Source organism: Telluria sp. Soil_C_11 (assembly GCF_057657395.1).
Map to the genome: position 1 here is coordinate 1 of NZ_JBDGIN010000021.1, position 55,675 is coordinate 55,675.

The following is a 55,675-nucleotide window of genomic DNA, read 5'->3' on the forward strand; positions in this document are numbered from 1 at the left end:
GCTTGGCTTCCGTCCATGTATTGCCTCCGATGGTCTAAAGCTGTCAAATTTCCATCGGCTAAGGTAACCAAGCGCTTTCAGGCGGCCTTGATAATAAGCAAGAGACGGGCTCTGCTGGTGCCTTGATGGGGGCAAGAAGCGGGCTAGATTGCTTCAACGCATTGAGTCGCTATGCAACGGCGTCCGGGTTGGCCCGGATGACCTGTCTCCGGAAAGCGCTGCCCATGAGGGCGGCAGTACTGTGGCACCGCATTGGCGCCGGGGCATTTCCGGATGCAGACTTGTGGAATTGGCAAACGAGAGCGCAAGCCTAGATTCGTGGCGCCCATGCTGATCCATGCGTCACAGTTGCAGGGCGAGATTCCGGCGCCGAAGCCGTATCGTGCCGGCAGTAAACAACATCCCTCGCGCTTGCTTCGTAGGCGAATTGGGCTACCGCCGGACTGCCGGTGCCTGTGCGGCGCGATCCCGTTGTCCTGTCGGGCCCTTCGCTGCCTTCGGCCGAAGGACGGATCGTATATCAGGCCGGCTTGCCTTGCCCGCACTGACGGTCAGGAAGGAGTTCAAACCGAGGCGTTTTCGATCAGACCCTTTGGTCGCCAGGGTCAAGGGCTTGAGACACGGCTTGGCCAGCAAGAGCCTGATCTCGTACTGCACGGAAGGCACCGCGAACAGGCTGACCATCTCCTTCAACGCGGCGTGAGACCGGCCGTTCGGCAAAAACGATTTCGCTGCTTCTTCGTCCAGCGGACCGATATGCAGGCGGACCCGCAAATCATTGCGCCACGCGCGCGCCCCCAGGGCGGCACCGAAGCCGAGGGTAGGATTGGTGACGCCTAGCGTGCTGCGGATCTTCTCCGGTATCGCATCCCAGGCGCCGACGAATTCCTCGACACGGACAGGCACGCCGAAATACTCGCCCAGCACGCGCTCCACGCTCGAGGCGGCGATTGGACGTGTCCTGAGCAGCCCCGCATAGTAGCCGGCGACCTCTGCCGGGATCGATGCATAGGATCTGGCCGCCCCGAAGCTGGCCAGCCGCAGACCACCCAGTGCGCTCAGCAGCGGAAGCAGGTCATCCTGGCCTCGCGTGTCCAAACTGTGTTCGACGCGGTACTTTCCCCAAGCCTCGTAGAACAGGCCGATAACCCGATTGGAAAACAGGTCGACGAATGGCTTCCAGCTTTCGTCCGCGCCCAGGTTCGCCTTGGCGGCCGCGCGCTCGGTGTCGTGCAGGGGCAAGGTGCCGCTTGCGCCGAGCAGGCCAATGAAGCTTGGTGTGATGTGGATGCGCGGCGTGCCGGCACCATCGGTGGCGTCGACCTGCATGCCTTCGATCTCGCTGGCCGGAAAAGCCAGCGACAGGCTGTTACGAAAGCGCAGTACCTGGCTGAAGGCGCGGGCGTACGGGATGCCCTGTTGGCGCAGCATCCGCACGAGGATGTTCAGCAGTTGTGCAAACTGATACCGATATGGCGCTGCCAGCAGGGGCTCGATCATGACAGCGACATGCTGCCGCTTCTCGGTTTGCATCGGAACAGCTCCTCTCCGGATTGGTGTGACAGGACCACCAGTTCAATGAAACTGTTCATTTGGACGTAGAGCGCAAAGAACTGGTCGATGACCTGTACGAACAGGTGCAAGCCAGCGCCGACGAAAGCCTCTTCATCGATCGTCAGGCGCACTTCGGTCCCGTGCGCCAGCGACGAGCCGCGCTTGTGCCGCAACCACGCGGTGGTCTCCGAATGCTCCAGCCCGACGATGCCGGCGATCTGGCGCCGCGATACCGCCGAGCCGGTGAAGTCGTACAGGGCCAGCATTTCGCGCAAGCCTTCCGCGCCTTCCATGGCGAGCGAGTGATGATTGAGGGTCAGGTGAGAGATCAAGCGCCAGTGGGCGCCCCCGCCGTTTGCCAGGCGATGGGGGCGCGTGGGCCGGCGCAGCAAGCGGATTGCAGCGCCTTCGGTAGCCCCTGGCATGGACAGGTCGCCGCCGGCCGAGCCGGTTTTCAACAGGCAGGGCAGGTCCCGGTTGGTGCAGGTGAGGTCGATCGAGAGCGTTGCTCGCTCGACGGTGAGCGGCCCGCCGTCGGCATCGACGAGCGAGATGACTTTTTCGTGCCCGGGACTGGTGGCGGCCAGCGTGTCGTCATGGCGCAGAATCCAGTAGCGCCCCTTGCGCGCATCGCTTTCGCCGTGCCGGAGCGCATAGAAGGGACGGAATTCGACCGGCACGATGTCCTTTCCCTGCTGCCGTACCATGTGGACCCGGTCGATCGAATAGACTTCGTACGCCGACGCATGGGCGGGATGCGCCAGCACCGAATACTCGGCCGTCTGCTGGCTGTAGTCGATCGGCACGCCCGGCTGCCTGAACAGGTTGACGACCGGCGTGCATCCAGCGAGCAGGCTTCGTGCCGACAGGCCCGCGAGCATCCTTGCCTGGCTTGACCCTGGCGCTACGCCTGCCAGCCCAAGGTGCAGCGTGAAGCGGGTGCAATCCGCAGGTAGGCGTGCGTCGAGTGCGTCCAGGTCGATATCGACGAAGTTGAACTTCTCCGGGAAGGCAAAGTATTCTGCAAGGATCCGGTAGGCGCGGTGCGAGCGGGCGTCGAAGGGGATCAGGGCGTCGTCCTCGGCAAAACCGGCCGCGGCGACCGGTATCGCGGCGAGCGGCAGCCATGCGCCATCCTCGCCGGGCTGGACGTATGCCGCAGCCGTGCGCATGAACAGCGCATCGCGCAGCGCCGCGCTGAACGAAGCATCGCCGTCGAGATAGAGCCTGAACGGGGCCGACGGCATCAGTGGGGCGGTGGATTCGAACTCGATGCCGATCGACCCCGTCACGCCCGGCGCCAGCCGGGTCGAAGACGGCGCGCGGATGACTTCATCGAAGCGGACGGAGGTAATAGTGACCGGGGACGGCCTGACATCGTATGCGGTCTGGAACTTGCAGTTCACGCCGCGCACTGGCGCCGACTCCAGCAAGGTTCCGCGCGGGACGGTTCCGGTGCTGCCGCCGGCACCTCGAGCGGCCGGAAGAAAGCGCACGATCGCGCAAGAGGGAAACGGCCGAAGATAGTGCGGAAACAGGAGATTGAGCAGCGCCTCCGTGAATTGCGGATAGGAGTCGTCCAGCCGCTTCGACACCCGGGCGCACAGCAGGGCGACGGACTGGATCAGGCGTTCGACATGCGGATCGTCGCATGCGTCACCGCCGATCTGCAGCTTGGCTGCGACCTTCGGATAGCGCTCGGCATACTCGCGGCAAAGCTGCCGCATGGTGACGAGCTCGCGTTCGTACTGCGCAAACAGTTCGTCCATGGTGCTTGTGCCTCGATTGTGCCTAATTAGCGCTGCGGACGCTCTGGACCGAATAGCGCTGCAGCGACGGCTGGAACACGGCGTTGAACTGCATCGGTTCAGCCACCGGCGCGTTTTTCAGTTGGGCGGTGATCACGAAGTCGACCCTGTTGATCGCCCCTTTCCTGGGCTGCAGCGTCGCCGTCACCCTGTGCAGCCGCGGTTCGTGCCGCTCGATCGCCAGCCGGACCGCGGTGCAGATGCGCTTCTGGTCCGTGTCGCTCGTCATGCACATGCCGGCAAAATCGATCAGGCCGTAGTTCACCACGGACCCGCCTACCTCGGGGTAATCGGCCAGCACATGCGGGAGCAGGGCGGAGCGTGTGTTGAGGAGTGCTTCCAGGTCGCGGGTGATGCTGTCCCGCCATTCATCGGCCTTCTTGGACGGTGCGCGGAATCCACCCTGTGGCGCATCGTCATCGGCATCCAAACGGTCGAACAAGCCTGGCACGAAACTTTGCATGCTGTTTCCTCTCAGCCGTCCTGAAGCGGAAGAAGCGCCATTATTCCCTTCTGACCAGAAATAAAGTTGCGAGCTATCAACAAATTTATTTTGAAGAGCAAGCAGTAAGCTTGATGCGCCAGATCAACAATTGTTGTGCAATGCCAGCCATGCTTTTCGGAATCTGAACAATGCGGCTATGGATCGAGGAGAAAGCGATGAGCATGGGAGCCAAAATTCTGTGGTCCGAAGGGCTGACGCTGGGACCCCAGCATTTCCAACGCCAGGACCTGTACCACGAGATGCGACTGCACAGGATGGTGTCAGCCCTCACCCCCAATTTCTGGGGTGTCCGCCTTCTGCAGTGGAACATGGAAGGACTCGGCCATAACATGCTCGAAGCGCAAGCGATGTCGCTGATCTTCCAGGATGGCGAGGTCTACGATGCCCCGGCAACGGACCTGTTGCCGCTCCCGGTCAACCTGGCCCAGCTGCCGCAGGAAATGAACACCTTCACCATCTACGCAGCCCTTGCGACCATCCGGCCGCATGGCGCCAATGCGGAGGAGGGCGGCCGCTATGCGTTGGCGGAGGCGGAAACGTCTGACCTGTTCAGCGACGCGGTGCCGATCGACGTGCCGTTCCTGAAGAAGCGGCTCCGCCTGATTGCCCACGTCGAGCCGCGCGATGGCCATGTCGGCTTTCCCGTGCTGCGCCTCCATCGCGACCCGCGCGGTGGCTTCGAGGCGGATCCGGCTTTCGTACCGCCGTGCGTGGCGATCAGCGCTGCCCGGCCGCTCCAGCGCTTGCTCGATGGCTTGATGAGCACGCTATTGGCCAAGATCGTGTCACTGCGCAACTCGCACCGTAAGACGAACGCCGCCACCTTCGAGGTGCATGCGGGTGATATCACGTCCTGGTGGATGCTCAACATCATCAGTACGGCGAACGCATCCCTACAACATTGCGCGCGCTCCCGGGTACAGCATCCCGAGGACCTGTACGAGATGCTGCTTGCCCTCGCTGGCGGGCTGATGACGTTCTCGGACAGGTACACGACATCGGACTTGCCCGCCTATGAGCATACCGATCCCGGCGTCACGTTTGCGCAGCTCGACGCCGTGATCCGCGACCTGGTCGATACCGTCATCTCGGCCAAGTACTTCACCATTGAGCTCATCGCCGAGGACAATCGCCGCACCCATTACCGGGGTACGCTCGATGCGTCGAAACTGACCCAGGAAACGCAGCTCTGCCTTGCCGTGAGCGCGGACATGCCGGCGCTCGAGCTGGTGGCGGCGGTGCCGGTCCGGTTCAAGATCGGCTCGCCCGACGACATCGAACGCATCGTGGTATCGGCGCTTCCCGGCATCACGCTGACGCACATGCCGCAGGTGCCGACGGCGGTGCCGGTTCGTCCGGATACCTATTACTTCCTGCTGTCGACCAGGAATGGGCTCTACGAGAATGCGCTGAAGGCGCAGGCGATCGCGATTTATGCGCCGGATGGGATGCGGGAACTGAAGATGGAGCTGATCGCGTTTACGCAGTGAAACCAGAACTGAACGAACTGCTGGCGGCCAAGGGGGCAGTTTTTAGCCCGCATCGCCCTCCTGCGCCGCCAGCGGCCGCTTCACCAGCACCTCCGTCAGCATCTCGAACAGCGTCCGCGCCGCCGGCGCCATGCTGTGCCCCCGCTTGCAGATCAGCCCGAGCGTCCGCTTGATCTCCGGATTCACCAGCGGCACCCCGACGATGCCGTCCTGCTTCCCCGGCAGCACGGACAGGCCGGGCACCGCGGCCACGCCCATCCCCGCATCGACCAGGGCCAGCACGCCCGACACGTGATTGACTTCGCAGGAGATGACCGGATGCTTTTCGATCCCGGCCAGTGCGGCATCCAGGACGCTGCGGTTGCCGCTCGACTTGGCGACCGAGATGTAGCGTTCGTCCACCGTCTCCTTCCAGCTCAGTGATGAGCGCGTCGCCAGCGGATGGTCGCGCCGCATCGCCAGCACGTAGCTCTCCACGTAGATCGGCTCGAACACGATCTCCGGATTTTCGGCGCCGGTGAAGTTGATCCCGAAGTCCGCCTCGCCGGCCAGCACCAGGTTCAGCACGTCCTGCGCGCTCTCGTCGTGCACGCGCACGCGGATGCGCGGGAAGCGCGCGCTGAAACGCGTCAGCACGCCGGGCAGGAAATACCAGACCGCGGACGGCACGCAGGCCAAGGTGACCGTGCCGGTGCGGTGGGCCGCGAGGTCGGCCACGCCCAGCACCGCGTCTTCCAGGCTGTCGAGCGCGGTGCGGACGTTCACCAGGAAAGTCTGGCCCACATTCGTCAGCTGCACGCGGCGGGTGGTGCGCTCGAACAGCTTGACGCCCAGGGCTTCCTCGAGCTTTTCGATCCTCCGGCTGAGGGCCGACTGCGACAGGAAGAGATCGGTGGCGGCCTGGCGGAAACTGCCGCGTTCGGCAACCGCGACAAATGCCTGGAGGTCATGAATATCGTAATTGATGCGCATGACGCAATAATAAGCGGGAAAATTGCAATTCTCAAATTATACAGATTGCAGGATGATTGGCGCACTCACCCATCAGCCTCGCCAAGAAGGCACTTTTATAACATGGAGACAATGTGCGCCATTCCTGCGTCCTGATGGCCCTGCTCGTGTCGAGCGGCGCTTCCTTTGCCCAGAGCGGCATCGACTTGTACGGCATCGCCGACCTCGGCCTGCGCGTCACCAGCGGCCTGAACGGCAGCAACGCGCCGGCGCTGCCGGGCCGCACGACCGCCGTCGCCAGCGGCGTCGATAACACCAGCCGCTGGGGCGTCAAGGGGCAGGAAACGCTGGGCGGCGGCTGGAAGGCGCTGTTCCGGCTCGAAGGCGGCATCAACGCCGATACCGGCGCCTCGGCCAAGAGCGACCGCCTGTTCGACCGCCAGGCCTGGGCCGGCCTCGATTCTCCGTACGGCACCCTGGCGCTGGGACGCCAGGCCAATCTCCTTTCCGATGCTCTCGTCGCGGTCGATCCGATCGGCAAGCGCTTCGCCGCCTTCAACCCGAACATCAACGTGGCGGGCCTGAGCAACACCGCCTTCGGTACCCATGCCTTCGGGCGCCAGTACGGCCCGAGCGGCTACGCCGACAATTTCTACCGCCTCGACAACACCGTCAAGTACACCGCCGGCGTCGGCCCCTGGCAGGCGCGCGCCGCGTATTCCTTCGGCGAAGTGCCGGGCGACGCCGCGGCATCGTCGAGCCATGGCGTCGCGCTGGCCTACCAGCGCCCGGATTGGGTCGTCTCCGGCGCGACCATGCAGTTCCGCAGCCGCGAGGGCCTGCCGCTCGACGCCTGGACGATCGGCGCGGCGGTGCGCTTCGATGCCTGGCAGTTCAAGGCCAACGTCGCCCGCAACGACGCCGCCACGGGGCCGGACCGGACGGTGCGCCAGCGCGTGCGCTCCGCCGGCGTGAGCCGCCAACTGGCGCAGGACCTGCTGCTCACCAGCGCCTGGTACAGCGTCCGGCGCGAGGCCACGGACTTCCGCGACGACGGCTTCGACCGCGCCTTCCTGTTCCTCGAAAGGACGCTGGCGCCGCGGACCACCGCCTACGTCGAAGCCGACTACACCACCTGGCGCGGCGACGCCGCGAAGCTGACGGCATCGCGCCCCAACGACCCGCATGGCACCGGCCTGACGCTCGGGCTCATGCAGAAGTTCTGACGACAACAAGGAGACCTTATGCGACCCACTTCCTTCAAACATGGCGCCATGGCGGCGCTTGCGGCATGCGCGCTGGCTGCCGGCGCCCCGGCCCGGGCCACCGACGTCCACGTCGTCAGCTCGGGCGGCTTCGCCCAGGCCTACAAGGACCTGTCCGGCCCGTACGAGCGCGCCAGCGGCGACCGCCTGGTGTCCGAATGGGGCCCGTCGATGGGGGCGACGAAGAACGCGATCCCGGCGCGGCTGGCGCGCGGCGAGCCGATCGACGTCGTGATCATGGTCGGCGACGCGCTCGACAAGCTGATGGCCGAGGGGCGCCTCGAGCCGGGCAGCAAGGTCGTCCTCGCCAACTCGCCGATCGCCTGTGCGGTCCGGCACGGCTCCGCGAAGCCGGACATCCACACCGTCGACGGCCTGCGCGCCGCCTTCCTGGGTGCGGAACGGGTGGCTTATTCCGACAGCGCGAGCGGCGAATACATCAAGCGCCAGCTGCTGGACAGGCTCGGCATCCGCCAGCAGATGGAGGGCAGGGCGGCGCAGATTCCCGCGACCCCGGTAGGCGAGATCATCGCCCACGGCGAAGCCGATTTCGGCTGCCAGCAGCGCAGCGAACTGAAACCGGTGCAGGGCATCGACATCGTCGGCCTGCTGCCGCAGGAAGTGCAGTTGAAGACCGAGTTTTCCGGTGCCGTGGTGCGCGGCGCCAGGCATCCGGAGGCTGCGCGCGCGCTGCTGCGCTTCCTCGCCGCACCGGCCAACGCCGGCGCCATCGAAGCGACCGGGCTGGAGCCGGCCGTGGCCAACCGCTGAACCCCATTCCCCGAGAGCCCATCATGTCCATCCAATCCACCGTCAAGGCGAACCACGCCGCGTCCGCCGCCGCCACCGCCGCCAGCGCCAGCGCGCCGGCGCGCGCCCAGTCGAAGCTCGGCACCGTCATCCGGGTCACGAGCGGGAACTTCATCGAAATGTATGATTTCTTCCTGTTCGGCTTCTACGCCCAGCAGATCGCCAGGGCCTTCTTTCCGGCGACGAGCGAGTACGCCGCGCTGATGATGACCTTCGCCACCTTCGGCGCCGGCTTCCTCATGCGTCCGCTGGGCGCCATCCTCCTGGGCAGCTACATCGACCGCATCGGCCGCCGCAAGGGCCTGGTGCTGACGCTCGGGATCATGGTCTCGGGGACGGCGCTGATCGCCTTCGTCCCGGGCTATGCCACCATCGGCCTGCTGGCGCCGGTGCTGGTGCTGGTCGGCCGCCTGCTGCAGGGCTTTTCCGCCGGCGTGGAACTGGGCGGCGTCTCGGTCTACCTGTCCGAGATGGCGACCCCCGGCAACAAGGGCTTCTATGTCAGCTGGCAGTCGGCCAGCCAGCAGGTGGCCGTGATTTTTTCCGCCGCGCTGGGCTATGGCCTGAACCATGCGATGCCGAAGGACGTCATCGCGGACTGGGGCTGGCGCATTCCGTTCTTCATCGGCTGTTCGATCATCCCCGTGGTCTTCTACATCCGCCGCTCGCTGCAGGAGACCCAGGCCTACCTGGCGCAGAAATCGCATCCGACCTTCCGCCAGGTGATGCGCACCATGACCTCGAACTGGCCGCTGGTCACGGTCGGCGCCATGCTGGTGGTGATGACGACGGTCGCGTTCTACCTGATCACGGTGTACACGCCCACCTTCGGCAAGAGCGTGCTCAAGCTGAGTACCGAGGAAAGCCTGCTGGTGACCCTGTGCGTCGGCGTGTCGAACTTCATCTGGCTGCCCGCGATGGGCGCGCTGTCGGACCGCATCGGACGCTGGCCGGTGATGGCGGCGTGCTCGGCGCTGGCGGCGCTGACCGCCTACCCGGCGCTGTCGTGGCTGATCGCGCACCCGAGCTTCGGCAACATGGTGCTGATCGAACTGTGGCTGTCCTTCCTGTACGGCAGCTACAACGGCGCGTGCATCGTCGCGCTCACCGAGATCATCCCGGTCCAGGTGCGCACCACCGGCTTCTCGCTGGCCTACAGCCTGGCGACCGCGCTGTTCGGCGGCATGACGCCGCTGCTGTCCACCTGGCTGATCGAAAGCACCGGCGACAAGGCCGCCCCCGGCTACTGGATGGCGGCGGCCGGCGCGATCAGCCTGGTCGCGACCTTCCTCGTGTACCGCGGCATCGTCAGGGAACGGCGGCCGGCGTGAGCCCCCGCCCGAGCGGCGCCAGGCTGCGCAGGCGCAGCGTGATCACCAGCGCGGTGGCGAGCAGGCCGCCGAGCAGGGTGACCACGCCGGCCCAGCCGCCATGTTCCCACAGGATGCCGCACAGCCAGCCCACCACGCTCGAGCCGAGGTAGTAGAAGAACAGGTAGAGGGCGGACGCGAGCGCCTGCTGGCTGCGGGCGCGCCGGCCCACCCAGCTGCTGGCGATCGAGTGCGAGGCGAAAAAGCCGAAGGTATAGATGGCCAGGCCGGCGACGATCAGGACCAGGTTGTGCGCCAGCGTCAGCAGCAGGCCTGCGAACATGGTCGCCATCACGGTCCACAGCACGTGGCGCCGGCCCAGGCGGTCGGCGCGGCGGCCGGCCCACACCGAGCTGAAGATGCCGATCAGGTACAGCAGCGAGATCGCGCCGACCACGCTCTGGCGCAGTCCGAACGGCGCGCCCAGCAGGCGGAAGCCGATGAAGTTGTAGGTGCTGACGAAGCATCCCATCAGCAGGAAGGACAGGGCGAACAGCCAGGGCAGGCCGTCGTCGCCGAAGTGGCGGCGCAGGCCCTGCAAGGTCATCGCCAGGCCGCCCGAGGACGGCTTGAAGTTGCGCGAGGGCGGCAGGCTGCGCCAGAATTCCCAGGCCGCCAGCAGGCCCGCGACGCCCATCACGCCGACGGCGGCGCGCCAGGACAGGAAGTCCGACAGCACCGACGCCAGCATCCGTCCCAGCATGCCGCCGAAGGCATTGCCGCTGATGAGCAAGCCCATCGACACGCCGAGCGACTCCGTCTCGATCTCCTCGCCGAGGTAAGCCATCGCCACCGCCGGCATGCCGCCCAGCGCCAGGCCGAGCAGGGTGCGCGCCGCCAGCAGCTCGGTGTAGCTGCGCGCGAAGCTCGAGAGCACCATCATCACGGCGGCCACCACAAGCGCCACCACCATCAGGTTCTTGCGCCCGACGCGGTCGGAAATCACGGACGACGCCAGCAGCGACAGGCCGAGCGCGGCGCTCGGCAGCGACAGCGACAGGCTGCTCTGCGCCGGCGTGAGCCCGAAATCCTGGGCCAGCAGGGGCATCAGCGGCTGCACGCAATACAACAGGGCGAAACAGGAAAAGCCGCCGAAAAACAGGGCGCGGTTGGTGCGGCGGTAGGGGGAAGCGGCGGGTCGGCTGGACATGGGAATGGGGTTGAAGCGTCGAGACTCCATCCTAGGATTGCGCGATACATCTGTCCAATATATATTTGTGGCGTTACTTATCGTTTAAACAGATAACATGGAACTCAGGCACCTGCGCTACTTCGTGGCCGTGGCGGAAGAGCTGAGCTTTACGCGCGCGGCCGAGCGCCTGCACATCGGCCAGCCGCCGCTGAGCCAGCAGATCCAGGCGCTGGAGGCGGAGATCGGCGCCCGGCTGTTCGAGCGCAACAAGCGGCGCGTGCTCCTCACCGAAGCCGGCAGGCTGTTCCTGGCGGATGCGCGGCGCATGCTGGCGCTGTCCGAGCAGGCCAAGGAAACCGCGCGCCGGGCGCACCTGGGCGAGGCGGGCGAGCTGCGCGTCGGCTTTACCTTCTCGACGCCGTTCACGCCGCTGTTCGCCAAGGTCGTGCGGCGCTACCGCCAGCAATACCCCGGCGTCCTGCTGACCTTCCACGAGATGACGACCATGCGCCAGCTGGCGAAGATCGAAGCGCGCGAGCTGGACGTCGGCTTCGTGCGGCCGGCGTCGATGCCGCTGCCGCACACGGTGGCCCTGACGATGCTGCGCAGCGACCCGGTGCGGCTGGTGCTGCCGGCCGATTCGCCGCTGGCGCGGCAGGAGCACATCGCCGTGGAAGACCTGGCCGGCCAGGCTTTCGTCGTGTTTCCGAAGGATGCCGGCACCGGCATCTACCACCAGATCGTCGACCTGTGCCGCGCCGCCGGCTTCACCCCGCAGGTCGCGATGGAGGCGGGCGAACCGTCGACCATCATCGGCCTGGTCGCCGCCGGCTGCGGGATCTCGGTGCTGCCGGGTTCCTTCGAAGGCGTGCATATGGAAGGCGTCGTCTATCGTCCGCTGGGCGACCCCGAGGTGCGCACGCCGATGCTGCTGGCCCAGCACGCCGAAGGCGGCGGCCCGCTGGCGCAGGCCTTCGCGGCCGTGGCGCAAGCCGCCGCGGCGGAAAGCTAGGGCCTACAGCGGCAGGGCGGTCTCGTACTTCACCTCGCGCAGCGCCACGCTGGTATTCACCTGCGACACCCCGTTCAGCTTCACCAGCACGTTGTGCAGGAAGTCGTGGTAGGCATCCATGTCGGCCACCACGACCTTCACCAGGTAATCCGACGTGCCCGTGGTCTCGTAGCACTCGACCACCTCGGGCCGCATCCGCATCGCCTGCTCGAACTGCTCGACCACGCCCTCGGCATGGCGCAGCAGCGACACGTGCAGCAGGCACACCACCGCCAGCCCCAGCTTGCGCCGGTCCACCAGCGCCGTGTAGCGCACGATGACGCCGTTCTCCTCCAGCTCCTTCTGGCGCCGCCAGCAGGGGCTGGCCGACATGCCGATCTTTTCCGCCAGCTCGTTCGACGAGATCCTGCCGTCCTTCTGCAGCTCGGCGAGAATTTTCATGGATGCCGCATCAATCGAATGATTTTTCATGTTTTTGGACGGAAATAGACAAGTTCTTGCAATTCTAGCCCTCAAACACAAAGAGATAGAAAAAATCTTTCGCAAGCCAGGGCCTATCCTGTCTCATCATTTGTATTCATAAAAAAACAACGATGAACGACATGACGCTCCCCGCGCCGGTCGGGCTGGCAGACCCCGACTACGCACTCGACGACAACCTGACCCGCAGCGCCGGGCGGGTGTTCCTGACCGGCACCCAGGCGCTGGTCCGCCTGCTGTGCATGCAGAAGCAGCTGGACGAAGCGAACGGGCTGCACTCCGCCGGCTTCGTCAGCGGCTACCGCGGTTCGCCGCTCGGCGCCGTGGACCAGGAACTGTGGCGCGCCAAAGCGCTGCTGCAGGAGCGCCAGGTCGAATTCCTCCCGGCGATCAACGAGGAGCTGGGCGCGACGGCGGTGATGGGCTCGCAGCAGGTCGAGGCCAATCCGACCCGCAAGGTCGATGGCGTGTTCGCGATGTGGTACGGCAAAGGGCCGGGCGTCGACCGCGCCGGCGACGCCCTCAAGCACGGCCACGTCTACGGTTCGTCGCCGCACGGCGGGGTGCTGGCCATCCTCGGCGACGACCATGGCTGCGTGTCCTCGTCGATGCCGCACCAGAGCGAGCAGGCGCTGATCGCCTGGGGCATGCCGGTGATTAATCCTGCCAACATCCAGGAATACCTGGAATTCGGCCTGTACGGCTGGGCGCTGTCGCGCTACACGGGCGCCTGGTGCGGCTTCAAGGCCATCTCCGAAACCGTGGAAGGCGGCGCGGTGGTCGAGCTGCCGCCGATGCCGGCCTTCGCCGCGCCCACCGACTACACGCCGCCGCCCGACGGCCTGCACAACCGCTGGCCGGACTTGCCTGGGCTGGCGCTGGAGCAGCGCGTGGCCGCCAAGCTGGAAGCGGTGCAGGCCTTCGCGCGCGCCAATTCGATCGACCGCCTGGTCGTGCCGGCGCCCGGCGCCAGCATCGGCATCATCGGCGCCGGCAAGGCCTGGCTGGACCTGATCGAAGCGCTGGAGCGCATGGAGATCGGCGTCGAACGCCTGGCGGAACTCGGCGTGCGCCTGTACAAGCCGGGCCTGAGCTATCCGCTCGAACGGACCCGTTTATCCAGCTTCGCGCAAGGCCTCGAAGAGATCCTGGTGGTCGAAGAAAAAGGCCCGGTGATCGAACAGCAGGTCAAGAACCTGTTCTACAACCTTGCACCCGAACATCGCCCGGTCGTGATCGGCAAGTCCGACCGCGAAGGCGCGCCGCTGCTGTCCGCATTGGGCGAGCTGCGCCCGTCGCGCATCGCGCCGGTGCTGATCCAGTGGCTGGGCGCGAAGTTCCCGGCGCTGGACCTGCACCGCTTCCTGCCCGATTTCTGCGCCGCCGAACTGCCGTTCGACGCGGCCGGCGGCGTGCGCCGCACGCCTTACTTCTGCTCGGGCTGCCCGCACAATACCTCGACCCGCGTGCCCGAGGGCAGCCGCGCGCTGGCCGGCATCGGCTGCCACTTCATGGCCACCTGGATGCAGCGCGACACCTATTACCTGTCGCAGATGGGCGGCGAGGGCGTGAGCTGGGCTGGCACCTCGCCCTTCGTGGGCGAGCAGCACATCTTCCAGAACCTGGGCGACGGCACCTTCTATCATTCCGGGTCGCTGGCGATCCGCCAGGCGGTCGCCGCCAGGCTCAACATCACCTACAAGATCCTGTACAACGACGCGGTGGCGATGACCGGCGGCCAGCCGGTGGACGGCACCCTGTCGGTGCCGCAGATCCTGCAGCAGGTGATCAGCGAAGGCGTCAAACAAGCCGTCGTGGTGACCGACTATCCCGGCAACTACGACGAGGTGAGCCTGCCGGAAGGCGTTACCGTCCACCACCGCAGCGAACTGGATGTCATCCAGCGCCGGCTGCGCGGGATCCCCGGCGTGACGGTGCTGGTGTACGACCAGACCTGCGCCGCCGAAAAGCGCCGCCGCCGCAAGAAGAACAAGCCGGACCATATCGTGTTCCCCGATCCGGCCCGCCGCGTGGTCATCAACCCGGCCGTCTGCGAAGGCTGCGGCGACTGCGGCGTGCAGTCGAACTGCCTGTCGATCCTGCCGCTCGAGACGGAGCTGGGCCGCAAGCGCCAGATCGAGCAGTCGTCCTGCAACAAGGATTATTCCTGCGTCGAGGGCTTCTGCCCGAGCTTCGTCTCGGTGCTGGGCGGCAGCCTGCGCAAGCCGGCCGGCCAGAAGCTGTCGCTGTCCGACCTGGAGCGGGCGCTGGCCGCCTATCCGGCACCGGCGCCGGCGGCGCTGGCCAAGCCTTTCGAGATCCTGGTGGCCGGCGTCGGCGGCACCGGCGTCGTCACGGTGGGCGCGCTGATCACGATGGCCGCGCACCTGGAAGGCAAGGGCGCGTCGACGCTGGACTTCATGGGCTTCGCGCAGAAGGGCGGCGCGGTGCTGTCCCATGTGCGGGTGGCGTCCTCGCCCGGGCGGCTGCACCAGGTCCGCATCGACCTGCGCCAGGCCGACGCGGTGTTCGCCTGCGACCTGGTGGTGGCCGGCATGCCGGACGGCCTGGCCGTCATGCGCAGCGGTCATACGAAGGTGGTCGCCAACGAGCACGAGATCCCGACCGCCGATTTCACCCGCGACCGCGACGCGCAGGTCGACCGCGAAGGCCTGCTCGCCAGGCTGGGCGCAGCCGCTGGAAGCGCGAACCTGCTGCGCCTCGATGCGCAGGCGACGGCCGCGCGCTTCCTCGGCGATCCGATCGGCAGCAACATCCTGCTGATGGGCTATGCCTGGCAGCATGGGCTGGTGCCGGTCGGCCTGGAGGCGCTGATGCGGGCGATCGAACTGAATGGCGTGGCGGTGGACATGAACAAGCGCGCCTTCACACTCGGCCGCCTGCTGGCCGCCGACCGCGCTGCGCTGGAAAGCATGGCCCAGCCGGCGCAGGTGATCCAGTTCGCGCCGCCGAAGTCGCTGGACGAAATGGTCGCCTTCCGCGTCGACTGGCTGACCCGCTACCAGGACGCCGCCTATGCCCAGCAGTACGCGCAAGCGGTGGCCGCCGTCGAACAGCGCGAAGTCGAACTCGAAGGCAGCGGCTCGCGCAGGCAGCTCAGCAAGGCGGTGGCGCGCAACCTGTTCAAGGTGATGGCGTACAAGGACGAGTACGAGGTCGCGCGCCTGCATGCCGACCCCGCCTTCCGCGAGCAGATCGCGGCCCAGTTCGAGGGCGGCTACAAGCTCGCCTTCCACCTCGCGCCGCCGCTGCTGGCGCGCAAGAAGCCGGGCTCCGAGGTGCCGGCCAAGATCGCCTTCGGCGGCTGGATGATGCCGGTGTTCGGCGTGCTGGCCCGCTTCAAGGGCCTGCGCGGCACGCCGCTGGACCCGTTCGGCTACACGCGCGAGCGCAAGGCGGAATGCGCGCTGCGCGACCGCTACCTGGCCTTCGCGCGCGAGCTGCCGGCCAGGCTGCGCGCGAACAACAAGGAGGCGGCGCTGAGGCTGGCGCAGGCGCCGGACCAGGTGCGCGGCTATGGCCACATCAAGCAGGCGGCGATGGACAAGCTGGATGCGCAGTGGCCCGAGCTGCTCGCCCGCTACCGCAGCGAGCAGGTGGTCGAGCTGGTCAGAACACGTGCATGATGCTGGCGCTGCTGGCTTCCTGGACCGTGCGGCGCTCGCGCGCATCGTGTACAGTGAAGCATCATGATTGATCACATCGACCACATCGTACTGACCACCGCCGACGAGGCCGCGTGCGTCGACTTCTACGTCAAGCTGCTCGGGATGAGGCTGGAAACCTTCGGCGCGAACCGCAAGGCCTTCGTGTTCGGCAACCAGAAAATCAACCTGCACGTGAAGGGCAGGGAATTCGAACCGAAGGCCCATTTGCCGGTGCCCGGTTCGCTGGACCTGTGCTTCATCGCCAGCATCCCGCTGCAGCAGGTGATCGCGCGCCTGCGCGAACACGGCGCGGCCATCGTCGAGGGGCCGGTGCGCCGGACCGGCGCCAACGGCCCGATCGAATCGGTGTACCTGCGCGATCCCGACCTGAACCTGGTCGAGATTGCCGAATACGTCGCCGACGCCTGAGTCAGCCGCCGCCGGGGCGCAGGATGTCCCGCGCAGCCGTCAGCAGCTCGATGGGAAACACGATGGTCGAGGACTTGTCCCCGGCGATCGCACTCAGGGTCTGCATGTAGCGCAGTTGCATCGCCCCCGGCTGCTGCGCCAGCACGAAGGCGGCCTGCTGCAGCTTTTCGGAGGCCTGCAACTCGCCCTCGGCGTGGATCACCTTGGCGCGGCGCTCGCGCTCGGCTTCGGCTTGCCGGGCGATGGCGCGCACCATCGATTCGTCGAGGTCGATGTGCTTGATCTCGACATTCGAGACCTTGATGCCCCAGGCGTCGGTCTGGGCGTCGAGGACCTGCTGGATGTCCAGGTTCAGCCGTTCGCGCTCGGCCAGCATCTCGTCGAGTTCGTGCTTGCCCAGCACCGAGCGCAAGGTGGTCTGCGCCAGCTGGCTGGTCGCTTCCATGAAATTCGCCACCTGGATGATGGCCTTTTCCGGATCGACCACGCGGAAGTAGATCACCGCGTTCATCTTGACCGAGACGTTGTCGCGCGAGATCACGTCCTGGGTCGGGACGTCCAGCACGACGGTGCGCAGGTCGACGCGCACCATCTGCTGGAACAGCGGGATCAGGATGAACAGGCCGGGGCCTTTCACGCCCCAGAAGCGCCCGAGCTGGAACACCACGCCGCGCTCGTATTCGCGCAGCACCCGGATCGCCGAGGCCAGCAGGGGAACCAGCAGGACGATCAGGGCGCCGAAGCCGATACCGACATTGAACATGATCACCTTCCTCCTTGTGCCGGGTCGACCGGGACGACTTCGAGCGTCAATCCCTTGCGGCCCACGACCTTGACGGTTTGCGCGCGGCTGAGGGGCAGGGCGCAGGCCGCGTGCCAGAGCTCGCCTTCGATGCGGATCCAGCCCTGGTGGCCGCCGTCCGGCGCGACGGTCTCGACCTCGGCGGTGGCGCCGATCAGCCCCGCCGCGCCGCTGGTGACGGGGCGCCGGCGGGTCGCCAGCGCGAGGCGGGCGGTGCCGAACAGCAGCAGGGCGCTCGCCACGCCGAGCGTGCCGATCAGGCCCGGCGGGATGCCGTAGCCCGGCACCTCCGTATCGATCAGCATCAGCGAACCGGCGACGAAGGCGACGACGCCGCCCAGGCCGATCACGCCGAAACTGGGCAGGAAGGCCTCGGCCACCATCAGCATCAGGCCGAGCAGGACCAGCGCCAGGCCCGCATAGTTCACCGGCAGCAGCTGCAGCGCGTAGAGCGCCAGCAGCAGGCAGATCGCGCCGATCACGCCCGGCGCGACGAAGCCCGGGTTCATGAACTCGAACACCAGGCCGTAGATGCCGATCGTCATCAGGAGCAGGGCGACACTGGGATGGGTGACCGCCGCCAGCAGGCGGGTGCGCCAGTCCGGGACGAACTCGACGGGCAGCACGCCCCTGGTGGCGAGGTGCCGGGCCTGCCCGAGGGCGGTGAGGGTCTTGCCGTCGAGCTGGGCCAGCAGGCTCGGCACGTCCGGCGCGACGATCTCGATCACGTTCTGCTTCAAGGCTTCCTCGGCGGTCAGGCTGACCGATTCGCGCACGGCGCGCTCGGCCCAGTCGGCGTTGCGGCCGCGCATCTGCGCCAGGCCGCGCAGGTAGGCGGCGGCATCGTTCATCGCCTTGCGCGCCATGGCGGAGCCTTCGTTGGCGTTCTCCGGTTTCTTTTGTCCTTCGGGCTGCGTCGGACCTTCGGGCTTCCGCGGCTGCCCGATGCCGAGCTCGACCGGCGTCGCCGCGCCGAGGTTGGTGCCGGGCGCCATGGCCGCCACATGGCTCGCGTACAGGATGTAGGTGCCGGCGCTGGCGGCGCGGGCGCCGCTGGGCGCGACATAGGTGGCCACCGGCACCGGGGAAGTCAGGATCGCCTTGATCACTTCGCGCATCGCGGTGTCGAGCCCGCCCGGCGTGTCCATCTTGAGGATCAGCAGTTGCTGGTCGAGCCTGGCGGAGCGGGCGATGCCGTGCACGATATAGTCGGCATTCGCCGGGCCGATCACGCCGTCGATGGTCAACAGGCCGACTCCAGCGGCGCCATGGGCGGCGGGCGAAAGGAATAGCGCCAGCAGGAACATCGGCGCCGCGAAAGCCAGGAACCGGATTCGCCGGATCATCGTTCTGCCTCCACCGATGCGTCAGGAATGCGGGCGCTTCCTGAAGCCTGTCCCATGTTACATCCGCCTGCAGCGGGGCGCAAACGGCGGACTGGCTTCGGGCGCTACCTTGCGGGCCGGCACCGGGAGACGGGCGTCATGCGTGCCGCGCCCGGTCACATCTGCCGGAACAGGTGGGCGAACAGCGGGCTGACCTTCAACCGGTCGGTCCTGCCGCGCAGCGCCAGGCTCAGCTTGCCCATCTCGTCCCGGCTGGCGCTGGCCACGTGCTTCATGTTGACGATGCTGCTGCGGCTGACCTGGCAGAACTGGGCCGGGTCCAGCTGCGCCATCAGTTCCTTGAGCGGCAGCCGGATCAGGGCTTCGCTGTCCGCCGTGGCGACGTTGACGTACTTGTCCAGGGCCTGGAAATAGACCACGTCCTGCACGGGAATCATGCGCACCATGTTGCCGACCGCGGCGCGGATCACGCTCAGCCGTTCCGGCGCCCCGGCCTGCGGCAGCAGGGCACGCATCTGCTCAATCAGCCGGGCCATGCCGCCATCGCCGTCACCGGCGCCGGCCTGGGCGCGGGCCTGCAGGCGCGCGCGCAGGCGCTCGACGGTGCGGCGCAGGCGCTCGTCCCCGACCGGCTTGAGCACGTAGTCGGCGGCGGCCTGCTCGAAGGCTTTCAGCGCGTAGTCGTCGTAGGCGGTCACGAACACCACTTCCGGGAAGGGCCGGGCGCCGTCCCAGCGCTCGGCCAGTTCCTCGGCCGCTTCCAGGCCGGTCTGGCCTGGCATCTTGATGTCCAGGAACAGGACGTCCGGCTGCAGCGCCAGCGCCTGCTCGACCGCCGCCAGGCCGTTCGGCGCGGTGCCGAGGATCTCGAGTCCGGGCCACAGCCGCTGCAGCGACTTGGCGAGGACGGCGGCGAGGATGGGTTCGTCCTCGGCGATCAGGGCGCGGATGGGGTGGACTGTGGTGGTCATGCGGACTCCAGTGGAAGGGTAAGGCGGGCGGCCGTGCCGTGCGGCGCGGCCGGGGTCAGGTCGAGGCCGGCGCGCTCGCCGTACAGCGCCTGCAGGCGTTCGCGGGTGGTGCTCACGCCGACGCCGTTGCCGCCCCCGCGGCGGGTGGCGGAGGCTTCCAGGCCGAGGCCGGTGTCGACGATGGCGATCTCGAGCAGCTCGCCGCGGCGGCTGGCTTCGATGGTCACCATGCCGCCGTCGACCTTGGGCTCGAGGCCGTGCACGATCGCATTCTCGACCAGGGGCTGCAGCAGCATGGTCGGCAGGCGCACGCCGCGCAGCGCGTCGGGCAGCAGGCAGCGGTAGGCCAGGCGTTGGCCCATGCGCACCTGCATCAGGCCGAGGTAGGCGTCGATCGCGGCGAATTCCTGTTCCAGCGTCGTCGTTTCCATGCGCGACACGCTCAGGGTCGCGCGCAGGTACTGGATCAGCTGGTCCAACATCCGGCCGGCGCGGTCGGGGTCGATGGCGATCAGCCCCTGCAGGTTGGCCAGGGTATTGAACAGCATGTGCGGCTCGATCTGGGCCTGCAGCAGGCGCAGCTGGGCTTGCAGGGCTTGGCGTTCGACCGCTTCGGCGCGCGCCCGCGCCTCGCTGTGTTCGAGCTTCATGCGGTCCATCCGTTCGCGGCTGGCGAACACCCAGAACAGGGCGAAGATGGCCAGCAGCGTGAACAGGATCATGCTGGCGCGCGGCACGGTCAGGTAGTGTGCCAGGTCGGGCGCGTCGAGACCCAGGATCGCGCTGCCGATCCGCAGGCCGACGTAATGCGCGAACGGCGCCGCCGCGACCAGCAGGATCACGAACGGAATGCGCCAGCGGCGCCGCAGGGCGCGCTGGCGCCGGACCAGCAGCCGCGCGGCGTCCACCGCCAGCAGCGCGACCAGGCCGATGCAGAGCGAGACGACCAGCTCGTTGAGCAGTTGCGCCGGGCGGCCCGCGGCCAGCGTCATCAGGATGGCCGCCCAGCCGCTGACGACGATGGTCAGGCCGAGCTCGCTGGCGAACACGAGGAGGCGCCGCCGTGGCGTCACCTCGGGGACAAGCGGCGGAGGGAGAGTCGTCATCGGATTTCCTTCTTGCTAATATGCATCGTATTTTTCACCAGGGCGGACGGCCCGGGCAAGCAGGAAATGACGAAACGCCTTTTTCAGGGAGCGAAACAGGCCGTATCACCGATAATACTGCCGACGGCCGTGAACGGTATCGGCCGCGTGGAGAACACAGATGGAATTCCAGTTCCTCGGCACCTCATCGGGCACCCCGAGCAAGGCCCGCAACGTGAGCGCGCTGGCGCTGCGCTCGCTGGGCGCCTCGCGCGCCGCACGCCACTGGTCGCTGGTCGACTGCGGCGAGGGCACCCAGCACCGCATCCTGCGCACCAGCTGGTCGCTGCACGACCTGCGCGCCATCTTCATCACCCACATGCACGGCGACCACTGCTACGGCCTGCCCGGGCTGCTGGCCAGCGCCGGCATGCTGAACCGCACGGCGCCCCTGGTCCTGGTAGGCCCGGCGCCGCTGCGGCCTTTCCTGGAGGGCGTGATGGCGACCACCGGGCTGGCCTTGGCGTTCGCGCTCGAATTCGTCGACGTGAGCCGCTTCGTGGATACCGACGCGCCGCCGGAAGTGCTGCCCGACCTGCTGGTGCGGGCGACGCCGCTGTCGCACCGCATGCCCTCATGGGCGTATTCGTTCACGGAGCGGGAAGTCGAGCGCAAGCTGGACACGGCGAAGCTGGAGGCGGGCGGGGTGGCGCGCGGGGTCGCCTGGGGCGAACTCCAGCATGGCAGGAGCGTCACGCTGGACGACGGCCGCGTCCTCGATCCGCGCGACTGGCTGCTGCCGGGCCGCAAGCCGCGCAAGGTGATCGTCGGCGGCGACAACGACCGGCCGGAACTGCTGATCGGGGAGGCGCGCGACGCCGAGGTGCTGATCCACGAAGCCACCTACACCGAAGAAGTGTTGCAGAAGGTGGGACCGGGACCGCAGCACAGTTCCGCGCGCATGACGGCGCTGGCGGCGGCCGGGGCCGGGGTGCCGAACCTGGTGCTGACGCATTTCAGTCCGCGCTACCAGCAGAACGACAAGGGACCGCAGACGATGGCGGACCTGGAGAACGAGGCGCGCGAGGTGTACCGGGGCCGGCTGTTCCTGGCGAACGATTTCGACCGATTCCAGCTGGACAGGCAGGGACAGCTCAGCTTGCTGGGGTGAGCCCAGGCGGACGAACTCGACCGCCGCAGCTCGCGCCTGAGCCTGTTGGCCGAGGGCCGGGCCGTGCACGCGGCCCTGCACCGCAACGACGGACGGCTGAAGGAGCAGGCCCTCGGCGGCTTCTCGGACGAGGACAAGGACGCGCTGGTGGCGCTGCTGGCGCGGGTGCGGGCCAATCTTCAGGGAATGCCGGACTGAGCGTCAAAAGGGCAGGCTGCCCTGGGCTTCGTCCTGGCGCGCACTTTCCGGGGGATAGCTGATCCGCCTGCCGTCCACCTTCGCAAACGGGGTCAGCTTGTGCGGGCGCGGTTTCTGCGGGCCGATGATCTCCTCGACCGGAATGCCGCGTACCAACAGCGCATCCGCCACCAGCGAGCGGTGGCAGCGCCAGGGGACGGCCTCGGCGCACATCAGGGCGCAGCGCGTGTTTTCCGCCAGCGCAACGACGGCGTCGACGTTCTGCGCGAACTCCTCGGTCTGCATGTAGTCGGCATAGCCGCGGAACGAGGTATTGCGCCAGCCGCCGTTCGGCGAATCCGGGCGTGGTCGGCGCAGGCCGCCCAGGCCGGCAAGATAACGGTAGCCGATGCCGGCCGCGGCCAGCGAGCCCGGCAGCTGGTCCTGGCCGAATTGCGGATTGTGGCGCGACTTCGGCACCGTCCGGATGTCGAGTACGCAGTCGATGCCGTTCTGCTTCAGCAATCCGATGAATTCCTCGATCGAGCGGTTCGAATGGCCGATGGTGGAGACGGTTTCCATGCTGTCATTCTGGCACAGGCGCCCGGCGGCCGGCGCAGGCCTGCTGGGAAATCCGCCCGCCGTCCCCATATCGCCGGCATGCGCACACTGTTCCGGAGCCTTGCCGTCGCCGTCGTCCTCATCGCCCTCGGGGCGGTGCTGGGCCCGTGGCTGGAAAATCTTGTCTACGCGATCCGGCTGGGGGCGATGCCGGCGCCGGCCGCGCTGCCGGTGCCGGTGGCGGGCGTCGAGCCGTCCCGCCTGGCCGACACCTGGGGCGGGGCGCGCAGCGAGGGCCGCAAGCACGAGGGCATCGACATCTTCGCCAGGCGCGGCACGCCGGTGCTGTCCGCCACCGAAGGCATCGTGATGCGGGTCGGCACCAACCGGCTCGGCGGCCAGGTGGTCTGGGTGCTGGGCCCGGGCGGGCAGCGCCATTACTACGCCCACCTGGACAGCTATGGCGACGTGCATGCCGGCATGCGCATCGGCGCCGGCAAGATCGTCGGCTACGTCGGCAACACGGGGAATGCGGCCAGCACGCCATCGCATCTGCACTACGGCATCTACACGGCCGGCGGCGCCGTCAATCCCTATCCCTTCCTGCACCCGAAAACACGATAGGGCCGATTCCTACAAGCGCACCGTAGGAGGCGCCGCGGCAGGCAGCCGCCGCGCCTGCCGCACTACAATTGTGCAAACCTGTCTGTCAGACGACATCGGAACGATTCCGCAATGGACACCGTCGAAGCAAGAAAATTTGTCGAACCGAAAATCAACGACCAGCTGAGGGCGGACACCGTCCTGTGGCGCTACCTGGACGCCGCCAAGCTGTTCGACTTTTTCGAGAACTCGACGCTGTTCTTCTGCCGCGCCGACCGCTTCAGCGACAAGTTCGAAGGCGCCTTCACCCCTTCGCTGCGGCAGCAGATCAGCGACGCCTATGCCAGGGGTGAGATCGACTACACCTACGAACAGTTCAAGCGCCGCATGCGCGAGTCCGTTTTCATCAATTGCTGGCACCGCAGCCAGGACGACAGCGCCGCCATGTGGGCGCTGTACGGCAAGTCGGAATGCGCGGTGGCCCTGACCAGCACGGTGGGCCAGCTGGCCGAGACCCTGCGCGGCATCGACAAGGAGCATGCCGTCTCGATCGAGCGGGTCGAGTACGTCAAGCACTGGAGCGATCCGAAGCTGGACGTCTCGCCGGACTACGCCCGCATCTTCGCCTACAAGACCAAGGCCTACGAATACGAAAAGGAAGTGCGGATCATCATCGACCGCACGGGGCACGATACGATGCCCGAGCTGGCGCAGGCCGGCATCGTGGTGCCGATCGACGCTACCCGGCTGCTGCGCAGCATCGTGATCGCGCCGGACGCGCCGCCCTGGTTCGAGGCCCTGGTGCGGCAGTCGGCGCGGCGCTACGGCATCCAGGCGCCGGTGCGGCGTTCGAAGCTGGCCACCGACCCGATCTGAACGGGGTAGCGGATTCCGATACCGTCGGTTGCGGATTTCATTGCATTTTAGAAAACACATTGCGCCTCTCCCGGCCCCGTCACCATCATGGCGAACCTTCACTGTCGAGAGGCCCGCCATGTTGCCCACCATTTTCATCGTCTTTGCCGCCTGCTTCATCCTCGAACGCCTGGCGCCCGGCTGGCGCCTGCCGCATGTGCGCACCTGGCCGCTGCGGGTGCTCCTGATCAATGCCGTCCAGCTGGCGGTGGTCGTGCTGGCGGGCCTGAGCTGGGAGCGCTGGCTGTCCTCCGCCTCGCTGCTGCACCTGTCGCGCCACGTGGGGCCGGCGGCCGGCGGCCTGGCCGCCTACTTCATCGCCACCTTCGTGTTCTACTGGTGGCACCGGGCGCGCCATGAGTCCGATTTCCTGTGGCGCGTGTTCCACCAGATCCACCACAGTCCGCAGCGCATCGAAGTCATCACCTCGTTCTACAAGCATCCTGTCGAGATGATCGTCAATTCGATCATCGGCAGCCTGCTGGTGTATGCCTTCCTCGGCCTGTCGCCGGAAGCGGGCGCCGTCTACACCCTGTGCACCGCGCTGGGCGAGTTCTTCTACCACACCAGCGTGCGCACGCCGCGCTGGGTCGGCTGGTTCTTCCAGCGCCCGGAGATGCACCGCGTGCACCACCAGTACGGCCGCCACCGCAACAACTACGGCGACATCGTCTGGTGGGACTGGCTGTTCGGCACCTACGAAAATCCGGCCCGCTTCGAGGACCGCTGCGGCTTCGATCCCGACCGGGAAGAGCGCCTGCCGGAGATGCTGGCCTGGCGCGACGTGCACCGCGATCAGGCATAGCGCCGGCGGCGCGCGCGCAGGGCCACCAGCAGCAGGCCCGGCGCCAGCATCCAGGCCGCCGCCGGCTCGGGAACGGGCGGGGCAGGGGCCGTCGCGTAGACCCACACGAAGGCGTCGGCGTAGAGATAGCCGGAGGCCGTCGCGTCGCTGTCGTTGCGGAAAGTGATGTCGAACAGTTGTTGCTCGTCGAAGCTGGTAGGCTTGCCCGGCGCGGTGGAGGCTTCCGCAGTGCGTCCGTCCGAGAAGAAGCCGACGCTGCCGTCCGCGAAGGTGAGCTTGACGTTCAATTCGCTCTGGGCGCGCGCGTACTCATCGCCCTGCATGTCGCTGACACTGCCGCTGGCCTGGGCGCTGGAGCCGAGCCGCACCTCGGTGTGGGGCGACAGCAGGAATTGTAGCCAGGACGAGGTGGCGCTTGCCTCGATCCTGCCGTCGAGACCGTTGGGCAGGCCGGTGGAGGCATTCACGTCGAGCAGCATGCCGATGCCCTTGGCGCCGCTGATCAGGACATGCGCGGACTGCGCGAGGCCATCGTAGGTGCGGTCCAGGTTGCCGTAGCCGCCGAGCGCCGTCTCGCCGCCGAAAGCGTTGCCGCGCCAATGCATGATGTCGGACCGTTCCGGGATCGTGGGAATGTCCTGGAAGCTGAGCGAAGGCGCCACGCCATCGTCCGGATCCAGGTCGACCAGGGTGGTGGCGAGCGGGCCCTGGACGATGTGGGCGGTGGCGGTCGCGTGGGCTGCGATGGGCACAAGGCTGGCCAGCGCGAAGGCGGCGGTTGCGATGGAGCATAGCGGCATGACGACCTCCTGCAAGCGGGATCCCCACAGCTTAGCAGGCGCTGCGGCACGCACGATGGCGGACGCGGCCGGTGCGGCTGCCAAGCAACTCAGCCATGGAGCCGAATCGCTTCGAGCACATGGGTTCCCGCTGCGTGCTGCGCCGAAGCCCGTCCGGCTATACTGCACACAACGCCAAACCCGCCAGACACCATGTACGCAGCCGTCGACCTCGGATCCAACAGCTTCCGCCTCCACATCGGCGAACCCATCGCCGGCCAGATGCACATCGTGCGCACCGCGCGCGACCCGATCCGCCTGGCGGCCGGGCTGGGGCCGGACGGCGCGCTGAGCGACGAGGCGATGGAAACGGCGGTGCGCAGCCTGCGCGACTTCGGCGCGATCCTGCGCCAGCACCGGCTGGACGCGGTGCGGGTGGTCGCCACCAATACCATGCGGGTGGCCACGAACGCCGAAGCCCTGCTGCCGCGCCTGGAGGCGGCGATCGGCCATCCGATCGAAATCATCTCCGGCGAGGAAGAGGGGCGGCTGATCTACATGGGCGTCTCCGCCGCCCTCGGCCGGCCCGGCGAGCAGCGCCTGGTGATCGACGTCGGCGGCGGTTCGACCGAGGTGATCGCCGGCCGCGGCGACCAGATCCAGCTGGTCGAATCCTTCAGCATCGGCACCCATCCGCAGAGCGCCGCCTATTTTCCCGGCGGGGCCGTCGACGCCGCCGCGTTCGAGGCCGCCGTCAACGCCGCCCGCGCGCGCTTCGAGGATGCCGCCGGCCAGTACCGCGCGCACGGCTGGCAGGCCGTCTACGGCTCCTCGGGCACGATCCGCGCGGTCAACGAAGTCATCACGCGCAACCGCCTCGGCGACGGCGCCATGTCCTTCGACAGCCTGCTGGCGCTGCGCGACCGCCTGGTCGCGGCCGGCCACGTCGACGCCTTCGACCTGCCCGGCATCAAGCGCGAGCGCGTGATCGTGATGGCGGGCGGCCTCAGTGTCCTGATCGGCGCGATGCAGGAATTCGGGGTGGGCGCGATGACCGCGATTAACGCCGGGCTGCGCCTGGGCGTGCTGTCCGACCTCGAGCTGCGCGCCCAGCGCAGCGACCGGCGCGACAGCGCGGTGCAGGACTGCATGCGCCGCTTCGGCGTGGACGAGCAGCGCGCCCTGCGCACCGCCGCCATCGCGCGCCAGCTGTTCGACCGCCTGGGCAGCGGCGACGACAGCCTGCGCCGACACCTGCTGTGGAGCTGCATGCTGCACGAGGTCGGACAGGCGGTGTCGCACACCGGCGCCCACAAGCACGCCGCCTACATCGTCGAGCATGCCGACCTGCCGGGCTTCACCAGCCGCGAACAGCGCCTGATGAGCAGCATCGTGCTGGCCCAGAAGGGCAATCTGCGCAAGGTGAGGGAAGCGCTGGGCGAACCTGGCCTGGCGAGGGCCGTGCTGGCGCTCCGCCTGGCGGCCGTGTTCATGCACGCGCGCGTGGACGGCGACCTGGGCGCGCTGGGCCTGCGCATGAAGAACCGCATCGAGATCGACACCCCGCGCGGCTGGCTGAAGCAGCACCCGACGGTGGCGGCCTGGTTCGAGAAGGAAGCCGCGGCCTGGGCCGAGGTCGGGATTCCCTTCCAGGTCGCGCAAGTCTAGGCTGCAGTCTGGCGTATCGTCGCCATGCGCGGCCGGGCCAGGCGCAGGTAGTCATCCGCGTCCAGCACGATCGAGGCGTCCAGGCGGCCACTTGCCGCCAGCAATCTGCAACTAACCGACGAGAGACGATACAACTACCAACAGCCGGGGCCTGGCCGGCCCCGCGGCGATCAGGAAAAGGCAGGCGCAGGGCCGGAACAGCTCAGCGCAGCTTGCCGACCATATCCGGTCCCACCGCCAGCCGCACGAACGGCGCCGGATCGTCCTCGCCCTTGTGCGAAATCCAGAACACGCTGGCCTTGCGGATCTTCCAGTCCTGCACCTGGCCGCTGAGGATCAGGGAAGCGACCTGGCCCAGCAGCGGGTTGTGGCCGACGATGACCACCGGCTGGCGCGCGTTCGGCCAGCCGGCGGCTTCGAGGATGGCTTGCGGGGTCGAGCCGGTGTTCAGGGCGTCGACGATCTGGAACTTGCGGCCCAGGCCCTCGGCCGTCTGCACGCAGCGGGTGGCGGGGCTGGACAGGATCCGGCAGTGCGAGGGCAGTTGCCGGTCCAGCCAGGCGCCGACGCGCGAGGCGTGGCGCGCGCCCTTCGGCGTCAGCACGCGCTTCTGGTCGGCTGCTTCGTCGGGCTTGTGCGGTTCAGCCTCGGCGTGACGCCACAGGATCAGTTCCATGCTCGCTCATCTCCATGTTGAGTTCCTTGTCTTGCTGGTCCGCCGCAGGGCCCATGCCCAGCGTTTCCATCAGCTGCAGCTGGGCGCTGTAGAGCTTCTGGCTGCCGCGCGGCTTGCGGCGCCGGTAGTGGCCATCACTGCCCAGCTCCCAGGCGTCGACGTTGTCCTTCAGGTAGACCTGCAGGCCTTCCCGGATCACCCGCTTCTTCAGGGCCGGCGAACGGACCGGGAACGCGATCTCCACGCGGCGGAACAGGTTGCGGTTCATCCAGTCGGCGCTGCTGAGGTAGACGTCGTGCTGCAGCTTGTTGCGGAAGTAGAAGATGCGGCTGTGCTCGAGGAAGCGGCCGACGATCGAGCGCACCCGGATGTTCTCGGACAGCCCCGGCACGCCCGGCCGCAGCGAGCAGGCGCCGCGCACGATCAGGTCGATGCGCACGCCGTCCGCGGAGGCGTCGTACAGCGCGCGGATCACCGATTCGTCGGTCAGGGAATTCATCTTGGCGATGATGCGCGCCGGCTTGCCGTCGCGCGCGATCGCGGCTTCCTGGCGGATCGCCTTCACCACTTCCTTCTGCAGCGAGAACGGCGCCAGCCAGATGCTGGAGAGCTGGGTCGGGCGCGTCATGCTGGTGAGGTGGATGAAGACTTCGTTGACGTCGGCGGTGAGCTCCTCGTTCGAGGTCAGCAGGCCGAAGTCGGTGTAGTGCTTGGCGGTGGTCGGGTTGTAGTTGCCGGTGCCGAGGTGGGCGTAGCGGCGCAGGCCGTGCGGCTCGCGGCGCAGCACCAGGGCCAGCTTGGCATGGGTCTTCAGGCCCACCACCCCGTACACGACCTGGGCGCCGGCTTCTTCCAGGCGCTCGGCCCAGTTGATGTTGGCTTCCTCGTCGAAGCGCGCCATCAGCTCGACGATCACGGTGACTTCCTTGCCGCGCAGGGAAGCCTCGATCAGCGCTTCCATCAGCTCCGAATTGGAACCGGCGCGGTAGATGGTCTGCTTGATCGCGACCACGTTCGGGTCGGCGGCGGCGCAGCGGATGAATTCGATGACGGGTTCGAAGGACTGGAAAGGATGGTGCAGCAGCACGTCCTGGCGCGCCAGCACGGCGAAGATGTCGTGGTGGTTCGCCAGCTTGGACGGAAAGCCGGGCACGAAGGGCGCGAACTTCAGCTCGGGCCGCGCATTGCTGTTGACGATCTCCAGCAGGCGGCCCATGTTGACGGGGCCGTCGACGCTGAACAGGCGCGAGCGGTCGATCGAGAACTGGTCGAGCAGGAAGTCGGCCAGGTGGCGCGGGCAGCCGCGCGCCACTTCCAGCCGCACCGCGAAGCCGTAGTTGCGGCTGTGCAGTTCGCTCTGCAGGGCCTGGCGCAGGTTCTTGACCTCTTCCTCGTCGACCCACAGGTCGCTGTTGCGGGTCACGCGGAACTGCGAATACGAAACCACCTCGCGTCCGGTGAACAGCTCGGCCATGTGGGCCTGGATCACCGAGGACAGCAGGCAGTAGGAGGCGCCCGGCTTGTCGGACAGCCCGTCCGGCAGGCGGATCACGCGCGGCAGCACGCGCGGCGCCTTCATGATCGCGATCCCGGTGCCGCGCCCGAACGCATCCTTGCCGGCCAGCTCGACGATGAAGTTCAGGCTCTTGTTGATCACGCGCGGGAAGGGGTGGGCCGGGTCCAGCCCGACCGGCGTCAGCAGCGGCCGCACTTCCTTGTCGAAGTACTGCTTGACCCAGGCCTTCTGGGCCGCGTTGCGGTCCGAGCGGCGCAGCAGGTGGATGCCGTTCTCGGACAGGCGCGGCAGGATCTCGTCGTTCAGCAGCGCGTACTGGCGCGCGATGATCTGGCGGCATTCTTCGCTGGCGCCGTCCAGGTTGACGCTGGAGAGGGCGTCGAAGCCACTGATCCCGCTCTGGTGGCGGTGCTGGGCCAGCAGGCTGGCGACCCGCACTTCGAAGAATTCGTCGAGGTTGCTGCTGACGATGCACAGGAAGCGCAGGCGCTCGAGCAGCGGCATGGCCGGATCCTCGGCCTGCGCCAGCACGCGGCGGTGGAACTCCAGCAGGGATATTTCACGGTTCAGGAACAGCGCCGGGCTGTCGGCATGCGGCGCTGCCAGCGTCTCGTCCGGTTTCGACTTCATGTCCATTGGGCTCGAATATTTCACTCTTGGCAACGGAGTGTAGAGCCCGATTATGACAACATCGTGACCGGTACGGCGCGCGACAGCTCAACAGTGCCTGGTCCGCTTTCAGGCGGGCAGTGCCCGCTCCACAGGACAATTCATTGCCAGCATGCGCTCGACCGGTGGCAGCGCGCGCAGGCGCTCGCGCCACCACTTCAGCGCCGCGCCTTCCTCGCCGGTGCGCCAGGCCATGAACAGGGTCTCGTCGGGCTTCGGTTCCTCGACCTCCTTGACGACCAGGCGGCCCGCCGCGATTGCCGGACGGGCCCAGGCTTCGGGCAGGAAGCCGAAGCCGAGGCCGGCCAGCTGGAAGTCGTACTTGGTCTGCATGTCGGGCACGGTGAGGGTGTCCTGGCCGAACAGCAGGCCCACGGTGCGCGCCTGCAGCAGGCGCACGGAATCGGCCACCGACACCGCGCGGTGCCCGCTGAGCTCGGCCTTGCCCAGGCGATGCCGCACGCTCGCCAACGGATGCGAGGGCGCGACCACGAACACGAAGGACATGGTCCCGATCGGCTCCGCCGTGTAGCCGCCGCCCGACGGGCCTTCGCCGGCGGCGCCGGCCAGGAAGTCGACGCGGCGGTCGAGCAGGCTTTCCCAGGTGCCGGACAAGGCTTCCTTCACGATGCGCAGGCGAGTCTGGTCCGCCACCTCGTAAAAGGCGCGGATATCGTCCTGCAGGCCGAGCGGAGACAGCGCCGAGTCGAGCCCGATCGTGAATTCGGTCTCCCAGCCGGAAGCGACGCGGCGCACCCGGCTTTCGAGGTCGCCGGCCGCCTTCAGCAGGTAGCGGCCTTCCTTCAGCAATTCCTCGCCGGCGGGCGTGAGCACCACGCGCGGCCCGAAGCGTTCGAACAGCTGCACGCCGAGGTCTTCCTCGAGCTTGGAAACGGTGTATGAAATCGTCGACGGCACCCGGAACAGTTCCTTGGCGGCGCTTGAGAAGCTGCCGCGGCGGGCGATGGTGTCGACGGTGAGGAGGGCATCCAGGCTGATTCTTAGCATGTGATTATTTTACAATAGGGCCATGCTCATTCCCATCGCCCCCAATCTCTGGCATATGGAACGCGGCTTCAAGGCCGCCGGCCTGCCGGTGTCGTCGCGCATGACCGTGGTCCGTTTTGGCGACGGCCGCCTGTGGCTGCACTCGCCGGTGCGCTTCGACGAGGCCGTGGCCGGACAGTTGCGCAGCCTCGGCGACGTCGCCTGGATCGTCGCCCCGAACCGCGCCCACCACCTGTTTGCCAGGCACGCCCAGCGCATGTTTCCGGGTGCGGCGCTGTACGGCGCACCCGGCCTGGCCGCCAAGCGCCCCGACCTGGCCGGCCTGGTCGAGCTGGGCGATACCGTTCCGCGCGAGTGGCAGCATGAGCTCGACCAGGTCTGGATCCGCGGCGTGCCCTTCGTGAACGAGGTGGCGTGGTTTCACAAGGCCTCGAAGACGCTGGTCATGACCGACGTGCTGCAATGCTGGGGCGGAAGCCTGGACTGGAAGACGGCGCTGTACGCGCGCCTGACCGGCGTGCGCAGGCGCTTCGACGTGCCGCGCACGGTGCGGCTGGTCATGCGCGACAGGGCGCTGTTCGCCGGCAGCGCACGCATCATCCTGGCATGGCCGTTCACGCGCGTCATCACGGCGCACAACAGCATCGTCGAGCAGGATGCGCATGTTCTCGTGGAGCGGGCTTTCAGCCGCTTCGGGGCATGAAGGGGCCTGCCCGCGCGCCGCAAGCTGCGGTATCCTTGCCGGAACTTCATTTACCAAGGAATCGCATGCTCCCGTCCGCCCGGTCCCTGTACGCAGCCAGCCTCGCTGCCGCGATCCTCGCAGCCAGCGTCCCCGCCACCTTCGCGCACGCGGCGCCCGCGCCCGCATCCGCGCGCGAACAGGCGCTGGAACGCAAGGTCGACCAGATCGCCGCGAAGTTCTACGACGCCCGCGCGCGCTTCGATCCGATGCTGTACGCCACCGCCAACGGCGACAGCCGCTACGACGACCAACTGGGCATGGCGATCGACCCGCAGGTCCGCAAGCGCTACCTGGCCGCGAACCATGGCTTCCTGAAGCAGCTGCAGGCGATCGACCGCGCGCGCCTTTCCTCGAAGGCGCAGCTGAACTACGACATCCTGGCCGCCGAGATCCGGGCCCAGCTCGACCTGGAGCGCTTTCCCGAGCACCTGCTGCCGCTGAACCACTTCGACAACATGCCGAGCAACCTGGCCAACTACGCCAGCGGCACCGGCTCGCAGCCGCTGGAGACGCCGGCGCAGTACCGCGCCTACCTGCGCCGGCTGGAGCAGCTGCCGGCCTGGATCGACCAGGCGATCGCCAACATGAAGGAAGGCATCCGCACCGGCGTGGTGCAGCCGAAGATCGTCACGACCCGGATGCTGCCGCAGTTCCGCCAGCTGCGCAGCAGCGATCCGCAGGCCAGCGTGTTCTACTCGCCGGCCACGCGCATGCCGGCGAGCTTCGCCGACCAGGACAGGCGCGCGCTCGCCGCCGGCTACCGCCAGGCCGCCGTGAAGATCGGCCAGGCCCTGGACCGCCTGTGCGCCTTCCTCGAGAAGGACTACCTGGCGGCCGGCCGGACCAGCGCCGGCTATGGCGCGCTGCCGGACGGCGCGGCCTGGTACCAGGCGCGCATCAGGAACAACACCAACCTCGACCTGCCGCCCGGCCAGATCCATGATCTCGGCCTGAAGGAAGTGGCGCGCATCCAGGCCGAGATGGCGAAGCTGGCGCCGAAACTCGGCTACGAGGGCCCGCTGAAGGACTTCCCGCAATGGGTCGCGACGCAGCAGAAGTTCAAGCCCTTCACCAGCGAGCAGCAGGTGCTGGAACGCTACCGCCAGATCTACACGCAGGTCGAGGGCAAGCTGCCGCAGTATTTCAGCCTGTTGCCCAAGGCCCGGCTCGACATCCAGCTGGAGCCGGAGCTGACCCGCGCCACCGCCTCCGACCACTACACGCCGGTGGCCGCCGACGGCTCGCATCCGGGCGTGTTCTGGGCCGTGGTCAACGATCCGAAGGACTACGACACGGTCGGCATGGCCACGCTGCTGCTGCACGAAGGCGTGCCGGGCCACCACTTCCACGCCGCCCTGCTGAAGGAATTGCCGCTGCCGGACTTCCGCAAATTCTTCACCGAGCATCCGAGCGCCGCGGCTTACACCGAAGGCTGGGCCCTGTATTGCGAGACCCTGGGCCGCGAGTTCGGATTCTACGAGGACCCCGCCTATTACTACGGCCACCTGAACGACGAACTGCTGCGCGCCGTGCGCCTGGTGGTCGACACCGGCATGCACGCCCAGGGCTGGTCGCGCGAAAAGGCGATCGCCTACGCGATGGAAAACCTCGGCTACAGCGAGGACAGGGCCGCCAACCAGATCGAGCGCTACATGGTGTGGCCGGGCCAGGCGCTGGCCTACAAGATCGGCGCGCTGAAGATCCTGGAGCTGCGCGAGCGAGCCCGCCAGGCGCTGGGGCCGAAGTTCAGCTATGCGAAGTTCCACGAGGTCGTGCTGGGCGACGGCACCTTGCCGCTGCCCATCCTCGAGGCCCAGGTTCAGCGCTGGATCGACGGCGCCAGGTAAAGCCGCGCGCCCGCCAGCCGGGCGCCCAGCTTTTCCAGCACCAGCGCCAGGCCGAAGCAGGCCAGCAGCACCGGCAGGTAGACCGTGAAGGTCCAGGCCTGTTCCTTGCCCAGCGCCGCGCGATAGAGTTCCACGGCGGCCAGCACCACGAACATGTGCGACAGGTACAGTTCGTAGCTCAGGCTGCCCATCCGGGCCAGCCAGTTCAAGCCGGCGCGGGGCACCGGCGGATGCGCGTGGAAGGCCAGCAGCATCAGGCTGGCGCCCAGCACCAGTCCGTACATGCCGGACTTGAACAGGTGGCGGTGCACCAGCTCGCCCCAGCCCAGCACCATCAGGATGCAGAAGGCGCCGAACAGGGCCAGCGCGCGGGCTTCGCGCGCCGAGGGGCGCCAGCGCCGGGCCAGCAGAGCCGCCAGCACGCCCCAGGCGATCGCCGCCATCCCCGGCAGGTAGGCCTTCTCCCACCAGACCTCGTCCGCCGCCGGCACCAGGGCGCGCAGCGGCGCCAGGGCCAGCGCCCACGCCAGCAGCAGGCCGACCAGCAGGCGCCGCGGCAGCCAGAGGCACAGCAGCGGAAAGCCGATATAAAACGCTTCCTCGATCGACAGCGACCACAGCACGTCCCAGCCGGCCGGGGCCCAGCCGGTGCGGCCTTCGTACCAGTTGAAGGTGAAGCTCAGGCTCGAGCCCAGCAGGCCGGCCAGGCTCTGCCGCTCGGGGTTCGGGGCGAAGCCTTTCACGCCGAGCAGGGCCAGCGCGCCCAATACCGCCAGCGTCGCCAGCAGCAGCGGCAGGATGCGCAGCGCGCGGGCGCGGTAGAAGCGGCGCAGGTCGACGCGATGGAGCGCACCGTCGCGCTCGACGATGCGGGTCGCGATCAGGAATCCGGAGATCACGAAAAAGATGAACACGGCTTCGTAGCCGTTGAAGCCGAGGGCGTCCAGCAGGCGCTTCGGCAGCCAGTCCCGCAGCAGGCTCGGGCCCAGCGGCAGGCGGAAGGGCAGGGCCAGGTGGTGCACGATCACGAGCAGGATGGCCAGGCCGCGCAGGCAGTCGATGCCGAAATTGCGGCGCGCCGGGACCGGGATGGCGGGAGCGGAGTGTGGTGTCATCCTTGCATGGTAACAGCGCTTCGGCAGTCATCGAAAAAATCGATGATAGCTAGGGAAATAACTCGTTTTTCTTCCGCCGTCCGGGTGTCCCATAATGCCTTCCATCGACAACCCACACCCAAGGAGCACACCATGGAAACCAGCAAACTCTACCCCGTCGGCCGCGCCCTCGCCGGCACCCTGTTCGTCGTCTCGGGCATCAACAAGATCCTCGCCTTTTCGTACGTGGCCGGCTGGATGGGCAGCCTGGGCCTGCCGCTCGCCGGCCTGCTGCTGGCGGCCGCGATCGCGCTCGAAGTCGGCGGCGGGCTGGCACTGATCACCGGATTCCAGGCGCGCTGGGCCAGCCTCGCGCTTGCCCTGTTCCTGGTCCCGGTCACGCTGATCTTCCACGGCTTCTGGAGCGCGGGCGCCGCCGAGGTCCAGAACCAGCTGAACCACTTCCTGAAGAACGTGGCGATCCTCGGCGCGATGCTGGTGATTTTCGATATCGAACGCCAGCGCGTCCAGGCAAGGGCCGGTGCCGCCATCCTGCGCACCCGCGCCGCCTGAGCAGGGACATCACGTACAATCGTCCGAAAACAGGGAGACCATCATGGAAGTGACGACGCACCGCGGCCAGGGGCCGCTGCAGCAGGTGATCGAGATCGGCCCGCACCGGCTCGTGACGGACGTGGCGCCCGAACTGGGCGGCGAGGGCAGCGGCCCGGAACCGCACGACCTGCTGGCGGCGTCGCTGGCGGCCTGCACCACGCTGACGGTCAACCTGTATGCCAGACGCAAGGGATACCAGCTGGACGAAGTACAGGTGACGATCCGCCACGGCCAGGAAGGCGCGGCCTACGCCCTGCACCGCAGCATCCGCTACGTCGGCCTGCTGACCGAAGAGGAAAAGCAGCGCCTGACGGATATCGCCAACAAGTGCCCGGTCCACAAGACCCTGTCCGGGCAGATCCAGATCACCACGGAGGCTCTCTAAAATGGAACTCAACGAAGACGGCATGCTGGAAACGATCGTCGTGCCGCGCACCCATGACCTCGGCGGCGGCTTCGAAGTACGGCGCGCGCTGCCGCACAAGGACCGCCGCATGGTCGGCCCCTTCGTCTTCCTCGACCAGATGGGCCCGCACGTGTTCAACGCCGGGCAGGGCATCGACGTGCGGCCGCATCCGCACATCGGCCTGTCCACCGTCACCTACCTGCTGGAAGGCGAGATTTCGCACCGCGACAGCCTCGGCACGGTGCAGGACATCCGCCCCGGCGCGGTGAACTGGATGACGGCCGGGAAGGGCATCGTCCACTCCGAGCGCACCGGTCCGCAGGTGCGCGCCAGCGGCTCGACCCTGCACGGCCTGCAATGCTGGGTGGCGCTGCCCAGGGCCAAGGAAGAGAAGGACCCGAGCTTCTCGCACATCGGCGCCGACCAGCTGCCGGTGATCGAAGGCGACGGCGCCAGCGCCCGCATCATCGCCGGCGAATATTTCGGCAAGCGCGCCCCGGTGCCGGTCGAATCGCCGCTGTTCTACGTCGACCTGGTCCTGCAGCCCGGCGCGCGGATCGGCATGCCGGCCGAGTACGGCGAGCAGGCCCTGTACGTGGTGGAGGGCACGCTGGACCTCGGCCGCGATGGCAGCTTCGGGCCCGGCCAGCTGCTGGTGCTGAAACCCGGCGCGGCCGTGACGCTGGCCGCCGGCAATGGACGCGGCGCGCGCGTGATGCTGCTGGGCGGCGAGCCAATGGATGGCCCGCGCTACCTGACCTGGAACTTCGTCTCCAGCTCGGCCGACCGCATCGAACAGGCCAAGGAAGACTGGCGCGAGATGCGCTTCCCGCAGGTGCCGGGCGAGACCGAATTCATCCCGCTGCCCGACCTTCCGGGCCGGCCCGTGCGCTATCCCTGAAGCCGGGCCCGGGGCCGGTCCTGCGCCGCGGGGGCGCCGCCGTGCGCGTGGCGCCGCAGGTAGTCGGCGCAGGCCTCGGCGTCCAGCGGTTTGCTGTAATAAAAGCCCTGGATCTGGTCGCAGCCGGCCGCGCGCAAGCCCTCCAGCTGCTGCTCCAGTTCGACGCCTTCGGCGATCACGGTCAGGCGCAGGCTGTGCGCCAGGGTGATGATGGCCTCCACCATCGCCATCGACTCTTCGCTCTGGTGCATGTCCTGCACGAAGGAGCGGTCGATCTTGATCTTGTCGACCGGCAGGCGCTTCAGGTAGCTCAGGCTGGAATAGCCGGTGCCGAAGTCGTCGATGCTGAGGGTGACGCCGAGCCCGCGCAGGCGCGCCATCAGGTCGGCGCTGCGCTCGGGGCATTGCACCGACATGGTCTCGGTGAGTTCGAGTTCCAGGTCGCCCGGCGCCAGCGCGGCGCCGCGCACCACGGCGTCGACGCAGCCGACGATGTCGGTGCGGTGGAACTGGCGCGCCGACAGGTTGACGGCTACCGGCACGGTCGGCACGCCCTCCGCGCGCCAGGCGCGGCACTGCTCGACGGCGCTCTTCAGCACCCATTCGCCGATTTCGACGATCAGCCCGGCCTCTTCGGCCACCGGGATGAATTCGACCGGCGAGATCAGGCCGTGCTTCGGATGGCGCCAGCGCAGCAGCACTTCGAGCCCGGCCACCGAGCCGTCCTCCAGCGCGATCTTCGGCTGGTACATCAGGAACAGCTCCTTGTGGTCGAGGGCGGCGCGCAACTGGCTCTCCAGCGCCAGCTTGCGGTTGACGGCCTGCTGCAGCTCTTCGGAAAAGCGCTGGGTCTGCCCGCCGCCCATCAGCTTGGCGCGCCGCGTGGCCAGGGTCGCGTTGTTCAACAGGACGTCGGCGCTGTCGCCGTCGTGCGGGAAGATCGCATAGCCGATGCTGCAGGTCAGGGGAATGGTGCCGCCGGCCGGGGTCTTGAACTCGCGCTGCACCGCCTGCGTCAGCTGGCGCAGGCGGTCGCGCGCCACGCTGTCGTCGCCGAGGCCGGGCAGCAGCACCACGAATTCGTCGTTGCCGATCCGCGCCAGCTGGTCGCCGGGGCGCAGCACCCCCTGCAGGCTCCAGGTGATCGACACCAGGGCCTGGTCGCCGGCATGGTGGCCGAGGGCCTCGTTCAGGCGCTTGAACTTGTCCAGATTGATTGCGGCCACCAGCGTTGGCGTCCCCTGTTCGCGCCATTCCTTGAGACCCTCGCCGATCGTGCGCGCCAGCGCCTGGCGGTTCGACAGCCCGGTCAGCTGGTCGTGGTTGAGCAGGAACTCGACCTGGCCGGCGGCCGCGCTCAGTTCGGGATTGGCGGCGTCCAGCAGCACGTGCGAGTACAGCGCCTGGGCCGCGGTGGCCAGCTGGCGGTGGTGGATCAGCTGTTCGACCATGCGCGCCAGGTCGCGCAGCATGTCGAGGTCGTCGTCGCTCAGCTGGCGCGGTACGCGGTCGATCACGCACAGGGTGCCGATCGCCATGCGGTCCACCGAGTACAGCGGCACGCCGACGTAGAAGCGCAGGTGGGTGTCGCCGGTCACCAGCGGGTTGTCGTGGAAGCGCGGGTCTTTTGTCGCATCGTTCACGACAAGCGGCTCGTGCTCGAGGATGGCGTGGCCGCAGAAGGAGATGTCGCGCGCGGTTTCGCTGCCTTCGAAGCCGCAGCGCGACTTGAACCACTGGACGTCCTTGTCCACCAGCGAGACCAGCGCGGTGGGGGCGTGCAGCAGGCGCGCGGCCATGCGCGTGATGCGGTCGAAGGCTTCCTCGGGCGCGCTGCCGAGCAGGCGGGTGGCGTGCAGGGCGGTCAGGCGCCGTGCTTCGTCGACGGGGATATCTGGAATCTGCATTGGTCCTCTCGTGGTAAAACTGATCCGCGAGAACCCATTCTGCCATGGTCGACCGAACTGGAGCACGCGCCTGCCGGTCCGGGCCGGGAAGCGCGCGAGCCCCTCGCTTTCATGCTTTATCGTGCAAGCATTCTTGCGTTACCATCGTGACGGTGCCCCGCACGGCGGCGGGCGGGAAAAGGGAGATGGATGATGAAAGCGATCGTAACCGGCCACACGAAAGGCCTGGGCGCGGCCCTGGCGCGCAACCTGCTGGCGCGCGGCGTGCCGGTGCTGGGCCTGGCCCGTACGCGCTCCGACGAACTGGCGCACAACTGGCCCGAGCTGTTCGAGCAGGTCGAACTCGACCTGGCCGACGGTCCGGCGCTCATCGACTGGCTGGACGGCAGCAAGCTGTCCGATTACCTGGATGGTACCGGCGCCGTGCTGTTGTTGAACAATGCGGGGATGGTGAGCCCGGTCGGACCCCTCGAACAGCAGGACCCGCGCGCGGTGCTGCGCGCGGTGACCCTGAACGTGGCCGCGCCGATGGCGCTGGCGGCGGCCGTGGTGCGCGCCAGCGACGGCGGGCAGAAGCGCATCATGCACATCTCCAGCGGGGCAGGGCGGCATGCCTATCCCGGCTGGAGCGTCTACTGCGCCACCAAGGCGGCGCTCGACCAGCATGCGCGCGCGGTGGTGCTGGACGGCGGCCAGGACGTGCAGATCTGCAGCCTGGCGCCGGGCGTGATCGACACCGGCATGCAAGCCGAGATCCGCGCCACCCCGGAAGAAAGCTTCCCGATGCGCCAGCGCTTCGTCGACCTGAAGGACACCGGCACCCTGCTCGACCCCGACGAGTGCGCCGAGCAGCTGGTCGACTACCTGCTCGGCAAGTCCTTCGGCGACGAGGTCGTGGCCGACCTGCGCACGCTCGGGGCTTAAGGTGCCGGCGGAATGTGCAGGCCGCGGGCGACGGCAGGCCGCGCCACGAAAGCCTGCAGCACGCGCGCGACGTTCCTGAAGTCCTGGAAGCCCACCAGCTCGCCCGCGCCATAGAAGCCGATCAGGTTGTTCACCCACGGGAAGGTAGCGACGTCGGCGATCGTGTACTCGTCGCCCATGATCCAGTCGCGGCCTTCGAGCTGCCTGTCCAGCACTGCCAGCAGCCGCTTCGATTCGGCCACGTAGCGGTCGCGCGGGCGCTTGTCCTCGTAATCCTTGCCGGCGAACTTGTGGAAGAAGCCGAGCTGGCCGAACATCGGGCCGATGCCGCCCATCTGGAACATCAGCCACTGGATCGCCTGGTAGCGCAGCGCCGGATCGCCTGGCAGCAGCTTGCCGATCTTGTCGGCCAGGTAGATCAGGATCGCGCCCGATTCCCATAGCGGCAGCGGGCGGCCGCCGGGGCCGTCCGGGTCGATGATGGCCGGGATCTTGTTGTTCGGGTTGAGGGACAGGAACTCGGGCGAGAGCTGGTCGTTCCTGTCGAAGGCGACCCGGTGCACCTCGTAGGGCAGGCCGGTCTCTTCCAGCATGATCGCGACCTTCACGCCGTTCGGCGTGGGCAACGAATACAGCTGCAGGCGCTCCGGATGCTGCGCGGGCCATTTGCGGGTGATGGGGAATTGGCGCAAATCCTTGCTCTGGTCGGTCATGGTCGGCTCCCTCGGGGTGAATGGTCGGTATTGATTGTACTCAAGATACGTCCGCGGCGTGGGTGGGAGCATAGGTCTTGGTCCCAAGCAATCATCGGCGGAAAATCATGGATGAGCTCCTGCGCTATTACGAGGAAGAGTTGGGCCTGTTCGGTCAGTTCGCGCGCGAATTCCGCGCCCGCTATCCGAAGCCGGCCAGCGAGCTGCACCTGGCCGGCGAAACCTACGAAGACCCGGGGGTGGCGCGGCTGATCCAGTCGGTGGCGCTGCTGAGCGCCCGGATCCGCAAGCGCCTCGACGACGACTACCCGAAATTCACCGAATCGCTGCTCGAGAGCCTGTACCCGCATTACCTGCGGCCGATGCCCTCGCATACCATCGTGCAGGTGGGCGGCCGCGGCGACGCCGAACTGCCGGACGCACCGGTGCTGCTGCCGAGGGGAACGATGCTGCGCACCAGCGCCCGGCATGACAGCATCTGCCTGTTCCGCACCGTCTACGACGTGCTGCTGGCGCCGCTGCGGGTGGCCCGGCTGGGCTTTGCGCCGCTGGCGAAAGCGCCGCGTTCGGTGCGCCTGCCGCGCGGCGCCGCCAGCGCCATCGGCATCACGATCGACACCCCGGGCCCGCGCCCCCTGGCCGAGATCCTGCCGGCGCGCCTGCGCCTGTTCGTCGACGGCGAAGCGTCTACCCGCGCGGCCCTGATCGATGCGCTGTTCCTGCGCGGCGCCTGCGCCTTCGTGCAGGTTGGGGGCGAAGCGGCCTGGCTGCCGCTGCCGGCCGTGCCGCTGGCGCCCGCCGGCTTTGCCGAGGACGACGCGATGATCCCGTTCCCGGCCCGTTCGCACCCGGCGCTGCGCCTGCTGAGCGAGTACTTCTGCTATCCCGAGAAATTCAACTTCGTCGACCTCGACACCGCCGCGCTGCGCGCCCTGCTGCCGCCGCGCGCTGCCTCCTTCACCCTGCACGTGGTCCTGACCGGCGTGCCGGCCGACGCCGACGCGGCGCGCCTGCTGGCCACGATCGGCCCGCGCAACCTGCTGCCGGCCTGCACGCCTGCGATCAACCTGTTCCCGAAGGCCGGGGCGCCGCTGCAGCTGTCGTACACCAGCGCCGACTACCCGCTGCTGGCCGACGGTTCCCATGCGGCCGACTACGAGATCTACAGTGTCGACGCGGTGCGCCTGGTGCGCGAGGGCCCGAGCGCAGGCTCGGGCGGGCCGGGCAGCGTGACCCGGTTCGCGCCGCTGTACGCCGCCGACGCCGACGCTGCCCAGCCCGGCGAGGCCAGCACCCACTACTGGATCACCCGCCGCGACCACGCGGTGGCCGCCGTCAGCCCCGGCCACGAGATGCGGATCGCCCTGATCGACGCCGATTTCAGCGCCGCGACCGCCGGCGCCCCGGGGTGCCGGACCACGCTGTCGACCATGCTGACCTGCACCAACCGCGACCTGCCGTCCCAGCTGCGCCATGGCGATCCGCAGGGCGACCTGCGCACCGACGAACTGTCGGCCGTGGCGCCGATCCGCATGCTGCGCAAGCCCAGCCCCACCTTCCGCTTCGGCACCGCCAAGGGCGCGCACTGGCGCCTGATCTCCCACCTCTCGCTCAACCACGCCAGCCTGACCATGGCCGGCCTGGACGACTTCCGCAGGATGCTGGCCCTGTACGACCTGCCGCGCTCGCCGGCCGCGCAGCGCCTGATCGCCGGCATCCACGGCCTCGAGCATGGCGCCGTGCGCGCCTGGGTGCGCAACGCGCCGGTGTCGACCCTAATGCCGGGCATCGGCATCCGCCTGACCGTCGACGAAGACGCCTTCGCCGGCAGCAGCCTGTTCGTGTTCGCCCAGGTGCTCGACCATTACTTCGCGCTGAACGGTCAGCTGAACTGCTTTACCCGGCTGCAGGTCGTGTCGCGCCGGACCGGCCAGGAAATCCTTGCATGCGCACCCCGCCACAGCAGCCAGCCGCTGGGCTGATCGCGCGCCTGCTGGCCGAGCCGCAGCGCTTCGAGTTCTTCCAGGCCGTGCGGCTGCTGTTGCTGTGGCTGGGCGAGCAGGGCGTGCCGCCGCGCCGCGCGCTGGAGCGCCACCTGCGCTTCCGTAACAGCCTGGCGTTCGCTTTCCCGGCCGGCCAGGTCGAGGCGATCGCGCCCGAAGCGGTGGCGGACGGGTTGGCGCCGCAATTCCACCTGACCCCGACCTTCATGGGCCTGCTGGGCGCGCACGGCGCGCTGCCGAGCCACTTCACGGAGCGCATCGCGGCCTGGGAGTCGAGCCAGCCGGACGCCGAGCTGGCGGAGGCGCCCCGCGCCTTCCTCGATATCTTCACGACCCGCATGCTGGCCCTGTTCTACGGCGCCTGGCGCAAGTACCGGATCGAGCACTCCGTGTCCGTGGCCGACGGCAGCGACGCCTTCCTGCCGCTGCTGCTGGCGCTGGCCGGCTTTCCCCGGGGCGCGCCGCACGAAGAGGTGAGGGATGCGACGCTGGCGCGCTACGCCGGCGTGCTGCGCCGGCGCCCGGCCTCCGGAGTGGTGCTGGCCAGGGTGCTGTCCCACCATTTCGGGGTGCGGGTGGCGCTGCAGGAAGGGATCGGCCATTGGAATGCGCTGGCGCCCGCCGAGCAGAGCGTGCTGGGCGGACGGGGGGCTCAGTGCAGTACTGTGCTCGGCCAGGCCGCCGTGCTGGGCGAACGCTGCTGGCGGCCCGACCTGCGCGTGCGCGTGCGCATCGGCCCCTTGAGCCGGGCGCAGTTCGAGCGCTTCCTGCCGCATGCGGCCGGGGCGCGGGCCCTGCGCACCCTGCTCGGCCTGTTCGCCGCCCCGACCCTCGGCTACGAAGTGGTGCTGGTGCTGGCGCGCACCGAATTACGCCCGGTGCGCCTGGCCGGCGGGCCCCAGCGCCTGGGCCGGGACAGCTTCCTGATCACGGCCCCGGCACGGCAGGACCGGGCCGACATGGTGTACCAGATGCGGCCGATGCCGCCGCTGCCGGCCAGCCCCCCGGCCTTCGCGCTGGACGACCTTCCGGAGAATCCGGCGGACGGGGCTTGACCTTCCCATCGTGGGAAGGATTATCCTGTCATCATGCTGACAGGAGACACCATGGAATCGACGATCGACAAGGCGCCCGCCGGGCTGCAACTGGCGGTGCGCGGCATGACTTGCGCGTCCTGCGTGGCGCGCGTCGAAAAAGCCTTGAAGAAGGTCCCCGGCGTGCTGGATGCCAGCGTCAACCTGGCGACCGAGCAGGCCAGCGTCCACGGCGAGGGGCTGGATGCGGACGCCATCGTCGCCGCGGTGGCGCAGGCCGGCTACGAAGCGGAGCCGGTGCGGCGCGGCCAGCCGCGCGCGGAACCGGAGGCGGCGCCATCCCGCCTGCCGGCCTGGTGGCCGGTGGCGGCGGCCGCCGTCCTCAGCCTGCCGCTGGTGCTGCCGATGTTCGGCCAGCTGTTCGGAACCGACGTCGCCCACGGCACGATGCTGCCGGGCTGGATCCAGCTGCTGCTGGCCACTCCGGTCCAGTTCTGGCTCGGCGCGCGCTTCTACCGCGCCGGCTGGAAGGCGCTGCGGGCCGGGGCGGGCAATATGGACCTGCTGGTCGCGATCGGCACCTCGGCGGCCTATGCGCTGTCGGTCTACCAGCTGTTCAGCGTTCCGGCCGGCGACCGGATGCCGCACCTGTATTTCGAATCCTCGGCGGTGGTGATCACCCTGGTGCTGCTCGGTAAATGGCTGGAAGGGCGGGCCAGGCACCAGACCGTGGAGGCGATCCGCGCCCTGGAATCGCTGCGTCCGACCTCCGCCCTGGTGCGGCGCGGCGGCCGGGACCTCGTCGTTCCGCTGGAAGCGCTGCGGGCCGGCGACCTGATGGTGCTGCGTCCCGGCGAAAGGGTGCCGGCCGACGGCCGCGTGGTCGAGGGCAGCAGCCACCTGGACGAATCCCTGCTCACCGGCGAGAGCCTGCCGGTGGCGCGGCGCGTGGGCGAACCGGTGCTGGGCGGCGCCGTCAACGGCGAAGGCCTGCTGCTGGTCGAGGCGACCAGGGTCGGCGCGGACAGCATGCTGGCCCACATCATCCGCATGGTCGAGGATGCGCAGGCGGTCAAGGCGCCGATCCAGCGCCTGGTCGACCGTGTCAGCAGCGTGTTCGTGCCTGCGGTGCTGCTGGTCTCCCTCGTGACCCTGCTCGGCTGGGGCCTGGCGACCGGCGACTGGCAGCAGGCCCTGCTGAATGCCGTGGCGGTGCAGGTGATCGCCTGCCCCTGTGCGCTGGGACTGGCGACGCCGACCGGGATCATGGTCGGCACCGGCGTGGCGGCGCGCCACGGCATCCTGATCAAGGACGCGCAGGCGCTGGAGACGGCGCACGCGGTGCGCACCGTGGTGTTCGACAAGACCGGCACGCTCACCGAAGGCAGGCCGCGCGTGGTGGCGCTCGAGGGCGGGGACTCCCTGCTGGCGCTGGCCTGGGCCGTGCAGCAGTACAGCGAGCACCCGCTGGCGAAAGCCGTGGCGCAGGCGGCGCAGGAACGGGGCCTGTCCCTGCCGGCCGCCGCCGAAGCCTCCGCCTTGCCGGGCCGCGGCGTGCGGGCGCGGGTCGGTGCGGCGACCGTCCATCTCGGCAACCGGCGCCTAATGCAGGAGATCGGCGCCCCGGTGGAGCGCTGGACCGATGCCGCGCGCCGCCATGAGGGCGACGGCCGCACCGTGTCGTGGCTGGCCGTGGAGGAGGGCGGTGCGCTGCGCGTGGAAGGCCTGCTGGCCTTCGGCGACCGTCTCAAGCCGACCAGCGCGGCGGCGGTGGCGCGTTTGCGCGCGATGGGCGTCGACGTCGTCATGCTCACCGGCGACAACCAAGGCGCGGCGGCGCTGGCGGCGCGCGAGCTGGGCCTGGACCGCTACGTGGCCGACGTCCTGCCGGCCGATAAGGCCGAGGCGGTGCGCGCGCTGATGGCGGACGCCAGGAACGGCAAGGTGGCGATGGTCGGCGACGGCATCAACGACGCCCCGGCCCTGGCCGCCGCCGACGTCGGCATCGCGCTGGCCGGCGGCACCGACGTCGCCATGCACACGGCCGGCGTGACCCTGATGCGCGGCGACCCGCTGCTGGTGGCGGACGCGATCGCCATCTCGCACCGTACTTACCGCAAGATCCGCCAGAACCTGGGCTGGGCCTTCGTCTACAACGTGATCGGGATACCGGTCGCGGCCCTGGGCCTGCTCAATCCGGTGCTGGCCGGGGCGGCGATGGCGCTCAGTTCCGTCAGCGTGGTGACGAATGCGCTGCTGCTGCGGCGCTGGGCGCCCGGGCACCAGGCGATTCCAGTTTCAACTTCAACCCAAGGAGAACCAAGGATGTATGAATTGACCGTCGAAGACATGACCTGCAAACACTGCGTGGGCCGGGTGACCAGGACCGTGCAGGAGATCGACCCGGAGGCGAAGGTCGACATCGACCTGGCGACGAAGAAGGTGAAAATCGACAGCCGGGCCAACCTGGACCGGATCGTGCAGGCGATCGATGCGGCCGGGTATCCGGTGAGCGCGCGCTCGGCTTGAGCGCTCTCGTGTAATATTGCCAAGAGTATCATTTTGGCAATCACTTTCATGAAAGGCGCGCACATGGCAAAGACCGACCTGTCGAACTACAACCTGGCCGAGCTGAAGGGCCTGCAATTCGATATCGAGAAAGAGATCAAGGCCCGCCAGCAGGACGAGGTCAGGAAGGCGCGCGAGCAGATCCTGGCGATTGCGCAGGACGTGGGCGTCCCGGTCGCGCGTCTGATCGCGAGGGTCGCCGGCGGCAAGAAGGGCGCGGCGAAGAAGGGTGCCGGCCAGCAGGGACAGGCACGCTTCCGCAACCCGGCCGACGAGTCCCAGACCTGGACCGGGCGCGGGCGCCAGCCGAAGTGGATCGCCGAGGCGCTGGCCGGCGGCAAGTCGCTCGACGATTTCAAGGCCTGAGCAGGTCCGGCGGCCGGCCGCGCCGGCCCGCGTAGTCCGCAGCGCCCGTCACGAATGACGGGCGTGTCGTATCATGCTGTCTTCAACCACGGATACGCACTCTATGAAATTCGAAGACGTAGCGGCGGCGGCCAGCAAGCTACAGGACGGCGGCACGCCGGTGACCATCGACACGGTGCGCGACGCCCTCGGCGGCGGCTCGGTCAGCGCCATCTCGCGCCACCTGGCCGACTGGCGCGCAGCCAACGACAAGCCCCCCGAGCCACCCAGGGCCGAACTGCCGCCGAACCTGGTCGCCGAACTGGCGCGCTGGGCCCAGCAATTCGCGGAAGAAGCCGGCACCGGCACGCGCGAAGCGCTGGCCCGCCACGAGGAAGAGCTGGAATCGCTGCGCGAGGCCGGCGATGCGCTGGAAGCCGAACGTGACGAACTGCAGGCGCTGCGCGACGAGCTGACCGCCGCCCGCGATGAAGCCCTGGCCACGGTGGCCGAGCGCGACGAGGAGATCGAGCGCCTGAACGCCGAACTGCGCAACGCGAAGCAGGTGGCGATGGACGCCCTGGTCGGCAAGGCCAAGGACCAGCTGGCGATCGAAGGCAAGGACGCCCAGCTGGCCGAACTGCGCGGCCAGATCGAGAAGAGCGTCACCCAGGCCGCGGCGCTGTCCGACGCCCGCCTGGCCGCCGAGATGGAACTGGTCGGCGCCAAGACCGCACGGGACAGCCTCGAAGCCGAGAACAAGGACCTGCGGGCGCAGATCGCGGCGCTGCGCAAGAAAAGCTGACACGTCGTTCCCGTCCCCGACCGTCGGCCCGAGCCCAACCGTCGCCCCGCGCCCAACCGTCGCCCCGCGCCCAACCGTCGTCCCCGCGCAGGCGGGGACCCAAGTTCTGCGTGCGTTACGTTAGCTCCAGCAAACTCGCGGGGATAGTGCCGGGGGCACTATCCCGCCTCCGCGGGAACGACGGTGAGGGCAGTAACGGCGCTCAGTGGCCATGCCCCCGCTTCACGTTCGCCACCGGCTCCCCAGGCGCCGCCGTCGCAGCCGGCGCCCGCACCGCCTCCGGCGCCGCTCCGGTCCACTCCCGCGCCACCGTCCCCTGCGGGTGCCGGTACCAGCCCGGATCGCGGAAGTCGCCGCGCGCCAGGCCTTCGCGTACCTTGATCATCGTGAACATGCCGCCCATCTCGATCTCGCCGAAGGGACCTTCGCCATCCATCATCGGCAGGGTGTTTTCCGGCAGCGGCATCTTCATGCCGCCCATCGCGCCGCCCTTGTCGCCCATGACCATGTAGCCCGGCACCAGGTCGTTGATCTTCCTGGCCACGCCGCGGTGGTCGACCCCGATCAGGTTCGGCACGCCGTGGCCCATCGCGTTCATCGTGTGGTGCGATTTGTGGCAGTGGAAGGCCCAGTCGCCGGGGGCGTCCGCCACGAATTCGATCGCGCGCATCTGGCCCACGCCGATGTCGACCGTGACTTCCGGCCAGCGCGCCGCCGGCGGAATCCAGCCGCCGTCCGTCCCCGTCACCTCGAAGCGGTGGCCGTGGATGTGGAAGGGGTGATTCGTCATCGACAGGTTGCCGATGCGGATCCGCACCCGGTCGTCCTTCCGCGCCACCATCGGGTCGGTGCCGGGGAAGGCGCGGCTGTTGATGGTCCAGATATTAAAGTCGAGCATCGTGTTGACGTTGGGCGTGTAGCTGCCCGGGTCGATGTCGTAGGCGTTCAGCAGGAATACGAAGTCGCGGTCCACCGCATGCTGGCGCGGGTCCTTCGGGTGCGTGACCCAGGAGCCCATCATGCCCATGCCGATCTGCGCCATCTCGTCGGCGTGCGGATGGTACATGAAGGTGCCGGCGTAGCGCGCCACGAATTCGTACACATAGGTCTTGCCCGGCGCGATGGCCGGCTGGTTCAGGCCCGCCACACCGTCCATGCCGTTCGGCAGGAACTGGCCGTGCCAATGGATGCTGGTCGCTTCCGGCAGCTTGTTCGTGACGAAGATGCGCACGCGGTCGCCCTCGACCACCTCGATGGTCGGGCCCGGGCTCTGGCCGTTGTAGCCCCACAGGTTGGCCTTCATGCCGGGCGCGATCTCGCGCACCACGGGTTCTGCCACCAGGTGGAATTCCTTGACGCCGTTCTTCATGCGCCAGGGCAGGGTCCAGCCGTTCAGGGTGACGACCGGGTTGTAGGGACTGCCGTTCGGCGGCGCCAGCGGCGGCGCGGTGCCGGCCGAGCCCTGGACCGGGGCTTCGGGGATGGCGGCGGCGGCCGCCTTGCTGACCAGCGATGCGCCGACCATGGCGGCGCCGGCGCCGGTGATGAAATTCCTGCGCGATGTCATTGTGCGTGTTCCTTGTGTTGCTCCTGCGTGTGCCGGCCGTGCTGCTCGGTCGCTCCCGATTCGAGGCGCACGCCCAACGTGGCCTCCAGGTTGGCGTGGGCGCTCCAGAACGCCTTCAGGGCCTCGATGTAGGCCGAGACGGCGCCCGCCTGTTCGCGCGAATCCGCCAGCAGGTCCCGGGTGGACAGCAGCATGCCGTTGTAGCGCAGCAGGACCTCCCCGGAGATCCGCTTGCGCAGCGGGATGACGGTGTCGCGGTAATGCGCGGCGACGTCCCAGGCGGTTCGGTAGTCGAGATAGCTTTCGCGCGCCTCGCTGCGCGCCGTCACGGCGGCCTGGGCGACGCGCTGCACGGCTTGCATGTAGACGCCCTCCGCGCGCGCCACCCGCGCGCCGCCCCAGTCGAACAGCGGCAGCTCCAGCGTGAGTTCGTAGCCGCGCTCGGTCGAGGCGCCGGTCCGGGTCTCGTTGACGAAGCCGAGATCGAGCACGTTGACGAAGCGGGTCGCCTTCGTCAGCCCGAGCTTGGCCGCGGTGGATTGCGCATCCAGCGTGGCCGCCTGCACGTCGAGGCGCTGCGCGATCGCGATGCGCTCGACGTCGGCCAGTTCGGCCGGGGCGGCGGGCAGCTCGGGCAAGTGATCGGGCAGGCTGTATTGCGCATCCTTGCCCCACAGGCCGAGCAGGCGCGTGAGCTTTTCGCGCGCCGCCACGGCCTGCTTGCCGGCGCGCGCCTCGGCGGCCTGGCTTTCCGCATGAAACACCTGTTCGCGCGCCAGGTCGAGCTGGCTCATGTTGCCGGCCTTGGCCATGCGCCCGGCCAGTTCGGCGCTGGCCTCGGCCGCGGCGCGCACCTGGCGCGCGTACTCCAGCGCCTGGTTGGCGGCCACCGCCTCGACCCAGGCGATGCGGGTGTCGCGCGCATGCTGCTCGATCTCGCGCGCGACTTCCAGCCTGGCCTGCTCGAAGCGCTGCGCCTCGAGATGGGAAGCGAGCGGCATGGTCAGCAGCCGCACCAGGTCGACGGTGAAGGTGCGCTCGATGGCGATATCGCCGCCGTGCGCCACGTGCTTGAAGCCGAGCGCGGGATTCGGCAGCCGGCCGGCCTGGGCCAGGTCGGCCTGGGCGATGCCGACCTTCCAGTAACCGGCCTGCAGGCCCGGATTCGCCAGCACGGCGACCTTGACGGCATCGTCCATGCCGAGCGGCTGTGCCAGCATCGCCCGCACCGACTGCGCCAGCTCGCGCGCGGCGGCATCGTCACGGGCCAGGCGCGGCTCCGCGCCGATGCGCTCGCGCGCGATGCCGGCCACGCCGCCGAAGCCGCCGTCCGGCGCGACCGTCGCGCAGCCGGCCAGCAGGGCCAGCGCGAGCGGCGCGCCAAGCAGTCTTGCGTTCATGGGCTCTCCTTGTCCTTCTTCATCTTGTCCTTGCAGCACGACTCGCAGCAGGACGGGCAGCAGGACATCTTGCCGTTGCCGGCCTTGTCGCCCGACATGCATTGCATGCCCTGGCCGCCGGCACCGGCGCCGGGCTTGCACATGGCCGGGCCGTCCTTCTTGTCCATGCCCGTGCCCATCCCCTGCATCATGGCGGCGTGGTCGTGCTGGCCGCCCTCCATGCCTTTCATGGTCAGGGCCATCGAATTGGTGGCGGCGACGGTGGCGTTGCCGGCGACCCAGTTGGCGTCCGGGCTGGCCGCGGGAGCGGCCTCGGGGCGCTTTTCGAGCGCGGGCTGGTAGCGGGTGGCCGGCACCGCGGCCTGCGGATCGGCGGCGGCCGGCATGGCCTGTTGGGCGTGGACGTGGGCGCCGGCGGCGGCCAGCAGCAGGCATGCGGCGGCGCGTGCCAAACGGATTTGGGTTTTCATGGTGTTCCTCGTTGACGATGTGTGTGGACAGCCGCCGGCAAAGGGCGGCGGCGCGCAGGGTCAGGCGAGGAGGGTGCTGGGAGGCCGTTCGGGCAGGACCGGGTCGACGCTCGGCAGGTGGCCGGCGCGGAAGGGAATCGAGGAGGCGGAGGGCGGAGCCAGCGCGAGGCCGGCCGGCAGGCTGGGCGCCAGCGCGGCGCCGATGTAGCAGGCCGCGCAGCTGCCGCATTTGTCCTTGGCGTGCTGGCCGGCATGGCCGTCGTGCGCGGGTGCCGCCTTTGCCGCCGGCTGGTGACCGGCCATCGCCATCTGCTGGTGGCAGGGCGGCAGCCCGGCGGACGGCGCCGCGGGCACGGAGTCCGATGCCAGGACGGCGCGCGGCAGCATGCTGGCCGAGGCAAATGCCTGGAAAGGCAGCGCCAGCATCAGGAAGCACACGAGCAGCAGTCGGAGGATCGGTTTCACGCGCCGATTCTAGCATGGGCCGGGTCGGCCTGGCAGTCGTGTCGCGGACATGGGCGGACGAGATAAGGTGGTAGCATTGTGCCGAGCATCGTCATCGTCACGGTCATGAACGATTGAGGCAAACGCGCATGTGTCCACCGGTTCATTCAGCCCATCGCCGAGCGCAGCGCGCCGGACTCGAAATAGATATGCCGGATCGACGGGTAAAGCGCGGCCACCGCCTTTTCCAGGCGCTCGATGGCTGCCTCGACCTCGTCGATGCGCATGCCGCGCTTGAACTGCACGGACGCCGTCAGCAGCACCTCGTCCGGCCCCAGCTGCATGCTCTGCAGCTCGGCCACGTTCATGATCGCCGGGTCGCGCTCGAACACCTCGCGCACCTTGCGGGTGGCGTCGCGGCCGATGCCTTCGCCGACCAGCAGCGCGCCGGTCTCGCGCGCCAGCGCAAAGGCCGCGCCCACCAGCAGCAGGCCGATCAGCACCGAGGCAGCCGGATCGAAGTAGGGATTGTCGAAGGCGTGGCCGAGGACGATGCCGAGCGCCGCGATCGCCAGGCCGATCAGGGCGGCCGAATCCTCGATGAAGACAGTGAACACGGACGCGTCCTTGCTCGCATGGACGGCCTGCCACATCGAGGCCCCCGGCTTCTTGACCGCATTGAGGGCCTTGCGCGACACGTTCCAGCTGTAGCCCTCGAACAGGGCCGAGACGCCCAGCACGACGTAGTTCCAGGTCGGATCGTGCAGCGGCTCCGGATGGCGCAGCGCGTCGACGCCGTGGTAGATCGAGAGTCCGCCGCCCAGCGAGAAGATCGACAGGGCCACGATCAGGGCCCAGAAGTACAGCTCCTTGCCGTAGCCGAAGGGGTGCTTGGCGTCGGCCGGCTTGGCGCTCTTGCGTTCGCCGACCAGCAGCAGCAGTTCGTTGCCGGTGTCCACCGCCGAGTGGATGCCTTCGGCCAGCATGGCGGCGCTGCCGGTGATGCCCGCGACGATGAATTTGCTGACGGCGATGCCGAGGTTGGCGACGATCGCCGCATAGATTACCTTCAGCGAGCCGCTGTTTTCAGTCGTCATTGCTTGCTTTCCTGGTCTGTTTGCTCTCGGGTTCAGTGTAGCGAATCCATCGCGACCGCCCTGCACGGCTGGGATCGGGCGGCGAGGGAAGCGGCATGAGCGTCCGCAACCTGCGCCAGTTGTTCGCACCGAAGTCGGTGGCCCTGGTCGGCGCCACCGGGCGGCCCGGCAGCGTCGGCGCCACCATGCTGCGCAACCTGCGGGAAGGCGGCTTCAAGGGCCAGCTGTATCCGGTCAACCCGAAGTACGACAGCATCGCCGGCCTACGCGCCTGGCCGGACGTCGCCAGCCTGCCCGCGGCGCCGGAGCTCGCGATCGTCTGCACGCCGCCGCACACGGTGCCCGGCATCGTGCGCGCGCTCGGCGAACTCGGGACCCGCGCCGCGATCGTCATGAGCGCCGGACTCTCCACCGGGCGCGACGCGCGCGGGCGCAGCCTGAAGCAGGCCACGCTGGACGCCGCGAATCCCTATCTGCTGCGCATCCTCGGCCCGAACAGCGCCGGCCTGCTGGCGCCCGGTGTCGAGCTGAACGCCAGCATCGCCGCCGGCGGCGCGGCGCCGGGTCGGATCGCCTTCGTCTCGGAATCGGGGGCCTTGATGACGGGGGTGCTGGACTGGGCCCGCACGCGCGGGATCGGCTTTTCCTGTTTCGTCTCGCTGGGGGAGTCGGCGGACGTCGATTTCGGCGATGTGCTCGACTACCTGGCCAGCGACGGCGGCACCAGTGCGATCCTGCTGCACGTCGAGAGCCTGCGCTACGCGCGCAAGTTCATGTCGGCGGCGCGGGCGGCGGCGCGCAGCAAGCCGACCCTGGTGCTGAAGGCCGGGCGTTCGCTGGAGGCGGCGACGGCCGGCGCCTGCCTGTCGGGCGTGCTGGCGACCCCGGACGACGTCTACGATGCCGCGATCCGGCGCGCCGGCATGCTGCGCGTGTACACCACCGAGCAGCTGTTCGCGGCGGTCGAGACCCTGGCGCGCGCCAAGCCGCTGTACGGCGACCGGCTCGCCATCCTCGGCAATGGCGCCGGCCCGGTGGTCATGGCGGGCGACGCCTTGCAATATGGCGGCGGCCACCAGGCGGTGCTGCAGGAGGCGACGGTGGGCCGGCTGCGCGAACTGGTGCCGGAGTGGCGCGGCGACGGCCCGCTAAACCTGCGCGGCGACGCGCCGCCCGAGCGCTACCACGACGTCATCGAAGTGCTGCTGCAGGACCCGGGCGCGAACGCGGTGCTGATGATCCATGCGCCGAACGCGGTGGTGGACCCGGCCGACGTCGCGCGCGCGGTGGCGCCGCTGGCCAGGGCATCCTCGCGCAACGTGCTGGGCTGCTGGCTGGGCGTGCAGTCGGTGCTGGAGGCGCGGACCATCGCCGCCGACGCCGGCATGCCGGCCTACCGCACCCCCGAGGACGCCGTCAACGGCTTCCTGCAGATCGTGCACTACCGCGAAAACCAGACCCTGCTGATGCAGGTGCCCGGATCGGTCGGCGACGGCCAGCCCGACCGCGAGCGCGCGCGCCGGCTGGTGCGCGAGGCGCTGGAGAAGGGCCGCTACCTGCTGGCCGATCCCGACACCAAGGCGATCCTGGAAGCCTACGGCATCCCGGTGGTGCCGACCCGCGCCGCCAGCGCGCCCGAGGACGCGGTGCGCGCCGCGCGCGAGATCGGCTATCCGGTGGCGGTGAAGATCCTGTCGCCGGACGTGGCGCAGAAGAGCGACGTCGGCGGCGTCACGCTCGACCTGGACAGCGACGAGGCGGTGCTGGCGGCGGCCGAGCGCATGCGCCGCCGCCTGGCCGAGCTGCGTCCGGGCGCGCGCCTGGACGGCTTCATCGTGCAGGCGATGGCGCGCAATCCGGAAGCCCACGAACTGATCCTGGGCGCCGCCACCGACCCGGTGTTCGGGCCGGTGATCCTGTTCGGCCAGGGCGGCGTGGCGGTGGAGGCGGCGGCCGACCACGCGGTGGCGCTGCCGCCGCTGAACACGGTGCTGGCGCAGGAGCTGGTGGCGCGCACGCGCGTCGCGCGCCTGCTCGAGGGCTACCGCAACCATCCGCGTGCGGACATGGACGCGATCCTGGCGGCGCTGGTGCAGGTCTCGCGCCTGATCGCCGACGTGCCCGAGATCGTCGAGCTGGACATCAACCCGCTGCTGGCCGACAGCCGCGGCGCCATGGTGCTGGACGCGCGCATGCGCATCGGCATGGCCGACCGCTCGGGCTCCACGCTCGACCGGCTGGCGATCCGGCCTTATCCGGCCGAGCTGGAAGAGACGGTGCCGTGGGATGGCGGCACGGTCCTGCTGCGCCCGATCCGTCCCGAGGACGGCCCGGCCCACGTCGCCTTCTTCAATGCGCTCACGCCGGACGACGTGCGCTACCGGATGTTCGTGCGCGTGCGCGAGCTGCAGCCGGCCCAGCTGGCGCGCTTCACGCAGATCGACTACGACCGCGAAATGGCCTTCATCGCCACCCGTCCCGGCGCGGATGGGCAGGACGAGACGCTCGGCGTGGGCCGCGTGGTGGCGGACCCGGACAACGTCAGCGCGGAATTCGCGGTGACGGTGCGCTCGGACTTGAAAGGCAAGGGCCTGGGGCGCATGCTGATGGACAAGCTGATCGCCTACTGCCGCGCGCGCGGCACCCGCGAGATCGTCGGCGAGGCGCTGCCGCAGAACGCGCCGGTGATCGGGCTGGTGAAGAAGCTGGGCTTCACGGTGGGGCCGGTGGACGAGGACGAGGGCGTGCGCAAGTTCTGGCTGGCGCTGCGCTGAAAGGACCGCTTGCGATGACGACACGCTCCCGCCTCCGTGCCGCCAACCTCTTGATGACCTTCGGGGTGTTGCCCTGGCTGCTGGTGCTGGCCTGGGTCATGGCCTTCTTCCTGACGACCGTGCCGGGGCGCCCGCCCAGGGTGTTCATCATCGATCCGCTCGGGATGATCGGCCTGATGATGATGAGCTTCCTGTTCGCACTGTGCGTGGCGGGGGCGGGTCTCATCTGGTCGTGGCTGTTGACGCGGGCCGGCGCGGATGCCGCGTCACGAACGACGCTTGCCTGCCGTTGGCTCGTGGTGCTGGCGCTGCTTGGGCCGCCGCTGGCGCTGTGGCTGGCGACGGCGCTCGGTTCCTGATTCGGCTCAGCGCGCCTGCGCCCGCGCCGCATCCACCCGCCTGAACAAGTCGCCGTTCAGCTTGCGCGAATGGCCCGGCATGTGCCTGCGCGTGCGTTCGATTTCTTCCAGTTCCGGCGCGGCCACCTGTGGCTTGCCGTTGGCGAGCGCCCAGATCGCCAGTTCGGCGCGCGCTTCCAGGCTGCCGAAGCGGTGCGCGGCGGCGGCGAACTGCGATCCCGCTTCGTCCTGGCGTCCGGCCGCGGCATAGGCCTGGCCCAGCAGGATGCCGACCTGTTCGGCACGGAAGCCCGGCTGTTCGGCGGCCAGCGCCTCCAGCAGGGCGATGGTGCCGGCCGCATTGCCGCTCGCGAGGCGGGCACGGGCCGCGCCCAGGCGCAGTTCGGCGTCGCGCGCGAACGGGCCTTGCAGGCAGGCCTCGTACTGCTCGG

General features: G+C 68.6%; 50 protein-coding genes (1 of these 50 cut by a window edge). 26 read left to right on the forward strand and 24 right to left on the reverse strand.

Translation table 11 applies throughout. The features are described 5' to 3' along the window. Positions 1–432 precede the first annotated feature (432 nt). The 3 genes from tssG (AC3A6M_RS22270) to tssE are packed head-to-tail and all read right to left on the reverse strand — an operon-like array spanning position 433 to position 3,825. Positions 433–1,533: a type VI secretion system baseplate subunit TssG gene (gene tssG, locus AC3A6M_RS22270; RefSeq protein WP_487854901.1), complete on the reverse strand. Its 1,101-nt coding sequence runs from the start codon at positions 1,531–1,533 to the stop codon at positions 433–435. Beyond that, positions 1,497–3,323 (reverse strand): type VI secretion system baseplate subunit TssF, encoded by a 1,827-nt coding sequence (gene tssF, locus AC3A6M_RS22275; RefSeq protein WP_487854902.1) that lies wholly within the window; start codon positions 3,321–3,323, stop codon positions 1,497–1,499. Before tssF (AC3A6M_RS22275) ends, tssG (AC3A6M_RS22270) begins: the two co-directional genes overlap by 37 nt. A 22-nt stretch (positions 3,324–3,345) precedes the next feature. Next, positions 3,346–3,825 carry a type VI secretion system baseplate subunit TssE gene (gene tssE / locus AC3A6M_RS22280; RefSeq protein ID WP_487854903.1) on the reverse strand — a complete coding sequence of 160 codons (480 nt, stop codon included), beginning with the start codon at positions 3,823–3,825 and terminating at the stop codon, positions 3,346–3,348. Positions 3,826–4,022: 197 nt separating this feature from the next. Between tssE and tssK the strand changes: the two genes are divergently transcribed. Further along, complete coding sequence (gene tssK / locus AC3A6M_RS22285) at positions 4,023–5,357, forward strand: type VI secretion system baseplate subunit TssK (protein ID WP_487854904.1); 1,335 nt, start codon at positions 4,023–4,025, stop codon at positions 5,355–5,357. Between the two features lie 42 nt (positions 5,358–5,399). On the opposite strand, the gene AC3A6M_RS22290 is transcribed toward tssK, so the two are convergent. Then, entirely contained in the window at positions 5,400–6,329 is a 930-nt protein-coding gene (locus AC3A6M_RS22290; protein WP_487854905.1) for a LysR family transcriptional regulator, read from the reverse strand. 113 nt (positions 6,330–6,442) lie between these two features. On the opposite strand from AC3A6M_RS22290, the gene AC3A6M_RS22295 reads away from it, so the two are divergent. The 3 genes from AC3A6M_RS22295 to tcuC are packed head-to-tail and all read left to right on the forward strand — an operon-like array spanning position 6,443 to position 9,714. Continuing rightward, a complete protein-coding gene (locus AC3A6M_RS22295) occupies positions 6,443–7,534 on the forward strand; it encodes a porin (RefSeq protein WP_487854906.1) in 1,092 nt (363 codons plus the stop codon). Between the two features lie 18 nt (positions 7,535–7,552). Continuing rightward, complete coding sequence (locus AC3A6M_RS22300; RefSeq protein WP_487854907.1) at positions 7,553–8,344, forward strand: substrate-binding domain-containing protein; 792 nt, start codon at positions 7,553–7,555, stop codon at positions 8,342–8,344. 23 nt (positions 8,345–8,367) lie between these two features. Continuing rightward, the gene (tcuC, locus tag AC3A6M_RS22305) at positions 8,368–9,714 is read left to right on the forward strand and encodes a tricarballylate/proton symporter TcuC (RefSeq protein ID WP_487854908.1); all 1,347 of its coding nucleotides are present in this window, start codon (positions 8,368–8,370) and stop codon (positions 9,712–9,714) included. On the opposite strand, the gene AC3A6M_RS22310 is transcribed toward tcuC, so the two are convergent. Further along, positions 9,692–10,903, reverse strand: a complete 1,212-nt coding sequence (locus tag AC3A6M_RS22310; RefSeq protein WP_487854909.1) for an MFS transporter — start codon at positions 10,901–10,903, stop codon at positions 9,692–9,694. The genes tcuC and AC3A6M_RS22310 overlap by 23 nt on opposite strands. A gap of 97 nt (positions 10,904–11,000) precedes the next feature. On the opposite strand from AC3A6M_RS22310, the gene AC3A6M_RS22315 reads away from it, so the two are divergent. After that, entirely contained in the window at positions 11,001–11,897 is an 897-nt protein-coding gene (locus tag AC3A6M_RS22315) for a LysR substrate-binding domain-containing protein (RefSeq protein WP_487854910.1), read from the forward strand. A 3-nt stretch (positions 11,898–11,900) separates the two neighbouring features. Here the strand turns inward: AC3A6M_RS22315 and AC3A6M_RS22320 are convergent, their stop codons facing one another. Then, positions 11,901–12,368 carry an Lrp/AsnC family transcriptional regulator gene (locus tag AC3A6M_RS22320; RefSeq protein WP_487854911.1) on the reverse strand — a complete coding sequence of 156 codons (468 nt, stop codon included), beginning with the start codon at positions 12,366–12,368 and terminating at the stop codon, positions 11,901–11,903. 131 nt (positions 12,369–12,499) lie between these two features. Here AC3A6M_RS22320 and AC3A6M_RS22325 point away from each other — a divergent pair, with 131 nt between their 5' ends. After that, positions 12,500–16,024, forward strand: coding sequence for an indolepyruvate ferredoxin oxidoreductase family protein (locus AC3A6M_RS22325; protein WP_487854966.1), 3,525 nt, complete (start codon positions 12,500–12,502; stop codon positions 16,022–16,024). 63 nt (positions 16,025–16,087) lie between these two features. Then, positions 16,088–16,474 (forward strand): VOC family protein, encoded by a 387-nt coding sequence (locus AC3A6M_RS22330; protein WP_487854912.1) that lies wholly within the window; start codon positions 16,088–16,090, stop codon positions 16,472–16,474. 1 nt (position 16,475) lies between these two features. Here AC3A6M_RS22330 and AC3A6M_RS22335 read toward each other — a convergent pair whose 3' ends face one another. From AC3A6M_RS22335 to AC3A6M_RS22350, 4 genes are all read right to left on the reverse strand, one after another. Beyond that, positions 16,476–17,237, reverse strand: coding sequence for a slipin family protein (locus tag AC3A6M_RS22335; RefSeq protein WP_487854913.1), 762 nt, complete (start codon positions 17,235–17,237; stop codon positions 16,476–16,478). A gap of 2 nt (positions 17,238–17,239) precedes the next feature. Further along, positions 17,240–18,622, reverse strand: a complete 1,383-nt coding sequence (locus AC3A6M_RS22340) for an NfeD family protein (RefSeq protein ID WP_487854914.1) — start codon at positions 18,620–18,622, stop codon at positions 17,240–17,242. 155 nt (positions 18,623–18,777) lie between these two features. Next, a complete protein-coding gene (locus AC3A6M_RS22345) occupies positions 18,778–19,593 on the reverse strand; it encodes a LytR/AlgR family response regulator transcription factor (RefSeq protein WP_487854915.1) in 816 nt (271 codons plus the stop codon). Beyond that, on the reverse strand, positions 19,590–20,699 hold the full coding sequence (locus tag AC3A6M_RS22350; RefSeq protein WP_487854916.1) for a sensor histidine kinase: 1,110 nt from the start codon (positions 20,697–20,699) through the stop codon (positions 19,590–19,592). Before AC3A6M_RS22350 ends, AC3A6M_RS22345 begins: the two co-directional genes overlap by 4 nt. Before the next feature lie 160 nt (positions 20,700–20,859). On the opposite strand from AC3A6M_RS22350, the gene AC3A6M_RS22355 reads away from it, so the two are divergent. Beyond that, the gene (locus tag AC3A6M_RS22355; protein WP_487854917.1) at positions 20,860–21,849 is read left to right on the forward strand and encodes a ribonuclease Z; all 990 of its coding nucleotides are present in this window, start codon (positions 20,860–20,862) and stop codon (positions 21,847–21,849) included. Positions 21,850–21,894: 45 nt separating this feature from the next. Beyond that, positions 21,895–22,047, forward strand: a complete 153-nt coding sequence (locus AC3A6M_RS22360) for a hypothetical protein (RefSeq protein WP_487854918.1) — start codon at positions 21,895–21,897, stop codon at positions 22,045–22,047. 3 nt (positions 22,048–22,050) lie between these two features. Here AC3A6M_RS22360 and AC3A6M_RS22365 read toward each other — a convergent pair whose 3' ends face one another. Then, complete coding sequence (locus AC3A6M_RS22365; protein WP_487854919.1) at positions 22,051–22,608, reverse strand: DUF488 domain-containing protein; 558 nt, start codon at positions 22,606–22,608, stop codon at positions 22,051–22,053. Between the two features lie 78 nt (positions 22,609–22,686). Here AC3A6M_RS22365 and AC3A6M_RS22370 point away from each other — a divergent pair, with 78 nt between their 5' ends. From AC3A6M_RS22370 to AC3A6M_RS22380, 3 genes are all read left to right on the forward strand, one after another. Continuing rightward, positions 22,687–23,211 (forward strand): M23 family metallopeptidase, encoded by a 525-nt coding sequence (locus tag AC3A6M_RS22370; RefSeq protein ID WP_487854920.1) that lies wholly within the window; start codon positions 22,687–22,689, stop codon positions 23,209–23,211. A 111-nt stretch (positions 23,212–23,322) separates the two neighbouring features. Then, positions 23,323–24,066, forward strand: a complete 744-nt coding sequence (locus AC3A6M_RS22375) for a hypothetical protein (protein ID WP_487854921.1) — start codon at positions 23,323–23,325, stop codon at positions 24,064–24,066. 118 nt (positions 24,067–24,184) lie between these two features. Next, complete coding sequence (locus AC3A6M_RS22380) at positions 24,185–24,910, forward strand: sterol desaturase family protein (RefSeq protein ID WP_487854922.1); 726 nt, start codon at positions 24,185–24,187, stop codon at positions 24,908–24,910. Here AC3A6M_RS22380 and AC3A6M_RS22385 read toward each other — a convergent pair. Beyond that, on the reverse strand, positions 24,901–25,710 hold the full coding sequence (locus AC3A6M_RS22385; protein WP_487854923.1) for a hypothetical protein: 810 nt from the start codon (positions 25,708–25,710) through the stop codon (positions 24,901–24,903). The genes AC3A6M_RS22380 and AC3A6M_RS22385 overlap by 10 nt on opposite strands. 192 nt (positions 25,711–25,902) lie before the next feature. Here AC3A6M_RS22385 and AC3A6M_RS22390 point away from each other — a divergent pair, with 192 nt between their 5' ends. Continuing rightward, the gene (locus tag AC3A6M_RS22390) at positions 25,903–27,357 is read left to right on the forward strand and encodes a Ppx/GppA phosphatase family protein (RefSeq protein WP_487854924.1); all 1,455 of its coding nucleotides are present in this window, start codon (positions 25,903–25,905) and stop codon (positions 27,355–27,357) included. Positions 27,358–27,559: 202 nt separating this feature from the next. Here AC3A6M_RS22390 and AC3A6M_RS22395 read toward each other — a convergent pair whose 3' ends face one another. From AC3A6M_RS22395 to AC3A6M_RS22405, 3 genes are all read right to left on the reverse strand, one after another. Beyond that, the gene (locus AC3A6M_RS22395; RefSeq protein WP_487854925.1) at positions 27,560–28,033 is read right to left on the reverse strand and encodes a SixA phosphatase family protein; all 474 of its coding nucleotides are present in this window, start codon (positions 28,031–28,033) and stop codon (positions 27,560–27,562) included. Continuing rightward, complete coding sequence (ppk1, locus tag AC3A6M_RS22400) at positions 27,999–30,185, reverse strand: polyphosphate kinase 1 (RefSeq protein WP_487854926.1); 2,187 nt, start codon at positions 30,183–30,185, stop codon at positions 27,999–28,001. The genes AC3A6M_RS22395 and ppk1 overlap by 35 nt, the downstream gene beginning before the upstream one ends. 102 nt (positions 30,186–30,287) lie before the next feature. Then, positions 30,288–31,226, reverse strand: coding sequence for a LysR substrate-binding domain-containing protein (locus AC3A6M_RS22405; protein ID WP_487854927.1), 939 nt, complete (start codon positions 31,224–31,226; stop codon positions 30,288–30,290). Between the two features lie 22 nt (positions 31,227–31,248). On the opposite strand from AC3A6M_RS22405, the gene AC3A6M_RS22410 reads away from it, so the two are divergent. Together AC3A6M_RS22410 and AC3A6M_RS22415 are read left to right on the forward strand one after the other, a co-directional pair. Next, the gene (locus tag AC3A6M_RS22410) at positions 31,249–31,929 is read left to right on the forward strand and encodes a DUF4336 domain-containing protein (protein ID WP_487854928.1); all 681 of its coding nucleotides are present in this window, start codon (positions 31,249–31,251) and stop codon (positions 31,927–31,929) included. Positions 31,930–31,994: 65 nt separating this feature from the next. Further along, positions 31,995–33,818 carry a DUF885 domain-containing protein gene (locus AC3A6M_RS22415; RefSeq protein WP_487854929.1) on the forward strand — a complete coding sequence of 608 codons (1,824 nt, stop codon included), beginning with the start codon at positions 31,995–31,997 and terminating at the stop codon, positions 33,816–33,818. Here the strand turns inward: AC3A6M_RS22415 and AC3A6M_RS22420 are convergent. Continuing rightward, on the reverse strand, positions 33,791–34,933 hold the full coding sequence (locus tag AC3A6M_RS22420) for an acyltransferase family protein (RefSeq protein WP_487854930.1): 1,143 nt from the start codon (positions 34,931–34,933) through the stop codon (positions 33,791–33,793). The genes AC3A6M_RS22415 and AC3A6M_RS22420 overlap by 28 nt on opposite strands. A gap of 132 nt (positions 34,934–35,065) precedes the next feature. Here AC3A6M_RS22420 and AC3A6M_RS22425 point away from each other — a divergent pair, with 132 nt between their 5' ends. The 3 genes from AC3A6M_RS22425 to AC3A6M_RS22435 are packed head-to-tail and all read left to right on the forward strand — an operon-like array spanning position 35,066 to position 36,834. Continuing rightward, positions 35,066–35,485, forward strand: coding sequence for a DoxX family protein (locus AC3A6M_RS22425; protein WP_487854931.1), 420 nt, complete (start codon positions 35,066–35,068; stop codon positions 35,483–35,485). A gap of 43 nt (positions 35,486–35,528) precedes the next feature. Then, positions 35,529–35,912, forward strand: a complete 384-nt coding sequence (locus AC3A6M_RS22430) for an OsmC family protein (RefSeq protein WP_487854932.1) — start codon at positions 35,529–35,531, stop codon at positions 35,910–35,912. Position 35,913: 1 nt separating this feature from the next. Further along, entirely contained in the window at positions 35,914–36,834 is a 921-nt protein-coding gene (locus AC3A6M_RS22435; protein ID WP_487854933.1) for a pirin family protein, read from the forward strand. Here AC3A6M_RS22435 and AC3A6M_RS22440 read toward each other — a convergent pair. After that, the gene (locus tag AC3A6M_RS22440) at positions 36,825–38,741 is read right to left on the reverse strand and encodes a putative bifunctional diguanylate cyclase/phosphodiesterase (RefSeq protein ID WP_487854934.1); all 1,917 of its coding nucleotides are present in this window, start codon (positions 38,739–38,741) and stop codon (positions 36,825–36,827) included. The genes AC3A6M_RS22435 and AC3A6M_RS22440 overlap by 10 nt on opposite strands. A 189-nt stretch (positions 38,742–38,930) precedes the next feature. On the opposite strand from AC3A6M_RS22440, the gene AC3A6M_RS22445 reads away from it, so the two are divergent. Then, the gene (locus tag AC3A6M_RS22445) at positions 38,931–39,665 is read left to right on the forward strand and encodes an SDR family oxidoreductase (protein WP_487854935.1); all 735 of its coding nucleotides are present in this window, start codon (positions 38,931–38,933) and stop codon (positions 39,663–39,665) included. On the opposite strand, the gene AC3A6M_RS22450 is transcribed toward AC3A6M_RS22445, so the two are convergent. Then, a complete protein-coding gene (locus tag AC3A6M_RS22450; RefSeq protein ID WP_487854936.1) occupies positions 39,662–40,378 on the reverse strand; it encodes a glutathione S-transferase N-terminal domain-containing protein in 717 nt (238 codons plus the stop codon). The two genes, AC3A6M_RS22445 and AC3A6M_RS22450, sit on opposite strands and share 4 nt — an antisense overlap. Positions 40,379–40,485: 107 nt before the next feature. Here AC3A6M_RS22450 and tssF (AC3A6M_RS22455) point away from each other — a divergent pair, with 107 nt between their 5' ends. The 5 genes from tssF (AC3A6M_RS22455) (at position 40,486) to AC3A6M_RS22475 (ending at position 47,133) form a co-directional block, all read left to right on the forward strand. Next, the gene (gene tssF / locus AC3A6M_RS22455) at positions 40,486–42,360 is read left to right on the forward strand and encodes a type VI secretion system baseplate subunit TssF (RefSeq protein ID WP_487854937.1); all 1,875 of its coding nucleotides are present in this window, start codon (positions 40,486–40,488) and stop codon (positions 42,358–42,360) included. Then, on the forward strand, positions 42,324–43,436 hold the full coding sequence (gene tssG / locus AC3A6M_RS22460; RefSeq protein WP_487854938.1) for a type VI secretion system baseplate subunit TssG: 1,113 nt from the start codon (positions 42,324–42,326) through the stop codon (positions 43,434–43,436). Before tssF (AC3A6M_RS22455) ends, tssG (AC3A6M_RS22460) begins: the two co-directional genes overlap by 37 nt. A 33-nt stretch (positions 43,437–43,469) precedes the next feature. Continuing rightward, positions 43,470–45,944 (forward strand): heavy metal translocating P-type ATPase, encoded by a 2,475-nt coding sequence (locus AC3A6M_RS22465; protein WP_487854939.1) that lies wholly within the window; start codon positions 43,470–43,472, stop codon positions 45,942–45,944. A 63-nt stretch (positions 45,945–46,007) separates the two neighbouring features. Continuing rightward, a complete protein-coding gene (locus AC3A6M_RS22470; RefSeq protein ID WP_487854940.1) occupies positions 46,008–46,349 on the forward strand; it encodes an H-NS histone family protein in 342 nt (113 codons plus the stop codon). Positions 46,350–46,452: 103 nt separating this feature from the next. Continuing rightward, positions 46,453–47,133, forward strand: coding sequence for a DNA-binding protein (locus AC3A6M_RS22475; RefSeq protein WP_487854941.1), 681 nt, complete (start codon positions 46,453–46,455; stop codon positions 47,131–47,133). A gap of 202 nt (positions 47,134–47,335) precedes the next feature. On the opposite strand, the gene AC3A6M_RS22480 is transcribed toward AC3A6M_RS22475, so the two are convergent. The 5 genes from AC3A6M_RS22480 to AC3A6M_RS22500 form a co-directional block, all read right to left on the reverse strand. Then, a complete protein-coding gene (locus AC3A6M_RS22480; RefSeq protein WP_487854942.1) occupies positions 47,336–48,700 on the reverse strand; it encodes a multicopper oxidase family protein in 1,365 nt (454 codons plus the stop codon). After that, positions 48,697–50,100, reverse strand: a complete 1,404-nt coding sequence (locus AC3A6M_RS22485; RefSeq protein WP_487854943.1) for a TolC family protein — start codon at positions 50,098–50,100, stop codon at positions 48,697–48,699. The genes AC3A6M_RS22480 and AC3A6M_RS22485 overlap by 4 nt, the downstream gene beginning before the upstream one ends. Continuing rightward, positions 50,097–50,570 carry a hypothetical protein gene (locus AC3A6M_RS22490; RefSeq protein ID WP_487854944.1) on the reverse strand — a complete coding sequence of 158 codons (474 nt, stop codon included), beginning with the start codon at positions 50,568–50,570 and terminating at the stop codon, positions 50,097–50,099. The genes AC3A6M_RS22485 and AC3A6M_RS22490 overlap by 4 nt, the downstream gene beginning before the upstream one ends. Positions 50,571–50,630: 60 nt before the next feature. Then, positions 50,631–51,035, reverse strand: a complete 405-nt coding sequence (locus AC3A6M_RS22495) for a hypothetical protein (RefSeq protein WP_487854945.1) — start codon at positions 51,033–51,035, stop codon at positions 50,631–50,633. A 146-nt stretch (positions 51,036–51,181) separates the two neighbouring features. Further along, positions 51,182–52,111, reverse strand: coding sequence for a cation diffusion facilitator family transporter (locus tag AC3A6M_RS22500; RefSeq protein WP_487854946.1), 930 nt, complete (start codon positions 52,109–52,111; stop codon positions 51,182–51,184). Between the two features lie 95 nt (positions 52,112–52,206). On the opposite strand from AC3A6M_RS22500, the gene AC3A6M_RS22505 reads away from it, so the two are divergent. Together AC3A6M_RS22505 and AC3A6M_RS22510 are read left to right on the forward strand one after the other, a co-directional pair. After that, positions 52,207–54,885, forward strand: a complete 2,679-nt coding sequence (locus AC3A6M_RS22505; protein WP_487854947.1) for a bifunctional acetate--CoA ligase family protein/GNAT family N-acetyltransferase — start codon at positions 52,207–52,209, stop codon at positions 54,883–54,885. A 14-nt stretch (positions 54,886–54,899) separates the two neighbouring features. Beyond that, positions 54,900–55,244 (forward strand): hypothetical protein, encoded by a 345-nt coding sequence (locus AC3A6M_RS22510; protein WP_487854948.1) that lies wholly within the window; start codon positions 54,900–54,902, stop codon positions 55,242–55,244. Positions 55,245–55,250: 6 nt separating this feature from the next. Here the strand turns inward: AC3A6M_RS22510 and AC3A6M_RS22515 are convergent, their stop codons facing one another. Next, a protein-coding gene (locus tag AC3A6M_RS22515) for a hypothetical protein (RefSeq protein ID WP_487854949.1) crosses the window boundary here: on the reverse strand, positions 55,251–55,675 show its 3' portion. The gene runs 325 nt beyond the window's last position; only the last 425 of its 750 coding nucleotides appear in the window; its start codon lies beyond the right edge, outside the window; the stop codon is at positions 55,251–55,253.

Coding starts and splice junctions, on each gene's coding strand:
- AC3A6M_RS22440 (WP_487854934.1), bottom strand. CDS start 38,741: ATGCAGATTCCAGATATCCCCGTCGACGAAGCACGGCGCCTGACCGCC.
- AC3A6M_RS22405 (WP_487854927.1), bottom strand. CDS start 31,226: ATGCTAAGAATCAGCCTGGATGCCCTCCTCACCGTCGACACCATCGCC.
- AC3A6M_RS22435 (WP_487854933.1), top strand. CDS start 35,914: ATGGAACTCAACGAAGACGGCATGCTGGAAACGATCGTCGTGCCGCGC.
- AC3A6M_RS22290 (WP_487854905.1), bottom strand. CDS start 6,329: ATGCGCATCAATTACGATATTCATGACCTCCAGGCATTTGTCGCGGTT.
- AC3A6M_RS22510 (WP_487854948.1), top strand. CDS start 54,900: ATGACGACACGCTCCCGCCTCCGTGCCGCCAACCTCTTGATGACCTTC.
- AC3A6M_RS22345 (WP_487854915.1), bottom strand. CDS start 19,593: ATGACCACCACAGTCCACCCCATCCGCGCCCTGATCGCCGAGGACGAA.
- tssK (WP_487854904.1), top strand. CDS start 4,023: ATGAGCATGGGAGCCAAAATTCTGTGGTCCGAAGGGCTGACGCTGGGA.
- tssE (WP_487854903.1), bottom strand. CDS start 3,825: ATGCAAAGTTTCGTGCCAGGCTTGTTCGACCGTTTGGATGCCGATGAC.
- AC3A6M_RS22450 (WP_487854936.1), bottom strand. CDS start 40,378: ATGACCGACCAGAGCAAGGATTTGCGCCAATTCCCCATCACCCGCAAA.
- AC3A6M_RS22370 (WP_487854920.1), top strand. CDS start 22,687: ATGCGCACACTGTTCCGGAGCCTTGCCGTCGCCGTCGTCCTCATCGCC.
- AC3A6M_RS22355 (WP_487854917.1), top strand. CDS start 20,860: ATGGAATTCCAGTTCCTCGGCACCTCATCGGGCACCCCGAGCAAGGCC.
- AC3A6M_RS22365 (WP_487854919.1), bottom strand. CDS start 22,608: ATGGAAACCGTCTCCACCATCGGCCATTCGAACCGCTCGATCGAGGAA.
- AC3A6M_RS22335 (WP_487854913.1), bottom strand. CDS start 17,237: ATGTTCAATGTCGGTATCGGCTTCGGCGCCCTGATCGTCCTGCTGGTT.
- AC3A6M_RS22505 (WP_487854947.1), top strand. CDS start 52,207: ATGAGCGTCCGCAACCTGCGCCAGTTGTTCGCACCGAAGTCGGTGGCC.
- AC3A6M_RS22390 (WP_487854924.1), top strand. CDS start 25,903: ATGTACGCAGCCGTCGACCTCGGATCCAACAGCTTCCGCCTCCACATC.
- AC3A6M_RS22340 (WP_487854914.1), bottom strand. CDS start 18,622: ATGATCCGGCGAATCCGGTTCCTGGCTTTCGCGGCGCCGATGTTCCTG.
- AC3A6M_RS22415 (WP_487854929.1), top strand. CDS start 31,995: ATGCTCCCGTCCGCCCGGTCCCTGTACGCAGCCAGCCTCGCTGCCGCG.
- AC3A6M_RS22375 (WP_487854921.1), top strand. CDS start 23,323: ATGGACACCGTCGAAGCAAGAAAATTTGTCGAACCGAAAATCAACGAC.
- AC3A6M_RS22300 (WP_487854907.1), top strand. CDS start 7,553: ATGCGACCCACTTCCTTCAAACATGGCGCCATGGCGGCGCTTGCGGCA.
- AC3A6M_RS22315 (WP_487854910.1), top strand. CDS start 11,001: ATGGAACTCAGGCACCTGCGCTACTTCGTGGCCGTGGCGGAAGAGCTG.
- AC3A6M_RS22385 (WP_487854923.1), bottom strand. CDS start 25,710: ATGCCGCTATGCTCCATCGCAACCGCCGCCTTCGCGCTGGCCAGCCTT.
- AC3A6M_RS22320 (WP_487854911.1), bottom strand. CDS start 12,368: ATGAAAAATCATTCGATTGATGCGGCATCCATGAAAATTCTCGCCGAG.
- AC3A6M_RS22470 (WP_487854940.1), top strand. CDS start 46,008: ATGGCAAAGACCGACCTGTCGAACTACAACCTGGCCGAGCTGAAGGGC.
- AC3A6M_RS22485 (WP_487854943.1), bottom strand. CDS start 50,100: ATGAACGCAAGACTGCTTGGCGCGCCGCTCGCGCTGGCCCTGCTGGCC.
- AC3A6M_RS22420 (WP_487854930.1), bottom strand. CDS start 34,933: ATGACACCACACTCCGCTCCCGCCATCCCGGTCCCGGCGCGCCGCAAT.
- AC3A6M_RS22325 (WP_487854966.1), top strand. CDS start 12,500: ATGACGCTCCCCGCGCCGGTCGGGCTGGCAGACCCCGACTACGCACTC.
- AC3A6M_RS22445 (WP_487854935.1), top strand. CDS start 38,931: ATGATGAAAGCGATCGTAACCGGCCACACGAAAGGCCTGGGCGCGGCC.
- AC3A6M_RS22395 (WP_487854925.1), bottom strand. CDS start 28,033: ATGGAACTGATCCTGTGGCGTCACGCCGAGGCTGAACCGCACAAGCCC.
- AC3A6M_RS22465 (WP_487854939.1), top strand. CDS start 43,470: ATGCTGACAGGAGACACCATGGAATCGACGATCGACAAGGCGCCCGCC.
- AC3A6M_RS22480 (WP_487854942.1), bottom strand. CDS start 48,700: ATGACATCGCGCAGGAATTTCATCACCGGCGCCGGCGCCGCCATGGTC.
- AC3A6M_RS22310 (WP_487854909.1), bottom strand. CDS start 10,903: ATGTCCAGCCGACCCGCCGCTTCCCCCTACCGCCGCACCAACCGCGCC.
- AC3A6M_RS22425 (WP_487854931.1), top strand. CDS start 35,066: ATGGAAACCAGCAAACTCTACCCCGTCGGCCGCGCCCTCGCCGGCACC.
- AC3A6M_RS22330 (WP_487854912.1), top strand. CDS start 16,088: ATGATTGATCACATCGACCACATCGTACTGACCACCGCCGACGAGGCC.
- ppk1 (WP_487854926.1), bottom strand. CDS start 30,185: ATGGACATGAAGTCGAAACCGGACGAGACGCTGGCAGCGCCGCATGCC.
- AC3A6M_RS22350 (WP_487854916.1), bottom strand. CDS start 20,699: ATGACGACTCTCCCTCCGCCGCTTGTCCCCGAGGTGACGCCACGGCGG.
- AC3A6M_RS22475 (WP_487854941.1), top strand. CDS start 46,453: ATGAAATTCGAAGACGTAGCGGCGGCGGCCAGCAAGCTACAGGACGGC.
- tssF (WP_487854902.1), bottom strand. CDS start 3,323: ATGGACGAACTGTTTGCGCAGTACGAACGCGAGCTCGTCACCATGCGG.
- tssF (WP_487854937.1), top strand. CDS start 40,486: ATGGATGAGCTCCTGCGCTATTACGAGGAAGAGTTGGGCCTGTTCGGT.
- tssG (WP_487854901.1), bottom strand. CDS start 1,533: ATGCAAACCGAGAAGCGGCAGCATGTCGCTGTCATGATCGAGCCCCTG.
- tssG (WP_487854938.1), top strand. CDS start 42,324: ATGCGCACCCCGCCACAGCAGCCAGCCGCTGGGCTGATCGCGCGCCTG.
- tcuC (WP_487854908.1), top strand. CDS start 8,368: ATGTCCATCCAATCCACCGTCAAGGCGAACCACGCCGCGTCCGCCGCC.
- AC3A6M_RS22490 (WP_487854944.1), bottom strand. CDS start 50,570: ATGAAAACCCAAATCCGTTTGGCACGCGCCGCCGCATGCCTGCTGCTG.
- AC3A6M_RS22430 (WP_487854932.1), top strand. CDS start 35,529: ATGGAAGTGACGACGCACCGCGGCCAGGGGCCGCTGCAGCAGGTGATC.
- AC3A6M_RS22500 (WP_487854946.1), bottom strand. CDS start 52,111: ATGACGACTGAAAACAGCGGCTCGCTGAAGGTAATCTATGCGGCGATC.
- AC3A6M_RS22380 (WP_487854922.1), top strand. CDS start 24,185: ATGTTGCCCACCATTTTCATCGTCTTTGCCGCCTGCTTCATCCTCGAA.
- AC3A6M_RS22410 (WP_487854928.1), top strand. CDS start 31,249: ATGCTCATTCCCATCGCCCCCAATCTCTGGCATATGGAACGCGGCTTC.